The organism is Enterobacter cloacae complex sp. S1 (assembly GCF_014930525.1).
Lineage (GTDB): Bacteria > Pseudomonadota > Gammaproteobacteria > Enterobacterales > Enterobacteriaceae > Enterobacter > Enterobacter hormaechei_C.
Genome location: NZ_JADBRE010000019.1, coordinates 25,191 through 75,807, shown reverse-complemented (window position 1 = coordinate 75,807; position 50,617 = coordinate 25,191). Strand labels below are relative to the sequence as shown.

Genomic DNA, 50,617 nt, shown 5'->3' with positions numbered 1-50,617 from the left:
CCCCCACCCGCCCCTCGTTATTCCGTTCTGCTATTTGTTATCACCTAACAATATTTTTCCCCTCATCCGCCTTACGCCAGGATATTGATCGCCATTTTGAGATCAAGGAACGCCCATGGAACAACGCCGTTTTTCCGGCAAAGGCCACTGGTATCATGAAACCCAGTCGAATCATTCGCAGACGGACGTTCTGCCGCTGGTGCCCGAAGCCGCTAACGTCGACGACCGTTTTTTGCTCGATTTAGCCCTGCCTGAAGACATTCTCGCAAGCTGCGCTGGTTGGCTTACGCCTGCCCGAACCCTGTGTCATCTTTTGTTCCCGCTTGATACTCCCGTGAACCGTCTGCATACGCTCAGCGCCTACGACAGGCTGAGTACGGCATTAACGGTTGCCCAGGCGTGTGGCGTTCAGCGGCTCTGTAACCACTACGCTGCTCTGCTCGCCCCTCTTCCGGGGCCGGACTCCTCCCGGGAAAGCAATCGACGCCTTGCAGAAATTACCCAGTATGCCCGCCAGTTAGCCAGCTCACCCGATGTCATCGATGATAAAGCCCAAAACCAGCTTGATGAGGTTGGACTCACAACGTATGACATTGTGCTTATCAACCAGATCATCGGCTTTGTCGGTTTTCAGGCGCGAGTGGTCGCGGTATTTCAGGCATTGCTTGGCCATCCGGTACGCTGGCTGCCCGGGCACCACATTCAGCCCCATACGCTGCCGGTCAGTTTCAGCAGATGGACCGCCACGCTACCCGCGGTTGAGCTAAAATATGCCAGTGCGCTTCAGCTTGAGGCGCTCTCACGCTGGCAGGCGGAACCGGCGCTTGAAGCGCTTACTCCTGTGCTGTGTCATGAGCCGATGCTGCTTGATCTGACGGGCGAAATTCTGCTTAACCATCCGCGAAGTGAAGGCCCTGCGTCTTCGATGCTTTCAGCCGCTCGTGCGCTGCTCGTCGCCTCTCCGGATCGCTTTAGCGCCGCCCAGTTAACGCCCCTGACCGGGTCAGGACTCTCGCCAGAGAAGGCCATCAACCTGCTTACCCGAGATGCATTTTATGGCTGGCTGGACCGTCTGCGCGTGGCGCTCGGCAAAGAGGAATAACCATACTCTTTACCTAAAGAGCGCTTGCTGTAGCAGTGAGATTCGCGTAAAACTGTCAGCCGCTCAATGGCTACGAAAATAGAACATTATGTTTCAGGACAACCCGCTGCTAGCGCAGCTTAAACAGCAACTGCATTCCCAGACGCCGCGTGCAGAAGGGGTCGTAAAAGCCACGGAAAAGGGCTTTGGCTTTCTTGAAGTTGACGGGCAGAAGAGCTACTTCATTCCGCCTCCTCAGATGAAGAAAGTGATGCATGGCGACCGCATTTCGGCCGTTATTCATACCGAAAAGGAACGAGAGTCTGCCGAGCCGGAAGCACTGATCGAACCTTTCCTGACCCGCTTTGTCGGGAAAGTGCATAAAAAAGACGATCGTCTTTCTGTCGTGCCGGACCATCCTCTCCTGAAAGATGCTATTCCGTGCCGCGCCGCGCGTGGCGTTGAGCATGATTTTGTTGAGGGTGACTGGGCGGTTGCTGAGATGCGCCGTCATCCTTTAAAAGGCGATCGCGGTTTCTACGCCGAGCTTACCCAATACATTACCTTCGGCGACGACCATTTCGTCCCATGGTGGGTGACGCTGGCGCGCCACAACCTCGAAAAAGAAGCGCCTGAGGGCGTGGCGACTGAAATGCAGGACGAAGGTCTGGAACGTCGCGATCTGACGGCACTGGACTTTGTCACCATCGACAGCGCCAGCACCGAGGATATGGACGATGCGCTGTATGCCGAAGAGACAGCCGATGGCAAACTGCATCTGACCGTCGCAATTGCCGACCCTACCGCATGGATTGTCGAAGGCAGCAAGCTGGACGAGATGGCCAAAGTGCGCTCGTTCACCAACTACCTGCCGGGTTTTAACATTCCGATGTTGCCGCGTGAACTCTCCGACGATCTTTGCTCGCTGCGTGCGCACAAAGTACGTCCGGTGCTGGCCTGTCGGATGACCATTGCGGCTGACGGTACCATTGAAGAAGATATTGAATTCTTCGCCGCCACCATCGAATCCAAAGCCAAGCTGGCCTATGACGACGTGTCCGACTGGCTGGAGAACACGGGCAGCTGGAAACCCGAGTCCGACAACATTGCCGCACAAATTCGTCTGCTGCACCGCGTCTGCCTGAGCCGCAGCGAATGGCGTCAAACTCACGCGCTGGTCTTCAAAGATCGTCCGGACTACCGTTTTGTGCTGGGTGAAAAAGGTGAAGTGCTGAATATCGTCGCTGAGCCGCGCCGTATTGCCAACCGCATCGTTGAAGAAGCGATGATATCCGCCAACATTTGTGCCGCCCGCGTGCTGCGCGACAAATTAGGCTTTGGCATTTACAACGTGCACACCGGGTTTGATCCGGCGAACACCGAAGCGCTGGCTGCCCTGCTGAAAACCCATGACGTACACGTCGATCCTGAGGAAGTGCTGACCCTGCAAGGTTTCTGCAAACTGCGCCGCGAGCTGGACGCGCAGCCTTCAGGGTTCCTTGACAGCCGTATTCGCCGCTTCCAGTCCTTTGCGGAAATCAGCACCGAGCCAGGCCCGCACTTCGGCCTTGGCCTTGAGGCTTACGCGACCTGGACCTCCCCGATCCGTAAGTACGGCGACATGGTTAACCATCGTCTGCTGAAAGCGATCATCAAAGGGGAATCTGTTGCCCGCCCACAGGATGATACGACGTTGCAGATGGCAGAACGTCGCCGTCTCAACCGTATGGCGGAGCGTGATGTCGGCGACTGGTTATACGCGCGCTTCCTGAATGATAAGGCAGGGACTGACACCCGTTTCCCGGCTGAAATCATTGACATCAGCCGCGGCGGTATGCGCGTTCGTCTGGTGGATAATGGCGCCGTTGCCTTTATTCCTGCCCCGTTCCTGCATGCCGTTCGCGACGAACTGGTTTGTAGCCAGGAAAACGGGACCGTGCAAATTAAAGGCGAAACGGTTTACAAGGTCACTGACGTGATTGATGTCACCATCGCTGAAGTGCGCATGGAAACCCGCAGTATTATCGCGCGCCCTGTCGCCTGATAACCGCGTAAACTTCCGGCCGTTCCGTTAAGGGGTGGCCGGGAGTTCTCTTCTGTATTATCTCCCGCAAAATCATCGTTTTTTCTCACACTTTTCTGTTTCCCATCGCCACATTTCGCCAGAATTATCTACAGTAAAAGAGAGCCGTCATTGTCGACTGCAAATGAATAATTTGTGCGCTACTCAGCAGCCGCGGGAGAAAACGTGATGGACGATCTGGAGCAGAATTTGCTGTTTCGTTACATGGGTACGCATAGCCCCTGGTGGCGACTGACAGCAGACAGCAATGCTCTTCATCTTGCTGCCAGTGAAAGCGCTGACATCATTCAGGTGGTGGCGCTGAATGATGAGCAGGCCGCGCTAATCCGCCAGCTCACCGTGATAACCTCCAGCATTGCCATGACCCTGCCCTTGTACGGTGTGGACGTTCCCGTTCATCTTGTCGGCCGTAAAATTAACAAAAATGAGTGGGCAGGAACGGCATCAGCCTGGAACGATACTCCTTCCGTGGCGCGGGACCTGGCGCAGGGGCTCTCCTTCGCCGAACAGGTAGTGTCCGAGGCTAACTCCGTGATTGTGATCCTCGACCAGAACGGGAATATTCAGCGCTTCAACCGTTTAAGTGAAGAATATACGGGCCTGAAGGAACAGGAAGTTATCGGGCAAAACGTGTTCAAACTGTTTATGAGCCGTAGCGAAGCCGCGGCCTCCAAACGCAACATCACCGGTTTTTTTCGTAACGGCAGCTCGTACGAAGTTGAACGCTGGATCAAGACCCGCAAAGGGCAGCGCCTGTTTCTCTTCAGAAATAAATTTGTTCACAGCGGCAGCGGGAAAAATGAAATTTTCCTCATCTGTTCAGGTACCGACATAACCGAAGAGCGTCGGGCCCAGGAGCGCCTGCGCGTACTCGCCAATACGGATACGATTACCGGTTTGCCTAACCGAAACGCCATCCATGAGCTGATCTCTGATGCCATCACCGCTCGGGGTGACACCCAGGTAGGCGTGGTTTATCTCGATCTGGATAACTTTAAAAAAGTGAACGATGCCTATGGGCATATGTTTGGCGACCAGCTGCTACAGGCCGTTGCGCTGGCGATCCTGAGCTGCCTGGACGAAGGACAAACCCTGGCGCGCCTGGGTGGGGATGAATTTATCGTGCTAGCCACCGATACCTCGCAGGGCGCGCTGGAAGCCATGGCATCGCGCATACTGACCCGACTTCGTCAGCCTTTCCGCATTGGACTGATAGAGGTTTACACCGGCTGCTCGCTGGGCATCGCGCTTGCGCCCCAGCACGGTAACGATCGCGAAAGCGTCATTCGTAATGCCGACACCGCCATGTACACCGCCAAAGAAAATGGCCGGGGCAAATTCTGCGTCTTCTCGCCAGAGATGAACCAGCGCGTATTTGAATACCTGTGGCTGGATACCAACCTGCGTAAAGCGCTGGATAACGATCAGCTGTTAATCCACTACCAGCCCAAAATAACCTGGCGCGGCGAAGTCAGAAGTCTGGAGGCGCTGGTGCGCTGGCAGTCCCCAGAGCGTGGCCTGATCCCGCCGATGGAGTTTATCTCCTATGCTGAGGAGTCAGGGCTGATTGTGCCCCTGGGCCGCTGGGTTATGCTTGATGTGGTGCGCCAGGTGGCAAAATGGCGCGACAAGGGGATCAACCTTCGCGTCGCGGTCAACGTCTCCGCCCGTCAGTTGGCGGACCAGACCATCTTCAGCGACCTGAAGCAGGCGCTGAAAGACCTGAATTTTGAATACTGCCCGATTGACGTGGAATTGACCGAAAGCTGTCTCATTGAAAATGAAGAGCTGGCCCTGTCAGTGATCCAGCAGTTTAGCCGCCTGGGAGCGCAAATTCACCTGGATGACTTTGGTACGGGGTACTCTTCCCTGTCGCAGCTGGCGCGCTTCCCTATCGATGCCATTAAGCTTGACCAGTCTTTCGTGCGGGACATTCATAAGCAGTCTATTTCACAGTCGCTGGTGCGTGCGATAGTCGCCGTGGCGCAGGCGTTAAATTTGCAGGTCATTGCTGAAGGGGTGGAAAGTGCAAAAGAAGACGCCTTTCTGACGAAGAATGGCGTCAACGAACGGCAGGGTTATCTTTTTGCTAAGCCCATGCCCGCTGCCGCATTCGAGCGATGGCTAAAGCGCTATCAGGCCAGAAATGTCCGTTAGCTGGCTTTGCGTAAGCCCGTCGCCTGATGGCGATTTTGCAGCATAACCAGCCGCTCCATGTAGGCGATATCCTTCGGTTCAAGGCAGAAGGCGGCATCAACCCAATCCTCGGTAATGTCCATCAGCTCGCTTCGCGGAAGTGGCAGCACGCGCGTACGCGCACGCAGCATGGCCCTTACGCCGTTGAGCTTCGGCTGTAGCGTGTCGATAAACGTCCGCACCGAAACATAGCTCTGTAACGGCTCGAATAAGAGATCCACAAGACCATACTGCTCATACCATTCCGCCGTATGCGTCTCACCTTTGTAGATCAGCGCCTCCGCCATTTTCATGCCGGCACGACGCGCCACCAGTGAATAGCCGCCCATGCCCGGGAACAGATTGAACGCGATTTCCGGAAAGCCTAATCGGGCATCGCGCTGGGCCAGAATGAAATGATGCGCCAGCGCGGCTTCAAACCCGCCCCCTAACGCGCTTCCTTCCACCATAGCCAGCGTGACAGCTCCGGTATCAAACCCTCGCGAGGCGGCATGAACGCAGTCCACACAGGCCCGGGCATAGGCGCGTAACGCTTCGCGTCGGTTGTTTTTGATGCACTCAACGAAGAACTGTAAATCACCGCCGGTATTGTAGATGTCGGGGACCAGCGATCCGGTGACCCAAAAATCAACGACAAATCCGGACTGTCGAACCAGCCAGGAGAGATTCATGATCTCCTCGATCAGCGCATGATTGAAGCAAGGCCGTGGCGTGGCACGTAACATCATCCACACCGTACGCCGTTCGGCCTCATAATAAGCCGCCAGTTGAGTGAATCGTTCAGCATCAGTAAACAATGTGCAGGTTGTCTGGTTGATAACTGTCATAGTCGAATTCCTCTTATAAAAAAGCGCGTTGCGCGCAGTTTTAGACTAATCCACCCCTACAACCCGCAGCATACGGGGGCCAAATTTATCACTTTCATTTATGAACTTTGGTTATTGCATTTTTTACCTTCTCTTTTGAATCAATTTTCTGCATCATTGATAATATTAACTTTTCGCTTCAGGGTGAGCTTATGTCTAACATTGATGCAACAGCCGTGGCACAGCGTATTGATACTGTGCTGGATATTCTTGTCGCAGGCGATTATCACTCTGCTATCCGTAACCTTGAAATCCTCAAGTCTGAACTGCTGGCTGAGAACGGCGCTGATAACGCTCCAGAATCCACTCAACCTAAAGCCCCGTGGGAAGTGTAGCCACGTCGTTTCCGCCCTTGCCTTTTAAATGGATGCTATGAATTCCCGACAACAAATCATTTTGCAGATGGTGATCGATCAGGGACGCGTAAGCGTGGTCGATCTCGCTAAAGCCACCGGCGTTTCTGAAGTCACCATTCGTCAGGATCTGAATCTGCTGGAAAAACAGAGCTACCTGCGGCGTGCGCACGGATATGCCGTTCCACTGGACAGCGACGACGTCGAAACCCGCATGATGAACAATTATGCGCTCAAGCGGGAGCTGGCGGAGTTTGCTGCATCCTTAGTGAATAACGGTGAGACCGTCTTTATTGAAAATGGCAGCAGTAATGCCCTTCTGGCGCGCACGCTCGCCGATCAAAAAGACGTTACCATCATCACCGTAAGCAGCTATATCGCCCATCTGTTGAAGGAAACTCAGTGCGAGGTGATACTGCTGGGCGGCATTTACCAGAAGAAAAGCGAAAGCATGGTGGGGCCATTAACGCGTCAATATGTTCAGCAGGTTCACTTCAGTAAAGCATTCATTGGTATTGACGGCTGGCAGCCCGACACCGGCTTTACCGGTCGCGACATGATGCGTTCAGACGTGGTTAACGCAGTGCTCGCCAAAGAGTGTGAAGCGATAGTGCTGACCGACAGCTCTAAGTTTGGCGCCGTACACCCTTATACGATGGGTCCGGCTTCGCGCTTCAGCCGTGTGATTACGGATGAGCGTTTGCGCGATGAATATCGCCAGCAATTAGAACAAGACGGCCTGACTGTCGATATTGTGAAAAAAACGGCCTGATTATCCTGCTGCGCCCGAATAATGGGCGCACTTAAACCTTTCTCTGAGAGTATTCTGACCCTGCCTTTAAGAGTTTTTACCTGTTGAAACCGTTCTAAACACGTAAAATTAATATTAGCGATATAACAGGAAGTGACTATCACCTGCGTGATGATGAAACACCTGCGCGACCAGCTTTCACGGGAACAGAATTTAAGTATGGATATTGTCTATACTTAAAGTGCATTCCTTTCCGTGAATCGATAATTCAGGAGAAAGTATTATGACCTTTACCAGCAAAAAATTAGCCGCCGCTGTTCTGGCAATCACTGTAGCAATGTCCCTGAGCGCTTGCTCTAACTGGTCTAAACGTGACCGTAACACCGCGATTGGTGCCGGTGCTGGTGCGCTTGGTGGTGCAGTATTAACGGATGGTAGTACGCTGGGTACATTAGGTGGTGCTGCCGTAGGTGGTGTTATCGGTCACCAGGTGGGCAAATAATCACCATAACGGCTCTCACCGGTATAATAATATATTTTGTATTTTCAGGTCTGACTTACGCACGTAAAAAAAGAGCCACGGCAATGTCCGTGGCTCATTTATTTTAGCCGCCCGCCAGTTTAACTTTCATTCCATTGGCTTCCAGCAGCGTTTTAATTAAATCCCGTTTATCACCCTGAATCTCAATAATGCCGTCTTTTACTGCCCCACCGCATCCGCACTTCTTTTTAAGTTCAGCGGCGAGCTTTACCAGGTCTGCATCATCCATATCAATGCCAGTGACAAGGCAAACCCCTTTACCTTTCCTGCCGCTGGTCTGCCGCTGAATTCGCACGATACCATCGCCTTTCGGACGTTCAGCTTTCTCTTTTGGCTCTTCAATGCGCCCGGTATCCGTTGAATAGACCAGACGACTGTTGGCGTCACGCATTATGCCCCCTTTTTCAGTGATGCATTAATCGCTTTCAGGGTCTCTGCCGGATGAGCGGATTGCGTCACCGGGCGACCAATCACCATATAGTCTACACCCGCGCTCAGCGCCTGCTCTGGCGTCATGATGCGTCGCTGATCCCCAGATTCGGTGCCTGCCGGACGTATGCCCGGCGTTACCAGTTTAAAGTCGCGGCCTAGCTCAGCTTTGAAGCGAACCGCCTCCTGAGCCGAACAGACCACGCCATCGAGACCACACTGTTGCGTGAGGCGCGCCAGACGCTCCGCGTGTTCGGCAGGTGACAACGTCACACCCAGGTCGTGCAGGTCGGATTCATCCATACTGGTCAGCACGGTGACGGCGATCAGAAGCGGAGCGTCATTGCCAAACGGCACCAGCGCTTCGCGCGCAGCCGTCATCATGCGTGCCCCGCCGGATGCATGAACGTTAACCATCCACACGCCCAGTTCAGCCGCCGCAGCTACGGCGTGCGCAGTGGTATTCGGAATATCGTGGAATTTCAGGTCGAGGAAAACGTCGAAGCCACGCTGGTGCAGATCGCGGACGATTGACGGGCCGAACAGCGTAAACATCTCTTTGCCTACTTTCAGACGGCAATCGCGGGGATCAATGCCATCAACAAAGGCCAGTGCGGCGTCACGGTTATTGTAATCCAGAGCAACAACTACGGGAGAATCGGTAACTACGCGGGAAGTGGAGGATGTAACAGACGTCATGACCAGCCCTTTTCGTCTATGGGCGCGCAGCGGCGCGGAACAGATAAACGGCGTGCATTCTACCTGCCCTCGGGGTAAATGAACAGAATCGAATGCTTTTCCTGCCGAACCTCAGACCGCACGGTGCTGACGAAATTACCACAACAATTAGTATGTTGTAACTAAAATGCGGTGTTTTAAAAAATCACTGCCCGTCCAGACCTCGGATTGGCTTAATGGTGGACCACGCCCGGCAGGAAGGGCAATGCCAGTAAAGCGAATAGGCGGTGAAGCCGCATTTCTGGCAGCGATAGCGCGGTTTGCTCCGCACCTGTTCACCCACCATGTCTCGCAGCACCATCAGGCTCTCTTTAGCGCGCCCTTCTTCTGCGTCATTAAGGTGGTAATCCATCAGCTTATGGAATACCCGCATGGTAGGATGACGCTGCAACTGACGGGTAATGTATACCTGGGCGGTATCACTCCCTTCGTGCTCTTCAACGACGTCGGACAGCATCAGTTCGGCTGTGGCACCGGTGTTTTCTTCAACGCAGCGACGCAGAAACGCAACCCACTCGTCCTGCTTACCTAACTGCTGATAGCAGGTTTGCAGCATTTCCAGCGTTTCGCTGACCAGCTCTTTGTCCTGATCGATAACGCGAAGCAGGCTCTCCACGGCTTTGGCGTAATCACCGTTAGCCATAAAGACCCGCCCCATCATGATCGAGATGCGCGCGCTGTTGCGATCGGCCGCGGCGCCTTTCTTTAACAATGCCATGGCTTTATCCATGTCATCGCTACCCATCTGCTGGAGAGCCAGCTCGCAATAGAAGTGGGCAATTTCGACGCGCTGTTTGTCTTTACCGAGTTTGACCAGCCGTTCAGCAGTATCAATCGCTTTTTGCCAGTCGCTGGTGGCCTGATAGATTTGCAAAAGCTGCTGAAGCGCACCGATACGGAAGTCCGTCTCATCCACCAGCTGAGAGAACATATCCTCGGCGCGATCGTAAAGCCCCGCGGCCATGTAATCCCGCCCAAGCTGCTGCACGGCCAGCAACCGTTGCTCATAGGTCAACGAAGCGCTTTCCATCAGGGTCTGGTGGATACGAATGGCACGGTCAACCTCTCCGCGCGAGCGGAACAGGTTTCCCAGGGTGAGATGCGCCTCTACGGTGCCGGTATCCTCTTTAAGCATGTCGAGGAACAGATCCACCGCTTTATCCTGCTGATTGCTCAGCAGGAAGTTCACCCCCGCTACGTAGTCACGGGAGAGTCGGTTTGCTTCATCCTGTTTTGTTTGTTGCGCGCTTCTGCGGCCCATATACCAGCCATAGGCTGCGGCGACAGGCAAAAGCAGAAACAACAACTCCAGCATATTCGATTATTCCTTGACTACCGGCACACCAGAGCTCGCCGGAATGTCAGACGCAGGCGTAAGTTGATGTTCAAGTCGTTTAATTTTACGTTCAGCGCGAACAAGAGAAACACGAACCTTAAGCCAGAACAGGCCGCATACAAGCCAGCCGATGACAAAACCCGCCGCGAATAACACCGCCAGCAGGCTCGACACCCGGTACTCGCCCTGCGCCAGCAGATAGTTAAAACTTACCTGTTGATCGTTTTGCGCGCCCAATGTGACTGAAATGACAAAAATCGCCAACACCAGTAAGAAAATGAGTAAATATTTCACATGACTTCCCGTTATGTGGTTCGAGCGTATAAAGCGTGTTCAACTCACTGCAATCAGCCTTATAAGCTACCATTTTAGTGGCGGGCGCGAAATGGAAAAAGTAACGCGCCCTACATGGATTTATGGTCAAAATGCGGAATATCAACCTTCAGGTTCCGCCAGACTCCCTTTCGGCTATTTCTTCCTTCTCTTCCGGCGGCGGCGTCAATGGTCCACAAAAACGTTGTGCAAGCCAGGTCGCCAGCGTCACCAGTACCCACGAGATCAGCGTTGCCACCACCAAGTCACGCGGCCAGTGCATCCCCAGCAGCATCCGGCTGCCCATTACGCCTGTCGCCCAGACCAGCAAAATCGCAATCGTGAGGGTACGCCGACGCGGCCACAGCAGTCCCACGCCAAGTAGCGCCCAGCTGGCAGCAAACATCGTATGCCCGGAAGGAAACGCAAAGCCGGTCTCTTTTTGCCAGTGTTTGCGTAAAAAGGTCGGGATATCCTGCTGTTCTGCAAGCTGCTCCTTTACCAACGCACCGCGATCTTTACGCTTTAAATTGTAGAACTCATCCACCGGAACATGATGCGTTTTTTCCAGCCAGACGACGAAAGGACGGGGTTCCTGCACGCGATCCTTGACCCACGACTTCACCCCTTGCCCGATTAGTATGGCGCCGCCGAGAATAGCGAACAGTACCAGCGCCGCGCGAAGGCGAAAGCGCAGGCACCACAGGAACCAGCCACAGAGCAGCACGTGCGTAATAATCCCCCACGGCTGGGTGACCGTCTCGGTTATCCAGTATAAGGCTTTCAGCCACGTCTCGTTTTGTCCGGGCTGCCACATCCAGCCGGAGAACCAAACGACCAGGGGTATAACGAGCAATACGGCGGCTCCTGCGGCCGTTCGTCTGGCAATTGAAAGCATGTCCTCTCCTTTTTCACTAAGCACCACAATCATAACTGAATTTCATCATTCTGGTGGATATGTCGGATTGTGCGTTTAACGTTTGTAAAGCGTGGTGGTGATTAGGTGAAGTTGCCGGGCTTGTGGCAAAATAGTCCGATACAGAAAGCATAATGGGGCAAAGGCACGAAACGTGTCAGCCTGGTCTGGAGAATCACATGCAGCTTAAACGTGTGGCAGAAGCCAAACTGCCAACCCCATGGGGCGATTTCCTGATGGTGGGTTTTGAAGAACTGGCAACCGGGCAAGATCACGTCGCCCTGGTGTTCGGCGACATTTCGGGGCAAACGCCGGTGCTGTCCCGCGTTCATTCAGAGTGTCTGACCGGTGACGCGCTGTTCAGCCTGCGCTGCGACTGCGGTTTTCAGCTTGAAGCCGCCCTTTCTCATATCGCAGAGGAAGGACGTGGCGTTCTGCTGTATCACCGTCAGGAAGGACGCAATATCGGCCTGCTGAATAAAATCCGCGCCTACGCGTTGCAGGATCAGGGTTACGATACCGTCGAAGCGAACCATCAGCTCGGCTTTGCTGCTGACGAGCGAGATTTCACCCTGTGCGCGGATATGTTCAAGCTGCTGGGCGTGGACGAAGTGCGTCTGTTGACCAATAACCCGAAAAAAGTGGAAATCCTCACTGAAGCGGGCATCAATATTGTGGAACGCGTACCGCTGATTGTCGGCCGCAACCCGAAAAACGCGCACTACCTCGATACCAAAGCTGCCAAAATGGGGCATCTGCTGAGCGAGTAAACGCAAAACGCCCGGCACATGTGCCGGGCGAGTTTTATCAGTCCAGCATCTTACGAATCACATAATGTAAAATGCCGTCGTTCTGGTAATAGGTCAGCTCTGTTGCCGTATCAATACGACACCGGCAATCCAGCACTTCTGTCGTTCCATCTGCGCGCGTTAACTTCACCGGAACGGTTTTACCCGGTTGCAGATTTTGCAGACCGCTGATATCAATCTGCTCTTCCCCGGTCAAACCCAGCGTTTTACGCGTTACGCCCTGCGGAAACTCCAGCGGCAGGATCCCCATCCCGATCAGGTTTGAGCGGTGGATACGTTCAAAGGATTCGGCAATCACCACGCGAACCCCGAGCAGACGCGGACCTTTTGCCGCCCAGTCGCGACTGGAACCGGAGCCGTACTCTTTACCGGCAATAACGGCCAGCGGCGTACCCTGCTGCTGATACTTCATGGCTGCGTCATAAATTGAAATGACCTCTCTATCCGGCAGGTGGCGCGTCATACCCCCTTCCACGCCTGGGACCATTTCATTGCGAATGCGGATGTTGGCAAAGGTCCCGCGCATCATCACTTCGTGGTTACCGCGGCGCGAACCGTAGGAGTTGAAATCGCGACGTTCCACGCCACGACTTTGCAGATACCGACCTGCCGGACTGTCCGCCTTGATGCTACCCGCAGGGGAGATATGGTCGGTGGTGACGGAATCGCCCAGCATCGCCAGAATGCGCGCGCCGTGAATATCTTTCAGCGGTGCAGGCTCCGCCAGCATTTCGTCGAAGAATGGCGACAGGCGAATATAGGTGGAATCATCCTGCCAGTCATAGGTATCGGAACCCACCACGTCGATCGCTTTCCACTCCGCTGTGCCTTCGAACACTTCCGCATACTCTTTGCGGAACATCTCGGTGGAAACTTTCTCTACCGCGCGCGCAATTTCGCGCGATGATGGCCAGATGTCTTTCAGATAGACCGGTTCATTTTTGCGGTCGTGACCAATCGGATCGGTCGCCAGGTTAATGTTCATGTTTCCGGCCAGCGCATAGGCTACAACCAGCGGCGGCGAGGCCAGCCAGTTGGTTTTCACTAGCGGATGAATACGCCCTTCAAAGTTTCGGTTACCGGAAAGTACCGCGCCAACGGTCAAATCCCCCTGCTTGATCGCCATTTCAATAGGTTCAGGCAGTGGACCAGAGTTACCGATGCAGGTCGTACAGCCGTAGCCCACCAGGTTAAAGCCCAGCTCGTCGAGGTAAGGCGTGAGTCTGGCCTGTGCCAGGTAATCGGATACCACTTTCGAACCAGGCGCCAGGGAGGCTTTAACCCAAGGCTGTGGCTTGAGCCCCAGCTCTACCGCTTTTTTTGCCAGCAGCCCGGCAGCCATTAACACGCTCGGGTTGGACGTGTTGGTACAGGAAGTGATAGCGGCGATCACCACGGCGCCGTCAGGGAGCTGATACTGATGCCCGTTCAGAACATAGTCCACCGGACGGTGATCTTTTTGTGCGGCGTTAACTTCCAGCTCATTGCTGGCGGCAAAGGCTTTCGGAACGTTGCTCAGGGCGACGCGGTCCTGCGGACGTTTTGGCCCTGCGAGGCTTGCCTCAACCGTGCCCATATCCAGCTCCAGCGTACTGGTAAATACCGGCTCGTCACCCGGGTTACGCCACATGCCCTGCGCTTTGGTGTAGGCCTCAACGAGAGCCACCTGCTCCTCGCTGCGACCACTGAGGCGCATATACTCCAGCGTAACGCTATCAATCGGGAAAAAGCCGCAGGTCGCGCCATATTCCGGCGCCATGTTGGCGATGGTGGCCCGGTCCGCCAGCGGCAGTGAATCCAGACCATCGCCATAAAATTCAACGAATTTACCCACCACGCCATGCTTACGCAGCATCTGGGTGACCGTCAGAACCAGATCCGTGGCGGTAATGCCTTCGGACAATTTACCGGTCAGCTTAAAGCCCACCACATCGGGAATGAGCATTGATACCGGCTGGCCGAGCATGGCCGCTTCCGCTTCAATACCACCGACGCCCCAGCCCAGAACGCCAAGGCCGTTAATCATGGTGGTGTGTGAATCGGTGCCCACCAGCGTATCAGGGTAAGCCACCCACTCTTTATCCTGCAATTCACTCCAGACGGCTTTGCCGAGATATTCCAGGTTGACCTGGTGACAAATGCCGGTGCCCGGTGGAACAACGCTGAAGCGGCTGAACGCCTGCTGACCCCATTTCAGAAATACGTAGCGTTCATGGTTACGTTCCATCTCCAGGCGGACGTTTTCGCCGAAAGCATCGTCGTCACCAAAGTGATCGACGGTGACGGAGTGGTCAATGACGAGGTCTACCGGGGACAAGGGGTTAACCTTAGCCGTATCGCCCCCGAGACGCTTAACGGCTTCACGCATAGCTGCCAAATCCACCACCGCTGGCACGCCGGTGAAATCCTGCATCAGTACCCTGGCCGGGCGATAGGCAATTTCTCTGTCTGCATGAGCATTTTTCAGCCACCCTGCCAGAGCCTGGATATCCTCCTCGGTAACCGAGCCGCCATCCTGCCAGCGCAAGAGGTTTTCCAGTAAGACTTTCAACGACTTGGGTAACCGCGAAATGTCCCCAAGCGTTCTGGCAGCCAGCGGTAAGCTGTAGTAGCGCCAGGTTTTATTTTCCGCCTGTAATGTGTCCTTACTGGCTTCGCGTAGGGTTAACGACATAAGCTCCTCCTTAAAAACAGGGATGTCCTGACAATCATCAGGGCTGTAATTAAAGATAACACAAAGATGTCGTAACGTTTTGATAACAACCCAAATTGATAAATTTAGGAATGGTCCAACGCGAGGGATAAAACAAAAAACCCCGCCGTGGCGAGGTTTTACGATTTAGTGCAAGGCCAGCCAGAGGAGCTGACACCAGAAGAGGATCGACGCTGAGAATACGCCGAGCCATGACCAGTATTTTACGGTTGTCATGTTATTCATCATAGGGACACCAGACTTTAATTATTTAAGGTTGCGAGGTCTGCCCTCGTTCTATATTGCTGATGTGTATTTATTAAGGAGTACAAAAGTGCACAGTCTATATTCAGACTATTTGCATCATTACGCAAAAATCAAAATTATTGTTTTTTGGGTTCGTCTTCCGCGAACACATCAATAAAGGCCTGCTGCTGCGGCGTCAGTTTCCAGGAAGCTGGCACGCTGGTTGCTGGCGCCTTACGGGCTTTGTGAGCATTGTCACGAAGCTGACACATCTCTTTTCTCGCTTCTGTACGCACCGTCATGACCATAATCACCCCCAGTAATTCCAGACAAGAAGAGCAACCACCACCCAGAACAGGGCAGAGCCAAGAAAGACCGCCAGCCAGGCTTTACGCTTAAGCGCGGGATCCCTTTGCGGTTCTTCACTTCCTGACGGCATTGCTAACCTCATACAATCGATATCGCTTATCATTTAGAGACCAAACAATTGGCACAAGTAATCATCTGATGAGATAAATCCTAAAGAAACTTTAGCCGAAAAGCCAGTGAATTTACGTATCCGAGCCCGGGAAAATTCAATCTTTTGACCAGAAATAAATAATTGAAAAGAATAATTTGCACAGCTGTAAATTAGTTTCTACTTTTGTCGCAAATTTGCGACAGTAAAACCATAGTCATCAAATGGGTTATGACGATATATGACAGTGGGCGTAGATGATGATAATTCTAATTCAGGTTTAAAGCGGAATGACGGTATCTTTCCGCAGGAGAAAGATACCGGGAGTGATTATTTGGCGGGAAGTTTAATGTCTTTAAACATCTCTTCGATGTCTTCATTGGAGCGTAACGCCACAGCTGTATCCACCACATCGCGCGTTAAATGTGGCGCAAAGCGTTGAATAAAATCATACATATAGCTGCGCAGGAACGTGCTGCGACGAAAACCTATCTTGGTGGTGCTGTGACTGAAAATATCATGCGCATCCAGACGCACCAGATCCGGGTCTGAGACAGGATCCACCGCCATGCTGGCAATAACCCCAACGCCCAGGCCCAGACGCACATACGTTTTTATGACATCCGCATCCGTCGCCGTAAAGACAATCCGTGGCGTTAATCCGGCGCGGTTAAACGCGGTGTCCAGTTCAGACCGGCCCGTAAAGCCGAACGTATAGGTCACCAGCGGGTATTGCGCCAGTTCTTCGATTGTCACTTCGCCCTTCCCCGCCAGCGGGTGATCCGGGGTCACGACAATAGAGCGGTTCCAGTGGTAGCACGGGAGCATGACCAGATCATCGTACAGATGGAGCGCTTCCGTCGCGATAGCGAAGTCTGCATTGCCTTTAGACACGGCCTCTGCGATTTGCGTCGGTGAGCCCTGATGCATATGCAGGGAAACGCGGGGATAGCGTTCTATGAAGCCTTTGATCACCCCGGGAAGCGCATAACGCGCCTGTGTATGCGTGGTGGCAATATACAGAGAGCCTTTATCCGGCCAGGTATGTTCCCCGGCGACGGATTTAATGGCGTCGACTTTGGAGAGCACTTCCCGTGCGATGCGTATGATTTCCTGTCCTGCCGGGGTGACCTGAGTCAGGTGCTTACCGCTGCGGGCAAATATCTGTATACCTAACTCATCCTCCAGCATACGCACCTGCTTACTGATGCCGGGCTGAGAGGTATAAAGACCTTCTGCGGTGGAAGAGACATTGAGGTTATGATTGACGACCTCAACGATATAGCGAAGCTGCTGTAATTTCATGCCAGACCATCCGATTTAGCGCATGCGTCAATCGCTTAAGACGATTTGATAATAAGAAACGGGTTAACTATAACCACTATATCATTTATAGCCAGGCTGTATAGTACGGAACAAAAAATAATAACTACGTAATAAAAAAGGGCCGGAAGTCCGGCCCTTTTACAGGTAAGTTACGGTAAGGGAAGATTATTTCTTGCCTTCAACCCATTTCCCGTCGACAAAGAAGGCTGACCATCCGGTCGCTTTGCCCTCTTTCTCTGCCGCCACGTACTGCTGCTTCGTTTTACGGCTGAAGCGCACCACGGTTTTGTTGCCTTCCGGATCCTGCTGTGGCGCATCGGCCAGGTAACGCAGTTTCTCCGGCAGACGGTCGCGGAAGCGGTACAGCTCTTCTACCAGCGGCGCACGGGTTTCGCGCGATTTCGGGAAGGTGTTGGCCGCCAGGAATACCCCGGCAGCGCCGTCACGCAGCACGAAATACGCGTCTGACTTCTCGCACGGCAGCTCAGGAAGCGGAACCGGATCTTCCTTCGGCGGCGCAACTTCACCGTTACGCAGGATCTTACGCGTGTTTTTACAGTCGTCGTTGGTGCATGCCATGTACTTACCGAAGCGTCCCATTTTCAGGTGCATTTCGGAACCACATTTCTCACACTCAACGATTGGACCGTCATAGCCCTTGATACGGAACTCACCTTCTTCGATCTCATAACCATCGCAGGTCGGGTTATTACCGCAAACGTGCAGTTTGCGTTTTGGATCGATCAGGTAGCTGTCCATCGCCGTGCCGCATTTCTTACAGCGGCGTTTGGCGCGCAGTGCGTTGGTCTCCGCATCGTCACCTTCCAGCACGTTGAGAACTTCGTTCTCCGGCACGAGGTTGATGGTGGTTTTGCAACGCTCTTTCGGCGACAGCGCATAACCAGAGCAACCGAGGAATACGCCCGTGGTCGCGGTACGGATCCCCATTTTACGGCCACAGGTTGGGCAGTCGATGCTGGTCAGTACCATCTGGTTAGGCAGCATGCCGCCCTCTTCAGGATCTTTCTCGGCTTTCTCAAGCTGATTGGTAAAATCGCTGAAGAAGCTGTCGAGAACTTTCTTCCACTCTGCCTTATGGCTGGCAACCTCATCGAGGCTGTCTTCCATCTGCGCGGTGAAGTCATAGTTCATCAACTCGCGGAAGTTTGCTTCCAGACGGTCGGTGACAATCTCACCCATTTTTTCAGCATAGAAGCGACGGTTCTCAACGCGAACGTATCCACGATCCTGAATGGTCGAAATGATTGACGCATAGGTGGACGGGCGACCGATGCCGCGTTTTTCCAGCTCTTTCACCAGCGATGCTTCGCTAAAGCGCGCAGGTGGCTTGGTGAAGTGCTGAGCCGGGACCAGATCAACCAGCGACAGCTCGTCACCTTTGTTGACTGAAGGCAGCGTTCTGTCTTCATCACCTTTACGCAGCGCAGGCATCACTTTTGTCCAGCCGTCGAAGCGCAGAATACGGCCGCGCGCTTTCAGGCGGAAATCACCCGCGCCGACGGTCAGCGTGGTGGAGTCGTATTTCGCTGGCGTCATCTGGCAGGCTACGAACTGGCGCCAGATCAGCTGATACAGCTTCTGGGCGTCCGCTTCCATATCTTTCAGCGATTCAGCCAGAACGGAAACGTCAGAAGGACGAATCGCTTCGTGCGCTTCCTGAGAATTCTCTTTGCTGGCGTACTGATTAGGCCCGTCCGGCAGGTATTTCTTACCGAAGTTGTCCTCGATATAGCCACGCACCATGTTGACAGCGTCCTGGCTCAGGTTGGTGGAGTCAGTACGCATGTAGGTGATGTAACCCGCTTCATACAAGCGCTGGGCCATCATCATGGTTTTCTTCACGCCGTAACCCAGACGGGTACTTGCCGCCTGCTGGAGAGTTGACGTGATAAACGGTGCGCCAGGCTTGCTGCTGGTTGGTTTATCTTCACGATCCAGAACCTGATAACGCGCTTTTTCCAGCAGCGCCACGGCGGCCATGGTCTGATCGCGATTTTCAGGACGGAACGGTTTGTCGTTGTGATGGCTCACCTGCAACGGCAGCGCATCGCCGCCCGGCGTGGTGACATTCGCATCCACTTCCCAGAACTCTTCCGGGACGAACGCTTTGATCTCGCGTTCACGCTCAACAACAAGACGAACAGCCACAGACTGCACACGCCCCGCAGACAGGCCGCGAGCGACCTTTTTCCACAGCAACGGCGAGACCATGTAGCCTACAACGCGGTCCATAAAGCGACGCGCCTGCTGAGCGTTAACACGGTCGATATTCAGTTCACCCGGCTTTTCAAACGCCTGACGAATCGCATTCTTTGTAATTTCGTTGAACACTACACGGCTGTAGCGTTTGTCATCACCCCCGATCACTTCCCGCAGGTGCCATGCAATGGCCTCCCCTTCGCGGTCAAGGTCGGTTGCGAGATAAATGTGGTCTGCTTTTTCAGCAAGCTGTTTCAGCTCGTTAACGACTTTTTCTTTGCCTGGCAGCACTTCGTAATGTGCATCCCAGTTGTGCCATGGGTTAACACCCATGCGGTTGACAAGCGCGCTACGTTCATCCTTTTTAGGCTTTTTAGCCCCTTTGGTGGAGGTAGAGTCTGCGCTCTTTTTGCTGGCTGAGCCACTGGTCGGCAAATCGCGAATGTGACCAACGCTGGACTTAACCACGTAGTCATTGCCCAGATATTTATTGATCGTTTTGGCTTTTGCCGGGGACTCAACGATGACGAGAGCTTTACCCATATTCACCTTTACCTAATTTAATTCTTCCAGGAATACGCCGCACGTTGATTTCCCTTCCGCTGACGACGAGCCATTGATATTGCGACATCGTCAGGGGATATCAACCCCTATGTGTTACCGAACGTCAGAATGGCGACATCCAGGTCATTGAGTTTTCGGGTATTTTTCTCACATCAAAGTTCATTCGTGACGAATTCCCGGTCGAATGTCAAGCAATTCTGTTGCCAGAATGACGAAAGCGCACACTGTACCTGATAAAATTCGTTACGCAACTTTATTAGCATGCAAAAGCAAATCCCGCCAGCCAGCCCCTGTTTCTTATCCCCTCGGATAACAGGGAAAATTTGCCCCCGAAGCGACCCAGGCGTAGACTATTGTCACTGTTTAAGGAGTGGAATATGCAGAATACGACCCAACCCATTGACCGAGCTTCATTGCTTATCGAAGCAAACAAACTCATTCGCGACCATGAAGACACCCTGGCGGGAATTGAAGCGACTGGCGTGGAACAACGTAATGGCGTGCTGGTGTTCAGCGGTGAATACTTCCTTGATGAACAAGGGCTACCCACCCCGAAAAGCACCGCCGTGTTTAACATGTTTAAATACCTGGCGCATACCCTCTCAGAGAAGTACCACCTGGTCGATTAAAACGAAAACGCGAGGCATCTGCCTCGCGTTTTTCTTTACAGCAGCGGCTTTTGTCCGCGCTGCAACCAGCGTAGCAGCAGGCGATCCGCGCTTTCTGCCGCGCTATTGGTAAAACGGTCGAGCAGGCGCTTACGTCGGGTGAAGCGCACCCCCACCAGCTCACGGCCTTCCATCAGGTTGAGCAGGAGGTCGTCGCTGGTACCCACTTCATCCACCAGCCCTTTCTCCTGCGCCTGCGTGCCGTACCAGTGCTCGCCCGTAGCCACCTGCTCAATGTCCAGCGTTGGGCGCATGCGGTGCACGAAATCTTTGAACAGATGGTGGGTTTCGTTCAGATCTTCCCGGAATTTCTGCCGTCCCTCTTCGGTATTTTCGCCGAGCAGCGTCAGCGTACGTTTGTACTGACCCGCCGTATGCAGTTCGATGTCGATCTCTTTATTTTTCAGGAAACGATTGAAGTTAGGGATCTGCGCGACCACCCCAATCGAGCCGATAATGGAGAACGGTGCCGCGACGATTTTATCCGCCACGCACGCCATCATATAGCCGCCACTCGCCGCGACCTTATCTACCGCAACGGTGAGTGGGATCTGTTTGTCCCGCAGACGTTGTAACTGCGAAGCCGCCAGTCCATACCCATGCACTACGCCGCCCGGGCTTTCAAGGCGTACCACCACCTGATCCTGGGCTGTCGCCACGGCCAGCACCGCCGTCACTTCTTCACGCAGAGAGGAGACTTCATGCGCATCCATGCTACCTTTAAAATCGAGCACATAGACGCGCGGTTTTGCGTCAGCCTGTGGCGTGGCGAGCTTAGCTTTCGCCTTCGCGGCTTTGGCGTCCTGCTTATGTTTTTTCTTCTGGGCTTTTAGCCACAGCTTCTGTTGATGATCGTCAAGCAGCGCCAGAGACATCTCCTCCTGCATCTCTTTATACTGCTCGCTCAGGCGGGTAATGCGTAACTCACCACGCTGACGCTTACGCTGCGTCAGGTTGACAATCAGGACGGCAATCACCGCGACAGCAATAACCACCGTCGCGATTTTGGCCAAAAACAACCCATACTGAGAAAGTAATTCCACGCGTTCCACCTTGATTTAACCACGAATCTTTCACGCCAGTGTACAACAGCCCTGCGCAGGCGTCTCGCTCTGGACATTACCTCTGCGAGGCGGCTTCAGGAATCCCCCGTTTCTGGTTTAAATCTTTGCAAATTGTTAATTTCCCAGCGTTCTGTCCTGTAGACTGATTGAATTCTGACGCTGTTTCGGGCATAAAGCCGAAAAGTCATAAATAAAGGTGCAAGTCACGCCCAATGCGCCTGAGGAGCCACCGTGCATTATCAGCCACAAAAAAACCTTCTACAGAACCGCATCATTCTGGTTACCGGTGCCAGCGACGGGATTGGTCGCGAAGCGGCGCTGACCTATTCTGAATACGGTGCGAGCCTTATTCTGCTGGGACGTAATGAAGAAAAGCTCAAGGCCGTCGCCCGTGAAATCGAAAACGCCGGCGGTACCCCCACGCCCTGGTATACGCTCGATCTGCTGACCTGCACGCCAGCGTCATGTCAGGCCCTTGCCCAGCGGATCAGCACACATTATCCGCGTCTGGACGGCGTACTGCACAACGCGGGGTTACTGGGCGAAGTGCGCCCGATGGATGAACAGGATCCGGAAATTTGGCAACAGGTGATGCAGGTTAACGTCAACGGGACGTTTTTCCTGACCCAGGCCTTGCTTCCTTTATTACTCAACTCCGATTCCGGCTCGCTGGTATTTACCTCCTCCAGCGTGGGGCGTCAGGGGCGTGCGAACTGGGGGGCTTACGCCGTCTCAAAATTTGCCACCGAAGGAATGATGCAGGTGCTGGCCGAAGAGTACCAAAGCCGCCACCTGCGGGTTAACTGTATTAATCCAGGCGGTACGCGCACCAAAATGCGCGCCAGCGCCTTCCCGACAGAAGATCCGCAGAAGCTTAAAACCCCGGCCGATATCATGCCCCTTTACCTGTGGCTGATGGGTGACGACAGCCGTCGCAAAACCGGAATGACCTTCGATGCCCAGCCAGGCCGCAAACCGGGGATATCGCAATGAGTGATGATCGTCATCAGCAGCGCCAGCAGCGTCTGAAAGAACAGGTTGATGCACGCGTGGCGGCCGCTCAGGACGAGCGCGGTATCCTAATCGTGTTCACCGGCAACGGCAAAGGCAAAACCACCGCCGCATTTGGGACCGCCACCCGCGCAGTCGGGCATGGGCAGAAAGTGGGCGTGATCCAGTTTATCAAGGGTGAATGGCCCAACGGCGAGCGTAATCTGCTCGAGCCGCATGGCGTTGAGTTTCAGGTAATGGCAACCGGTTTTACCTGGGATACCCAGAACCGGGAAACCGATACCGCAGCCTGCCTCGCCGTCTGGGAGCATGCCAAAAGAATGCTTTCAGACCCGTCGCTGAACATGGTGTTGCTGGATGAGATCACCTATATGGTGGCGTATGACTACCTGCCGCTGCAAGCCGTGCTGGAGGCCCTCAGGAACCGCCCTGCACACCAGACGGCGATCGTCACGGGGCGCGGGTGTCATCGGGACATTCTGGAGTTGGCCGATACCGTCAGCGAGCTGCGTCCGGTTAAGCATGCGTTCGATGCGGGTATCAAAGCGCAAATTGGGATTGATTACTGAAAAAAAAGCCCGGTATATTCACCGGGCTTTTCAATTAACCGTTGTTATTACGGCTGCCAGAGCGGCGATTGCTGCTGACCTGGCTATGACGTTTCACCGCACGGCGGATTTGATTCGCCTTCATGCGACGACGATCTTTCTCTACCGCCACTTTCGACGTGGTTTCTGGCGTCAGGCCAACCAGATCGCGCAGGTAGTTGGTTTGCGTCAGATCCAGTTCGGTATAGCCGCCACGTGGCAGGCCTTTCGGCAGCAGAATGTCGCCATAGCGGACGCGAATCAAGCGACTCACCTGGACACCGACCGCTTCCCACAGTCGACGCACCTCGCGGTTACGTCCCTCTGTCAGGGTAACGTTGTACCACTGGTTAATGCCTTCACCACCGGTAAACTTGATGGTTTTGAACGCCGCAGGGCCGTCCTCCAGCTGAACACCACGCGACAGGTCGCGCAGTTTGTTCTCATCAACCTGGCCGAAAACACGAACGGCGTATTCACGTTCCACTTCACGACTCGGGTGCATCAGACGATTTGCCAGTTCACCATCGGTGGTGAACAGCAACAGGCCACAGGTGTTCACGTCCAGACGGCCTACGGCAATCCAGCGGGCGCCACGCAATTTTGGCAGACGGTCAAACACCGTCGGGCGACCTTCCGGGTCGTTGCGGGTACACAGTTCGCCTTCCGGCTTGTAGTAAGCCAGTACGCGGCAGATCTGTTCAGCAGACTCTTTCACGGAAATAAGATGGCCGTCAATGCGGATCTTCAGCCCCGGTACGATTTCAACGCGGTCACCGAGCGTGGCGATTTTACCGTCCACACTCACGCGGCCTGCTTCAATAATGGCTTCGATTTCACGGCGCGAACCGTGGCCGGCGCGCGCCAGCACTTTCTGTAACTTCTCGCTCATTGAGCTTCCTCAGGTGTCGCCTTCACAGGCGTCGAATCAGGTCAAAAACAGGGCGGCGCCCTGCTTTGATGGCCGCGTAGTATATCTGCTTACACCCTTACAAGAAAGGCTTAACATCGCCCACGCCTTCACGAATCACTTCTGGCGCGTCTTCGGTGAGATCCACCACGGTGGTCGGCTGCTGGCCAAGATAGCCGCCATGAATAATCAGCTCCACCACCTTCTCCAGACGATCTTTGATCTCTTCGGGGTCGGACTCGGTAAACTCACTGCCCGGCAGCATCAGCGATGTGGAGAGCATCGGCTCGCCGAGGGTTTCCAGTAGCGCCTGGGCAATCGGGTTCGACGGCACGCGCATGCCGATGGTTTTACGTTTTTCCTGCAACAGACGACGCGGCACCTCTTTTGTCCCCTTCAGAATGAAGGTGTAGTTACCCGGCGTGTTGTTTTTAATCAGACGAAAGGCCACGTTATCTACATAAGCATAGGTCGACAGCTCAGAGAGATCGCGACACATCAGGGTGAAGTTGTGGCCGTCCGGCAGCTGGCGGATGCGACAGATGCGCTCCATCGCCCCTTTATCCTCAATTTTACAGCCCAGCGCGTAGCCAGAATCGGTTGGGTAGACAATAACGCCGCCTTTGCGGACGATCTCCACGGCCTGATTAATTAGACGTGGCTGGGGGTTATCCGGATGGATATAGAAAAACTGACTCATACTTCCCTCTCTTCAATTTGCTGTGGCTGTTCCCAGAGCTGCCAGACAGGCTCAACGCCCGCGGGTAACCAGAGCTTGCGCCCCAGTTCAATCCACGCGCAGGGCTGATGGAAATCTGAACCCTGTGACCCAAGCAGACCAAACTGACGGGCGTAGGTCGCGAGCTGCGAACGCTCATTGGGTGCCTGCTGACACTGGGCAACTTCCATCGCCTCACCGCCGCATTCGGCAAAGTGTGCCAGCAGTCTTTTCAGCCATTTAGCAGAAAGATTATACCGCCCCGGATGGGCCAGCACGGCCTTACCGCCAGAATGATGAATCACATCAATAGCTTGTTTTATTGTACACCACTGTGGGGGAACGTATCCGGTTTTCCCGCGCGCCAGATACTTTTTAAAGACATTCGCCATGGTCGTCGCCTTACCGGCATCCACAAGAAAACGGGCGAAATGGCCGCGCGTCACCGCCCCACCGTTCGCCAGCGTTCGCGCGCCTTCCAGCGCACCGGGAATATGCGCTTTTTCCAGACGTTCGCCAATCATCTCCGCGCGTTGATTGCGGCGTGTTTTTTGTTCTTGCAAAAAAGCACGCATGGCCAGATGTTCTGTATCGATGTTAAGGCCAACGATATGAATTTCGTGGTTTTCCCAGACCGTCGAGATCTCAACCCCGGCCACCAGATCCAGCGCCAGTCCGCTGCGGGCAATCTCGGCGCGCGCGGCGGGAATGCCGTCAGTGGTATCGTGATCGGTTATTGCCAGCGTGCCGACACGCATTTCAACGGCGCGATGGACCAGGGCTTCGGGTGTCAGCAGGCCATCTGAAGCCTGCGTATGGCTGTGTAAATCATAAATTACGGCGTAGGTGGTATCGCTCAAAGCACTTCCCATAACAGGTTGGAGACATCCGAAGCCCCTATGATACCGACTAACCGTGAAATACTGAAATCAGGGGTTGACAACACGCCATCGAACTAGTTAACTAGTACGCAAGTTCACACGAGAAAGGTATCTGAAAATGACAGCACATTTCGCTCTGCACGGTTGGTGGCGTACTTCCTGATCTTCGGGCAGTGTCACGCGTCTGCGAAATGCAAACAGATACCCGGCCCGCTACCCAGCGGGCTTTTTTTTGAACAGAATATGAGAACAACAACATGCAAACAGCCAAACCTCATCTCGAACTGCTGACCTGCGAGGCGGCCTATCGCCATAACCCTACCGCGCTGTTTCATCAGGTGTGCGGCGCACGTCCCGCGACGCTGCTGCTGGAGTCTGCTGATATCGACAGTAAGGACGACCTCAAAAGCCTGCTGCTGGTTGACAGCGCGCTGCGCATTACCGCGTTAGGTGACACCGTCACTATCAGGGCGTTGTCTGACAATGGCGCGTCGCTCCTGCCGCTGCTGGATGCGGCGCTGCCTTCAGGCATTGAAAATGAACGCCACCCGGACCTGCGTATTCTGCATTTCCCGCCGGTGAGCCAGCTGCTGGATGAGGATGCCCGCCTCTGCTCGCTCTCCGTTTTTGACGCCTTTCGCCTGCTGCAAAATCTGGTGGCCGTGCCGGAAGCTGAGCGCGAAGCAATGTTTTTTGGCGGGCTGTTTGCTTACGACCTGGTTGCTGGCTTTGAAGATTTACCGGAAACCGAGCAGGGAAATCGCTGCCCGGACTACTGTTTCTACCTGGCCGAAACCCTGCTGGTGATCGACCATCAGAAAAAATATACCCGCATCCAGGCCAGCCTTTTCACTCCGTCTGAGTCTGAGAAAAATCGCCTCGCGCAGCGCATCGCCCAACTGCAACATCAGATGTCAGAAGCACCGCCCGCGCTCCCGGTGCAGCGTGTTGAAAAGATGACCTGCGAGGTGAGTCAGACCGACGATCAGTACGGCGCGGTGGTACGTCAGATGCAAAAAGCGATTCGTGCCGGGGAGATTTTCCAGGTAGTGCCGTCCCGTCGCTTCTCACTGCCCTGCCCGTCGCCGCTGGCGGCTTACGATGTGCTGAAAAAGAGCAACCCAAGCCCGTACATGTTCTTTATGCAGGACAATGATTTCACCCTGTTTGGCGCGTCGCCGGAAAGCTCCCTCAAGTACGACGCCACCAGCCGCCAGATTGAGATCTACCCGATAGCGGGAACCCGTCCACGCGGCCGTCGTGCCGATGGCTCCCTGGACCGCGATCTCGACAGCCGCATCGAGCTGGAGATGCGTACCGACCATAAAGAGCTCTCCGAACACCTGATGCTGGTTGACCTGGCGCGTAACGATCTGGCACGCATTTGCACGCCTGGCAGCCGCTACGTGGCGGACCTGACCAAAGTCGACCGCTACTCCTTCGTCATGCACCTGGTATCCCGCGTGGTGGGTGAACTGCGCCACGACCTCGACGTTCTGCATGCCTACCGCGCCTGCATGAACATGGGCACCCTGAGCGGCGCGCCGAAAGTCCGCGCTATGCAGTTGATCGCCGAAGCGGAAGGACGCCGTCGCGGCAGCTACGGTGGTGCCGTGGGCTATTTCACCGCTCACGGTGACCTTGATACCTGCATCGTGATCCGCTCCGCCTACGTTGAGGACGGCATTGCCACCGTCCAGGCCGGGGCCGGGATTGTGCTGGATTCTGTTCCGCAGTCGGAAGCCGACGAAACCCGCAGTAAGGCGCGCGCGGTACTGCGCGCCATTGCTACCGCACACCATGCACAGGAGATTTTCTGATGGCTGACATTCTGCTGCTCGATAATATCGACTCCTTTACCTACAACCTGGCAGATCAGCTGCGTGCGAATGGTCACAATGTCGTTATCTATCGCAACCACGTTCCGGCCCAGACGCTAATTGACCGTCTGGCGACCATGCAAAACCCGGTGCTGATGCTCTCCCCGGGCCCAGGCGCACCGAGCGAAGCAGGCTGTATGCCTGAGCTGTTGACCCGTATGCGCGGCAAGCTGCCGATTATCGGCATCTGCCTCGGCCACCAGGCGATTGTCGAAGCCTACGGCGGTTACGTGGGTCAGGCGGGGGAGATCCTCCATGGTAAAGCGTCAAGTATTGAACATGACGGTCAGGCGATGTTTGCCGGTCTGCCGAACCCGCTTCCGGTAGCGCGTTACCACTCGCTGGTCGGCAGCAACATTCCGGCCGGGCTGACCATTAACGCCTCGTTTGAAGGGATGGTGATGGCGGTGCGTCACGATGCGGATCGCGTCTGCGGGATGCAGTTCCACCCGGAATCTATCCTGACGTCCAACGGCGCGCGTCTGCTGGAGCAAACGCTCGACTGGGCGCTACAAAAGCTGGAGCAGACCAACACCCTGCAACCGATTCTGGAAAAACTGTATCAGGCTCAGACCCTGAGCCAGCAGGAGAGCCATCAGCTGTTCTCAGCTGTCGTGCGCGGCGAGCTGAAGCCTGAGCAGCTGGCCGCTGCGCTGGTGAGCATGAAGGTACGTGGCGAAAGCCCGCAGGAGATCGCCGGCGCGGCAACCGCGCTGCTGGAAAATGCCGCCCCGTTCCCGCGCCCGGACTATCCGTTTGCCGATATTGTCGGGACCGGTGGCGACGGCAGTAACAGTATCAATATTTCCACCGCCAGCGCCTTTGTGGCCGCGGCATGCGGTCTGAAGGTGGCGAAACACGGCAACCGCAGCGTGTCCAGCCGTTCAGGATCGTCCGACCTGCTAGCGGCTTTCGGTATCAACCTGGACATGAACGCCGAGCGTTCCCGTGAAGCGCTGGATGACCTGGGCGTCTGTTTCCTGTTCGCGCCGAAGTATCACACCGGTTTCCGCCACGCGATGCCGGTTCGCCAGCAGCTCAAAACCCGTACGCTGTTTAACGTGCTCGGTCCACTCATTAACCCGGCGCACCCGCCGCTGGCGCTGATTGGCGTTTACAGCCCGGAACTGGTCCTGCCGATTGCGGAGACGCTGCGCGTCCTCGGTTACCAACGCGCCGCCGTGGTACACAGCGGCGGGATGGATGAAGTTTCCCTGCATGCGCCCACGCTGGTGGCGGAACTGAATAACGGCGAAGTGCTGAACTATCAGCTTGAGGCCGCTGACTTCGGGTTGACCCCGTACCATCAGGACGCCCTGGCGGGCGGCACGCCGGAAGAAAACCGTGACATTCTCACGCGCTTATTACAAGGTAAAGGTGAGGCCGCCCATGAGGCCGCCGTGGCGGCCAACGTAGCCATGCTGATGCGTTTACATGGCGAGGAAGATCTGAAAGCCAACGCCCAAAAAGTTCTGGACGTACTGCGCTCCGGTGCAGCTTACGATCGCGTTACCGCACTTGCGGCAAGAGGGTAAATAATGCAGACCGTTTTAGCGAAAATCGTCGCCGATAAGGCCATCTGGGTGGAAGCCCGTAAGCAACAGCAGCCGCTCGCCAGTTTTCAGAATGACGTCGTTCCGAGCAGCCGTCGTTTTTATGATGCGCTCCAGGGCGCGCGTACCGCGTTTATTCTGGAGTGTAAAAAAGCGTCTCCGTCCAAAGGCGTGATCCGCGACGATTTCGACCCGGCGCGTATTGCCGGTATCTACAAGCATCATGCGTCTGCCATTTCTGTGCTGACGGATGAGAAATATTTCCAGGGCAGCTTCGATTTTCTGCCCGTTGTCAGCGGCATCGCGCCGCAGCCGATTCTGTGCAAAGACTTTATTATCGACCCGTATCAGATCTGGCTGGCGCGCTTTTACCAGGCAGATGCCTGCCTGCTGATGCTCTCCGTTCTGGATGACGAGCAGTATCGCCAGCTCTCCGCCGTCGCGCACAGCCTGAATATGGGCGTGCTGACCGAAGTGAGCAACGAAGAGGAGCTGGAGCGCGCCATCGCGCTGGAAGCCAAAGTGGTCGGCATTAACAACCGCGACCTGCGCGACCTGTCGATTGACCTCAACCGTACGCGCCAGCTTGCGCCGCGTCTGGGCGCGGGCGTCACGGTGATCAGCGAATCCGGGATTAACAGCTACGCTCAGGTGCGCGAACTCAGCCACTTTGCCAACGGTTTCCTGATCGGCTCCGCGATGATGGAACACGACGATCTTAATGCGGCCGTGCGCCGCGTGTTGTTGGGTGAGAACAAAGTCTGCGGCCTGACCCGTGAACAGGATGCGCAGGCCGCATATGAAGCGGGCGCAATCTATGGTGGTCTGATCTTTGTTGAGTCCTCTCCTCGCGCCGTTAATGAGGAACAGGCGCGCAAGGTGATGGCGGCTGCGCCTCTGAGCTACGTGGGCGTGTTCCGTAATGCGGATATTAACGACGTTGCGGCAAAAGCGGACGCTTTATCCCTGAGCGCGGTTCAGCTGCACGGCGATGAAGATCAGGCGTACATCGATGCTCTGCGACATGCTCTGGCGCCTCAGGTTCAGATCTGGAAAGCGCAAAGCGTTGGCGCCACCCTGCCCGCGCGTAACCTGAAGCATGTTGATAAATACGTGCTCGACAACGGCCAGGGCGGCACGGGGCAGCGTTTTGACTGGTCACTGCTGCGTGGCGAAGTGCTGGACAATGTCCTGCTGGCGGGGGGATTAAGCCCCGATAACTGTGTGGAAGCGGCCAAAACCGGCTGCGCAGGCCTCGATTTCAATTCAGGCGTAGAGTCCCAACCGGGCATTAAAGACGCCAGCAAGCTGGCATCGGTATTTAAAACTCTGCGTGCATATTAAGGAAGAGAAGATGACGACATTACTTAACCCGTATTTTGGTGAGTTCGGTGGGATGTATGTCCCACAAATCCTGATGCCCGCTCTGCGCCAGCTGGAAGAAGCGTTCGTGAGCGCACAGAAAGATCCGGCGTTTCAGGCGGAGTTTACTGACCTGCTGAAAAACTACGCCGGTCGTCCGACGGCGCTGACAAAGTGCCGCAACCTGACCGAAGGCACTAAAACTACGCTGTATCTTAAGCGTGAAGATCTGCTGCACGGTGGCGCGCATAAAACTAACCAGGTGCTTGGCCAGGCGCTGCTCGCGAAGCGGATGGGTAAAACCGAAATCATCGCCGAAACCGGCGCGGGACAGCACGGTGTGGCTTCAGCGCTCGCCAGCGCCCTGCTCGGCCTGAAATGCCGCATTTACATGGGGGCGAAGGACGTTGAGCGCCAGTCGCCAAACGTGTTCCGTATGCGTCTGATGGGGGCGGAAGTGATCCCGGTGCACAGCGGTTCTGCCACGCTGAAAGATGCCTGTAATGAAGCGCTTCGCGACTGGTCTGGCAGCTACGAAACCGCCCACTACATGCTCGGTACCGCCGCGGGCCCGCACCCGTTCCCGACCATCGTGCGTGAATTCCAGCGCATGATCGGCGAAGAGACTAAAGCGCAAATCCTTGAAAAAGAGGGTCGCCTGCCGGATGCGGTGATCGCCTGCGTTGGCGGCGGATCTAACGCCATCGGCATGTTTGCCGATTTTATCGACGAAACCAGCGTTGGGCTGATTGGCGTTGAGCCTGCCGGCCACGGCATTGAAACGGGCGAGCATGGTGCGCCGCTGAAGCATGGCCGCGTGGGTATCTACTTCGGCATGAAGGCCCCAATGATGCAGACCGATGAAGGGCAGATTGAGGAGTCTTACTCGATCTCTGCCGGGCTGGATTTCCCGTCCGTAGGGCCGCAGCACGCGTTCCTGAACAGCACCGGCCGCGCGGATTATGTCTCCATCACCGATGACGAAGCGCTGGAAGCCTTCAAAACACTGTGCCGCAATGAAGGGATCATCCCGGCGCTGGAGTCTTCCCACGCGCTGGCGCACGCGCTGAAAATGATGAAGGAAAACCCGGAAAAAGAGCAGCTGCTGGTGGTAAACCTTTCCGGTCGCGGTGACAAAGATATCTTCACCGTTCACGATATTCTGAAAGCACGAGGGGAAATCTGATGGAACGCTACGACAACGCATTTGCACAACTGAAAGCTCGCCAGGAAGGCGCCTTCGTTCCCTTCGTGACGCTGGGCGACCCCGGCCCGAAGCAGTCGCTGAAGATTATCGACACCCTGATTGATGCCGGTGCCGACGCGCTGGAGCTCGGTATTCCGTTCTCCGATCCGCTGGCGGATGGCCCGACCATTCAGAACGCAACGCTACGCGCGTTTGCCGCGGGCGTGACGCCGAGCCAGTGCTTTGAAATGCTGGCGGCGATCCGTCAGAAGCACCCGACCATTCCGATCGGCCTGCTGATGTACGCCAACCTGGTGTTCAGCCGCGGTATTGATGCGTTTTACGCAGAGTGCGCCCGCGTGGGCGTTGACTCCGTGCTGGTGGCTGACGTGCCCGTTGAAGAGTCTGCGCCATTCCGTCAGGCGGCAATGCGCCACAACGTCGCGCCGATTTTCATCTGTCCACCGAATGCCGATGACGATCTGTTACGCCAGATTGCCTCTTACGGACGAGGTTACACCTACCTGCTCTCCCGTGCGGGCGTCACCGGTGCGGAAAACAAAGCCGCGCTGCCGCTGCATCATCTTGTGGAGAAGCTGGCAGAATACCATGCTGCACCGCCGCTTCAGGGCTTTGGCATTTCCTCACCGGATCAGGTTACTGCGGCGATTGACGCGAAAGCCGCCGGAGCCATTTCCGGTTCGGCTATCGTGAAAATTATCGAGAAGAACGTGGATAAGCCAGAGCAGATGCTGGCTGAGTTACACGCATTTGTCACATCCATGAAAGCGGCCACGCGCAAGGCGTAACCGTTAACACCGTCTGGCCCCGGCGTCAGGCGGTTTTCCCTTCTCTCTTCCTGAAAGAAGCAGGTCAAAATTGATCCTGTCGATATTTTCGGTGTGAATGACTTTCCAAACTTTCGCGTAAGCGTATGATCTGGGCTCTTTTTAGCGTTACCCTTCTGAGTTCAGAGGTTATTCATGTCATGGCATTCCTTCAAACAGACTTACCTGGTTAAGTTCTGGTCACCTGTTCCGGCCGTTATCGCGGCAGGCATTCTCTCTACTTATTATTTCGGTATTACCGGCACCTTCTGGGCTGTTACGGGCGAGTTTACCCGCTGGGGTGGGCAGCTATTACAGCTGGCAGGTGTCCATGCCGAAGAGTGGGGCTACTTCAAACTGATCCATCTTGAGGGCACACCGCTGACCCGCATCGACGGGATGATGATCATTGGCATGTTCGGCGGCTGTTTTGCGGCCGCGCTGTGGGCCAACAACGTTAAGTTGCGCATGCCGAAAAGCCGCATCCGCATTATGCAGGCCGTGGTCGGCGGCATCATTGCCGGGTTTGGCGCCCGCCTGGCGATGGGCTGTAATCTGGCCGCGTTCTTTACCGGTATTCCGCAGTTCTCGCTGCATGCCTGGTTCTTTGCCGTCGCCACCGCCATCGGCTCCTACTTCGGTGCTAAATTCACCCTGCTGCCGCTGTTCCGCATTCCGGTGAAAATGACGAAAGTTAGCGCTGCCTCTCCGTTAACGCAAAAACCCGATCAGGCGCGTCGTCGCTTCCGCCTCGGTATGCTGGTCTTTTTTGCCATGGTTGCCTGGGCGATTTGCACGGCGATGAATCAGCCAAAACTCGGCCTGGCCATGCTGTTCGGCGTCGGTTTTGGTCTGCTGATTGAACGCGCGCAGATCTGCTTTACCTCCGCGTTTCGCGATATGTGGATCACCGGACGAAGCATGATGGCGAAGGCGATCATTGCCGGTATGGCCGTGAGCGCGATCGGCATCTTCAGCTACGTTCAGCTCGGCGTGGAACCGAAAATCATGTGGGCGGGCCCAAATGCCGTCATTGGCGGACTGCTGTTTGGTTTTGGCATCGTGCTGGCGGGCGGGTGTGAAACCGGCTGGATGTATCGCGCTGTGGAAGGCCAAGTGCATTACTGGTGGGTGGGTCTGGGTAACGTGATTGGCTCTACCATTCTGGCCTACTACTGGGATGACGTCTCTCCGGTACTGGCAACAAACTGGGACAAGGTCAACCTGCTGAATACTTTTGGTCCACTCGGGGGGCTCCTGGTGACCTATGCCCTGCTGCTTATCGCCTTCTTACTGGTTGTTGCACAAGAGAAGCGCTTCTTCCGACGCGCCACCGCCAAAACTGAAACTCAGGAGAATGCCGCATGAAAGAGATCGTGCCTGATTATCGTCTCGATATGGTGGGTGAACCTTGCCCTTACCCGGCCGTCGCCACGCTTGAAGCGCTACCGCAGCTAAAGAAAGGTGAAATTCTGGAAGTGGTGAGCGATTGCCCCCAGTCGATCAATAACATTCCGCTTGATGCCAAAAATCACGGCTATACCGTGCTGGATATCCAGCAGGACGGACCAACCATTCGTTATTTAATTCAGAAGTGATTTCACGATCTAAAAAGGCCTCTCAGAGGCCTTTTCTAGTTTACTGGCTTTGGCCACCGTCGTCGTCTGAGCTTCGGCAGGCATGAATGAATGGTGAGACGTGTTCCGCAAACGGAACAGATAGCACCGTGAGGTAGGCTATGTGCTGGGCTGAACGTCGTGAACTGAAACTGTTTACCTGCACAAACCGGACACTCAAATTTGATGTTGGGGATATCCCCTCCAGCCAGGTGTGTGGAACAACCACCATACAGCAATCACCGGCTGACAGGGGATATATCTTCTGTCAGAAACGATAGCCTGCTGAGAACATAAATACCCACGGATCCAGACGGGTATTGATACTTTGCTGCTGGCCGCCAGCTTTAAAGCGCACGTCCGTATCAATGTCCATATACCAGACCGAGGCGTTGATCAGCCAGTCACGATTAATCAGATAATCCAGACCAACCTGCCCCGCCACGCCCCACGAGTCTTTCAGGCTGAGATCGGAGAGCCCGGCCTCTTTACCGGTATCGTTAAATTTCTCATCAAAGAAGGTGGTGTAGTTAACACCTGCACCGATATAAGGGCGCACCTTGCTGCTGGAATCGCCGAAGTACCACTGCGCCATCAGCGTTGGTGGTAAATGGTGCACCGTGGCAATGTCCCCGGTCGGTCCTAAACCGACGCGGTGACGGAATGGCGTGGCGGCTAAAAGCTCGACGCCAATGTTATCCGTTGCCATATACGTGAACGTCAGGCCTAACTGGGTGTTATTGCTGACGTTAAACCCGCCCATACCCAGTACATTGTCGGACCCTTCCGTCGGACGTACCGTTGCCGAACCGGCACGAATAAAGAATTCGCCTGCTTCATGCGCGTACGCGCCGCCAGAGAGACTGCTTAAGATAAGGGCTGCCACCGCTAATTTTTTCATATCCGCTCCATCGTTGTGGTTTTAATTGCGGAGGAGAATATACTCACAAATGAGTAATAAGTGATCTAACACAGATCACATTAAAACCAGTAAGTTAACATTCATTGATCTAGGTTAATTTTTGGTGACGCCTCATAAAGCAATAAGTTGTTACCGCGTCAATTTTTGGCATTTCATGGTTACAAAATTTTCTGTTTTCCCTCTCTTGCGCTTCCTGTAGCGGCTGGATAATTTATCGCTCTCACAATGTGATTTGATGCGTTCTACTTTTGCAGGTGTGCCATGAGTGATCATAACCCGTGCATGACGTGCGGAGCCTGTTGTGCGTATTTTCGAGTCTCTTTCTACTGGGCTGAAGCCAGCGATGGCGGCGGCACCGTTCCGGTTGATCTCACTGAACCCTTAACCCCTTTTCTGCGCTGTATGCGCGGCACCAACCAAAAACAGAGCCGCTGTGTGGCACTGCAAGGTGAGCCTGGGGTATCCACCCGCTGTTCCATTTACGCGGATCGCCCCAGCCCGTGTCGCACTTTCGCGATGTCGGGAGAGGATGGGCAGGTCAATGAGGCATGCAATCGCGCCCGCGCCCGCTATGGATTACCGCCGCTTTACAAAGATATGCTTTTCCATACAAGCCTTGATGCTGCCACCAGCGTGTTATCCGGTGTACAATTGCCGGCTAATTAACACCTGCAATACTCAAGGAGAGTGCATGTCTATCACGGCGAAGTCTGTCTACCGTGACACGGGAAATTTTTTCCGCAATCAGTTCATTACCTTTTTACTGATCGCGTTGTTGTGCGCCTTTATTACGGTGGTGCTGGGTCATGCGTTCTCACCCAGTGATGAACAGATTGCCACGCTGAGCCAGGGGGAAAATCTTGCAGGCAGCGCAGGGTTGTTTGACCTTGTGCAGAATATGACGCCAGAGCAACAGCAAATCTTGCTGCGCGCATCTGCGGCATCTACCTTCTCGGGCCTGATTGGCAACGCCATTCTGGCGGGTGGCGTGTTGCTGATGATCCAGCTGGTGTCTGCCGGCCAACGCGTCAGCGCGTTACGTGCAATCGGGGCCAGCGCTCCGGTGCTGCCAAAACTGTTTATCCTCATCTTCCTGACCACGCTGCTGGTCCAGATGGGGATAATGTTGGTTGTCGTTCCGGGCGTGCTGCTGGCTATCGTGCTTTCATTCGCGCCAGTAATGGTTGTGCAGGACAAAATGGGCATTTTCACCGCCATGCGCAGCAGCATCAGGCTCGCATGGGCCAATATGCGACTGGTCGCCCCGGCCGTTATCAGCTGGCTGCTGGCCAAAACTCTGCTGTTGCTGTTTGCGCCGAATTTTGCGGTGTTAACGCCAAACGTCGGAGCGGTTGTCGCCAATACGCTGAGCAATCTGATTTCAGCCGTGCTGCTGGTCTATTTGTTCCGCCTGTACATGTTAATTCGTCAGTAACTGGGATCGCAGAATGAAGCAGTTTCTTGATTTTTTACCGCTGATAGTATTTTTCGCTTTTTATAAGCTGTACGACATTTATGCCGGCACGCTGGCGCTGATTGTGGCAACGGCTGTGGTGCTGATTTACAGCTGGGTTCGCTATCGCAAAGTTGAAAAGATGGCGCTCATCACCTTCCTGATGGTGGCGGTGTTTGGAGGCCTGACGTTGTTCTTCCACAATGATGAATTTATCAAATGGAAGGTCACGGTGATTTACGGCCTGTTTGCGGGTGCACTCCTCATCAGCCAGTGGGTGATGAAGAAGCCACTGATCCAGCGCATGCTGGGGAAAGAACTGACGCTGCCGCAGGCTGTGTGGGGGCGTCTGAATATCGCCTGGGCGCTATTTTTTATTCTGTGTGGTCTGGCGAATATCTATATCGCATTCTGGCTGCCGCAGAATATCTGGGTCAACTTCAAGGTGTTTGGCCTGACGGCGCTGACCCTTATCTTCACCCTGCTCAGCGGCGTTTATATTTATCGCCACATGCCGCAGGATGACAAGCACTGATCCTTATGGCCAGATCGCCACGCGGTCTGGCCTCTTTTCCCGCCTTCTCTTTTCTCTACATCCTTCCTGCAAAAATGTCTGAATCGTGAAGATTTTATGGAGATTGCTGTCATTTGATTGTAGTGAGAATGACTATCAATAACATTTGTCATCTCATTTTTAACAAACGGAAATGAGTTGATGAATAACATAATAAGATTTGCCCCGGCTACACTTACGCTCGCCATTTTTTCAACGCTATATTTAAAGCGCCAGACCTGTATCAATCCAGCGAAGGCTATCTGCTTTCCACCCGCGGTAATGGCTGCCCGAACAACGTTTCCGAAGGAAGCTGTTACCTGTTAGGTAACCCGGATCTGGATCCTGAAATCAGCGTGAACAAAGAGATTGGCCTGGCCTTTGCGCTGGAAGGCTACGGGGCTGGCATAACCTGGTTCCGCAACGATTACAAAAACAAGATTGTTTCAGGAACGGATGTACTGGGCCAGACAAGCAGCGGCGCAAATATCCTTCAGTGGCAGAACGGAGGAAAGGCTGTTGTTGAGGGGCTGGAAGGCAACCTCACCGTCCCGGTTATCCGCGACACGCTAACCTGGCGCACCAATGCGACGCATATGATTCAGTCTGAAAGTAAGGACACCGGCAACCCTCTGTCGATTATCCCAAAATATACCGTCAACACGATGCTCGACTGGCAGGTTAACAGCAAACTTTCAGCAAACCTTAGCTGGACGATGTATGGCCGCCAGAAGCCAAGAGAAAATGCTGAAATCCGCAAAGAGCAGAATGCGATGTCAGATAAAGAGATTGGCGCCTATTCCATCGTTGGGATCGGTAGTAACTATCAGCTGACAAAAGATCTCCGCCTGAATGCCGGGATCAGCAACCTCTTTGATAAGCAAATTTACCGAGGAAATGACGGTGCATCGACCTATAACGAACCAGGCCGTGCGTATTACGCAGGCGTGACCCTGTCCTTCTGACCCGCTGGCGCCTGCTCTGCGGGCGCTAACCCTATTCTCTCCAGCCAGAAATCATAGTAGCATCCCGCCTGAAGTCTTCAGTTACGAGTTTAAAAACAATGACAACAAATGACGCCCCACAGGGCGAACTGGTTTTACGCACACTGGCAATGCCTGCGGATACGAATGCCAATGGCGATATTTTTGGCGGCTGGTTGATGTCGCAGATGGATATGGGCGGTGCAATCCTGGCAAAAGAGATTGCACACGGGCGCGTGGTGACAGTCCGGGTCGATGGCATGACCTTCCTGCGCCCTGTCGCGGTGGGGGACGTGGTGTGCTGTTACGCACGCTGCGTAAAACGCGGCAATACGTCTGTCTCCATCAACATTGAAGTATGGGTGAAAAAAGTCTCTTCTGAGCCGATTGGTCAGCGCTATAAGGCGACGGAGGCATTATTTATCTATGTGGCGGTGGATAGCGACGGTAAGCCCCGCCAGCTCCCACGGAGCTGATCCTCAGGTAAAAAAAAGCCTCCTTGCGGAGGCTTTTTTTATTCCATCTGTGCCCCACCGTTCAGGCGGAAGACAATATTCACAATCAATCCATTGCCGGGTTTACCGGCTTCATAGCGCCACCTGCGCATGGCCGATTTAACTTCGCGTTCAAACATATTCGCCGGCTGTGCGGACAGGATTTCCACGTTATCGACACGTCCATCGGCCGTAACGTCGAATTTCACCCGTACACGCCCTTCAATACGTAACGCCTGAGCACGTGCCGGGTACTGCGGCTGGTTACGGCTCAGCGCGCGCGGGCCTGCTGGCGCCGTTACCGTCGGTTTTGTCGCGGTCGCGGTGTTATTCATCAGCGGACGTGACGGGGCGGCATTTTCAACCGGCTGCGTGGCGCGTGGCTCAACCGGACGCACTTCACGTTTCGGACGCTCTTCCACCTTTTTGACCGGCTTGGGTTTTGGCTTCGGCTTAGGTTTCGGCTCCGGCTTATGGATCACCACCGGCGCTTCTTTCGGCGGTTCAGGAACCGGCTCGGGCTCTGGCTCCGGCTCGGGTTCAACAACGGGCTGTGGCGGCGGCGGCGCAACCTGCGGCGGCTCAAGATCCGCAGGCGATACCATGGTCACAGAAATTGGCTGCGCAGGCGCCGGCATTTCAATAACCTGATGAACCGAGGTATAGAGCAGACCCGCCACGACAGCACCGTGAATAACGACGGAAAGCAGCGTCGGCCATGGAAAGCGGCGAGGTAAATCAAGGGTCATCGAAGTCATAATCATCAACGTTAAAAAACCGAACCTCGATTTTAAATGCAAATAGCAATCATATTCAATAAGACACTTTGTCCTGGCGCAATTTAAGCGTACATGAGGGCAAAAAAGGGGCATCCAGATCAGGGTTTTAACATTGTTATTATCTTTACATTGCAGTCATTTGTGCTTTCACATAACGTAATTGTCACTTTTACCGGTTAAGGAGCTTTGCCGTGCTTTACGTGATTTACGCTGAAGATGTACCTGATTCTCTGGAAAAACGTCTTTCCGTTCGCCCTGCTCATCTGGCGCGTTTACAGTTGCTACAGGATGAAGGTCGGTTGCTGACCGCAGGCCCGATGCCTGCCGTTGACAGCAACGATCCGGGCGCGGCGGGTTTTACCGGCTCCACGGTGATTGCCGAGTTTGAATCTCTGGAAGCCGCGCAGGCCTGGGCAGAAGCAGACCCGTACGTCGCAGCCGGCGTGTACGAGAAAGTCACGGTTCGTCCGTATAAAAAAGTATTCTGAAACGAAAGGCTCCCTCGGGAGCCTTTTCTTCATTCAGTGCAGCGACGCCAGCCTCGCCGCAAATCCGACAAACAGCAGACCTATCAGCCCGTTCCCCAGCTTCGCCAGTTTCTTTTTGGTTTTGAGGTAACGCGTGACAAACGCGCCTGAGAAAATCAGGAAGCTCATGTACATGAAGCTGATCAGCTCAAGCGTTGTGGCGAGGATCAGGAACGACGTGCCGGTATTCTTCGCATTGACATCAATGAACTGCACGAAGAATGACACGTAAAAGAGAATTGCTTTCGGGTTCGTCAGGCTCAGCACCAGCGAACGCTTAAGGATTGCGCTTGCCGGTTCGGCGCTACTTTCCTGCGCATTTTTTTGACGCGTCATAACGGACCAGAACATTTTTCCGCCCAGCCACAGCAGATAAAACGCGCCCAGATAGCGGACAATATTAAATAAAACCGGAGTGGTCTGGATCAACGCGGCGACGCCCGCCCAGGCCAGAAACATCAGCACGGCATCACCAATAAACACACCGGTGGCGGCCAGATAGCCTTTCTTAACGCCGTGGCCAATCCCTGTTTTCAGCACAAACAAGGTGTTCGGTCCTGGAACCAGCACGATAAAAAATGCGCCGACAACATAGGTCCAGAAATTCAGTACACCAAACTCCGCAAACACGTCTCACTCCTTTCGCTCAAAAACAGCGGGGATACCGGTAATTACGGTATCCCCTGAATCAGTTGCGCTATTGTACGCCGTTATAGCCATCAAGATAAGTCGCGGCCAGTTCGTTACCAAATAATATGGCGTCTTTAGTGTCCATGTCCGATGACCATTTATCCTTCGCGTTGCCTGCGAACAATTCCTGCGACGTCGCATTTTCTTTTAGCTGATCGCGAATGCTTTGCGCGTATTCACTGGCTTCAGCCTGAGTCCGCCCTTCCGCGCGGTCAGCTTTGCCCCGGGCATAAAGCTCGCGGAACTGCGCCACGTTCAGCTGATAATTTTTCTGCACGCTGGAGGTGTAATTGCCGCCAGTAAAGCTGGACTGATGTGACACGAAATAAAACGCGTGCCGTTCGGGTGAGGTTTTGCTGCTGGCACAACCGCTTAATATCGCAATCCCGAAGAGTGCTGCCATCACTTTTACGTTCATCCTTTTTTCCTTTAATAAAGCCAATGTATTCCCCATGCGAAAACATAATCTGCCAATGAGGAAAATGACGAAAGTCCTAAATCTTCCCTGAGCGCATCCAGCGCCAAAAGTACAATAAAAATCCAGAGATAAGGATTCATCTTTTAATATCATGACGTTATGGGGACTTAGTATATCGCGGAAAGCAAACGGCAGGAGACTGCAAAAATTAATAGCCTGGATATTTAATGGGCACCTTTACGGTGCCCCTCATGCTTTTCAGATGTCCTGGACCGCGAACAACAGCGCGTTACGGTGTCTGTTCAGGCCACATTTTCTGATGGCGTGGATACGCATATTGCGGCGGGATTGTGCTTCCAGCCAGCGAGCCTTACGACGACTCACCTGTCGCAACATGCGCCAGCGCCCAACTTCAGTTCTACTGCGCTTCATGTCTACAACTCTTTCTCTAACAGAGATGCCATTATATGCCTAAGCAGGCGGCAAACCAGCGCTTTTATCTGCCGTTTTTATTTGCCAGATGAATCCTGATGCGTAAACTCATAACAATACGCTTTCAAAAGGATTTTTTATTTATGACAACCTTCTACACCGTGGTGAGTTGGCTGGTCATTTTAGGATACTGGCTGTTAATTGCCGGGGTGACGTTGCGCATTCTGATGAAACGCAGAGCGGTACCTTCCGCCATGGCCTGGCTTCTGATTATCTACATTCTCCCGCTGGTGGGCATCATTGCCTATCTCTCTTTCGGTGAACTTCATCTGGGTAAACGCCGCGCCGAACGCGCCCGCGCCATGTGGCCCTCCACGGCGAAATGGCTTGCCGACCTTAAAGCCTGCAAGCATATCTTCGCTGAAGAGAACAGCAGCGTGGCCGCATCTCTGTTCAAGCTGTGCGAACGCCGCCAGGGCATTGCTGGGGTAAAAGGTAATCAGCTGCAACTGATGACCTCTTCCGATGATGTGATGCAGGCGCTGATCCGTGATATCCAGCTCGCCCGACATAATATCGAGATGGTGTTTTATATCTGGCAGCCGGGCGGCATGGCGGACCAGGTCGCCGAATCACTGATGGCCGCTGCACGTCGCGGTATCCACTGCCGCCTGATGCTGGACTCCGCCGGCAGCGTGGCCTTTTTCCGTAGCCCGTGGGCAGGCATGATGCGTAACGCCGGTATCGAGGTGGTAGAGGCGCTGAAAGTGAATCTTTTCCGCGTCTTTCTGCGCCGCATGGATCTCCGCCAGCACCGGAAAATGGTTCTGATCGATAACTATATCGCCTACACCGGCAGCATGAACATGGTTGACCCCCGCTTCTTCAAGCAGGATTCCGGCGTGGGGCAATGGATCGATCTGATGGCGCGGATGGAGGGACCGATCGCGACCTCAATGGGCATCGTCTACTCCTGCGACTGGGAAATTGAAACCGGTAAACGCATTCTTCCCCCGCCGCCGGATGGCAATATCATGCCGTTTGAGGAAGCCAGCGGGCACACTATCCACACTATCGCCTCCGGTCCTGGCTTCCCGGAGGATCTGATCCATCAGGCACTGCTTACCGCCGCGTACTCCGCGCGGGAATATCTGATCATGACCACGCCCTATTTCGTTCCCAGCGACGACCTTCTGCATGCCATCTGTACAGCGGCACAGCGCGGAGTGGATGTGAGCATTATTATGCCGCGCAAGAACGATTCGCTGCTGGTGGGATGGGCAAGCCGCGCGTTCTTTAGTGAGCTGCTGGCCGCAGGCGTTAAAATTTATCAGTTCGAAGGCGGCCTGTTACACACCAAGAGCGTGCTGGTGGACGGAGAGCTGAGCCTGGTGGGTACCGTCAACCTCGATATGCGCAGTCTGTGGCTGAATTTTGAAATTACGCTGGTTATTGATGACGCCGGGTTCGGTGGCGATCTGGCTGCGGTTCAGGACGATTATATCTCCCGCTCACGCCTGCTGGACGCCAGACTGTGGGCGAAACGTCCGCTGTGGCAGCGAATTGCCGAACGACTGTTTTACTTCTTTAGTCCGTTGCTGTAAAACGTGCCCAACGATGTTTAACAGGTAGTCATCATGGAAATGGATCTGAACAATCGCCTGACCGAAGACGAAACGCTCGAACAGGCCTACGATATTTTTCTCGAGCTGGCGGTCGATAATCTCGACCCTGCTGACGTCATTCTTTTCAACCTGCAATTTGAAGAGCGTGGCGGTGCTGAGCTGTTCGATCCGGCTGAAGACTGGGCCGAACATGTCGATTTTGATCTCAACCCGGACTTCTTCGCCGAGGTGGTGATTGGCCTTGCAGATGAAGACGGCGGAGAAATTAACGACATCTTTGCCCGCGTCCTGCTGTGCCGCGAGAAAGATCACAAACTGTGCCATATCCTCTGGCGCGAATAATAAAAAAGGCTGCCCGCGCAGCCTTTTTTATTTAATCCGGTAAGGCATTTCCACAGCGGTGACAAAACCGCGCGCCGGGTTCATGATTCCCCTGCTGACAATTCGGACATTTGCGTTGCTGCTTGCTGTTCTGGAAGGCGCTGCTCATATGGGTGGTAATTAGCCCCGTCGGAATCGCTATCACCGAATAGCCGATCAGGATAAGAACCGATGCCACAATACGTCCGAGCGGCGTATGCGGGGTAATATCGCCATAGCCCACGGTGGTCACCGTGACGATAGCCCAGTAAACAGACGCATTAAGCGTGGTAAACCCGTATTTCGGCCCTTCGATTAAATACATCAGGGAGCCAAAAACGATCATCACGATACCAATAAACGAATAGAAGAGAATCAGCTGGTGGCGGGCGCTGACAATGGCGACCCAAAAAACCCGCAGCGACGGCATAAAGCGCAGCAGTTTGAGAATTCGTAACACACGAATCGCCCGCATTGCGCGCCAGGCAAACACATAATTCAGGCTGATCTCAGGCCACAGCCACATGACATACAGCGGCAGGATGGTGGCTAAATCAATAAATCCCCAGAAGCTGAAAACGTATTTCGCCGGATTTGGCCAACTAATGACCCTCAGCACATATTCCGCAGTAAACACCAGCGTGACAATCAATTCCAGCCAGACGAAAACGTGCCACTCCTCATACGTCATGTGGTACTGCGTTCCGGCGCCGGATTCGATAAAGATAATAATGACGCTAATCAGCGCAAATAAACCACACAGACCTTCGAAGCGGCGACCGGAAACCGTTTCAGGATCAAATAAAAGGTGATACAGCCGCTGACGGGCCGACGTGAATAATCGCGACACATTAACCTCGAAAAATAAGGGCTGACATCATGTCAGCCCTTGCGATTATAACGGGTCTACTTTCAGGCAGGAAACCGCATGTCGGAAACTGCCCTCCAGAACCGGCCGTGTTTTTGCACATTCCGGGCCGGCTATTGGGCACCGCGTACGGAATACGCAGCCTGAAGGCGGGTTGATTGGCGAAGGCAGTTCACCTTCCAGAAGCTGAATGGTTTTATTTTTTTCCAGATCGGGGTCCGGAACGGGAACCGCAGACATCAGCGCTTTGGTATAAGGGTGCAGAGGATTGTGGTACACCTCATCATACGTGCCCAGCTCTACGGCGTGGCCCAGATACATGACCAGCACACGGTCCGAAATGTGTTTTACCACCGCCAGATCGTGGGCGATGAAGATCAGCGACAGCCCCATTTCCCGTTGCAGTTTCTGTAGCAGATTAACCACCTGGGCCTGGATGGAAACGTCCAGCGCCGAAACCGGCTCATCACAGATAATCAGTTTTGGTTCAAGGATCAACGCGCGTGCGATACCGATACGCTGGCACTGACCGCCGGAAAACTCGTGTGGGTAGCGGTTGATGAGGTTAGGCAGCAGACCCACCTTGAGCATCATCGCTTTCACCCGATCGCGAATTTCCTGGCGCGGCATCTTCGGATGATAGGTGCGCAGCGGCTCGGCAATGATTTCGCCAATGGTCATACGCGGGTTCAGGGACGCAAGTGGATCCTGGAAAATCATCTGGATGTCGCTGCGCACGTCGCGCCATTCATCCGGCTTCATCCCCAGCAGATCTTTGCCAAGCCAGGCCACTTTCCCGTCGGTGGCCTTCACCAGGCCGATGATCGCACGCGCAAACGTCGATTTGCCGCAGCCGGATTCGCCTACCACGCCCAGGGTCTCGCCTTCGTACAGGCGTAGCGTGACGCCATCCACCGCTTTCAGGGTTTTGGCAGGCTGCCAGAACCACTGTTTACCGTCTTTGATATCGAAATGGACCTTCAGGTCAGCGATTTCGAGCAGCACATTTCTTTTTTCGTCGATTGCGTTCATACCAGCTCCTCCAGCGGCTTAAAGCAGGCACGCAGACGGCCTGGGGCAAACGCTTCCAGCGGCGGTGCGCTGTTACAGATTTCCATCGCATGCGGACAACGCGGCTGGAACGGGCAGCCTTTTGGCAGACGCAGCAGGTTTGGCGGGTTACCCGGGATCGTCAGCAGCGACTCCCCTTCCGCATCGAGACGCGGTACGGCATTCAGCAGCCCGATAGAGTACGGATGGGCTGGCTGGTAGAACACATCGCGGGCATTACCGTATTCCATCGTGCGGCCTGCATACATGACTAACACTTTGTCGCAGATCCCGGCAACGACGCCTAAATCGTGGGTGATCATGATGATGGCGGTGTTGAACTCGCGCTTCAGCTCGTTCAGCAACGTCATGATCTGCGCCTGGACGGTCACGTCCAGGGCGGTGGTCGGTTCATCAGCGATCAGCAGTTTTGGCCGGCAAAGCAATGCCATCGCGATCATAACGCGCTGGCGCATACCGCCGGAGAACTCGTGCGGATACATGCGCATGCGCTTGCGTGCTTCAGGCATTTTCACCGCATCCAGCATTTTGACGGACTCTTCAAACGCTTCGGCTTTACCCAGCCCCTTGTGGAGCATCAGCACTTCCATCAGCTGTTCGCCCACCCGCATATAGGGGTTCAGGGACGTCATCGGATCTTGGAAAATCATTGAAATCTGCTCGGCGCGCAGCTTGTTCAGCTCATGTTCCGGCAAATTCAGGATCTCTTTCCCGTTAAACGTCGCCGAACCGCCGATTACGCCGTTTGACGCCAGCAGGCCCATCAGCGCGAATGCGGTCTGGGATTTACCGGAACCGGATTCGCCCACAATGCCCAGCGTTTCACCGGCACGCAGGTCGAAGTTGAGATCGTTAACGGCAGTAACATCACCGTCAGGGGTTTTAAACGTCACGCGGAGGTCTTTAACGTCCAGCAGTGCGCTGGTCCGCTGTTGCGCCTGTGGCGCGGTTGCCGTTTCAATAATGGTCATGACGGCGCTCCTTAACGGTCTTTCGGGTCGAGGGCATCACGCAGGCCATCGCCGATAAAGTTGAAACAGAACAGGGTGACGACCAGGAAGCCCGCCGGATACAGCAGTAACCACGGTGACACTTCCATGGAGTTTGCGCCATCACTTAACAGAGCGCCCCAGCTACTCAACGGCTCTTGCGTACCTAATCCCAGGAAGCTCAGGAAAGATTCAAACAGGATCATACTTGGCACCAGCAGAGAGGCGTATACCACCACCACGCCCAGCACGTTAGGAACGATATGACGCACCACAATATTGGCGGTAGAAACGCCGCCAACCTGTGCGGCTTCGATAAACTCCTTACGTTTGAGGCTCAGCGTCTGGCCGCGCACAATACGCGCCATATCCAGCCAGGACACCATCCCGATCGCCACGAAGATTAGCAGGATATTTTGACCAAAGAAGGTCACCAGCAGAATGACGAAGAACATGAACGGGAAGGAGTTCAGGATTTCTAGCAGACGCATCATCACGGAGTCCACTTTCCCGCCGAGGTAACCGGAAAGCGAGCCGTAAAGCGTGCCGACAATCACCGCCACCAGCGCCGCCGCGATGCCAACCATCAGGGAGATACGGCCGCCAATCGCCACACGCACCAGCAAATCACGCCCGGAGGAGTCGGTGCCGAAATAGTGCCCGGATTCCATATCCGGCGCGCTGGACATCATGCCCCAGTCCGTATCGAAATAGGTGAACTGAGAGAGCATTGGTGCCAGGGTTACGAACAGCGCGATTAGCACCAGCACGACCAGGCTGGCAACGGCGGCACGGTTATGCATAAAACGACGGCGGGCGTCCTGCCAAAGGCTACGACCTTCGACCTCCAGCTTTTCACTGAAGTTTTCCAGCGCCTCGCTGTTTTTCTTACTCAACATCATGGCGTGCTCCAGTTAGTAACGGATTTTCGGGTCGATAACGGCATACAGCACATCGACAACGGCATTAAACAGAATGGTCAGCGCGCCCACGAGGATCGTCAGGCTCAGCACCAGCGAATAGTCACGGTTAAGCGCCCCGTTAACAAACAGCTGCCCGATGCCCGGCAGGCCATAAATGGTTTCAATCACCATTGAACCCGTGATAATGCCGACAAAAGCCGGACCCATATAGGAGAGTACCGGTAACAGTGCAGGCTTGAGGGCATGACGGAAAATAATCCGGCGCATCGGCAGCCCTTTCGCACGGGCGGTACGGATGAAGTTCGAGTGCAGGACTTCAATCATTGAACCGCGGGTAATACGGGCGATGCTGGCGATGTAGGCCAGAGATAATGCCACCATCGGCAATATCATGAACTTCAGCGCCCCGCCGTTCCAGCCGCCCCCGGGAAGCCATTTCAGGGTTATGGCGAATATCATGACCAGCAACGGCGCGACAACGAAGCTGGGGATAACCACCCCGGTCATTGCGACCCCCATTACGGCGTAATCCCATCGGGTATTTTGTTTTAGCGCAGCGATAACGCCCGCAGTGACACCGAGAACAACGGCCAGGATAAATGCAGCAGCCCCTAATTTAGCCGATACCGGGAAGCTGGACGCCACCAGGTCGTTAACGGAATAGTCTTTATATTTAAATGACGGCCCAAAATCACCGTGTGCAAGTTGCTTCAGATAGTTGAAGTACTGCGTGGTGATAGGATCGTTTAAATGGTATTTCGCTTCGATGTTGGCCATAACTTCTGGCGGAAGCGTGCGTTCACCGGTAAAAGGACTGCCCGGTGCAAGACGCATCATGAAGAAGGAAATTGTAATTAGAATAAATAACGTTGGAATCGCTTCAAGACAGCGACGCAGGATAAATTTCAACATTGCCCGTACCTTCTGGCGTGTGCCTGATGAATGTTACAAAATAGACACAGTGGGGCAAGCTCGCTCGCCCCACGTATTGCCATTAATGCTTGATAATATAAAGATTCTTAACGGAAATATTATCCAACGGGTCTTTACCGGTATAACCCCCTACCCATGGTTTCACCAGGCGGGCGTTAACGTAGTAGTAAACCGGAACGATCGCAGAGTCTTTATCGAGCTGTTGTTCTGATTTCGCGTACAGATCGGCGCGCTGGGCGTCATCTGCCACCTTCAGGGTTTCGCCAATCAGCTTATCAAACGCCGGGCTCTTATAGTGTGCGGTGTTGTTCGAACTGTCGCTCAGCATGGTGTTCAGGAATGAGGTCGGTTCGTTATAGTCCGCACACCATCCTGCACGAGCCACATCAAAGGTTCCCTGATGGCGCGTATCGAGGAAGGTTTTCCACTCCTGGTTTTCCAGCTTCACGTTCACGCCGAGGTTTTTCTTCCAGATTGACGCGACGGCGATAGCCAGTTTTTTATGCAGATCGGAGGTGTTATATAGCAGGCTAAAGGTCAGCGGCTTGTCGGCGGTATAGCCAGCTTCAGCCAGCAGTTTTTTCGCTTCTTCGTTACGTTTTTCCTGAGACCATTTGAACCATTCTGGTTCAACCAGCTTCATACCGTCGGTGTAAGGTGGGGTGTAGCTGTAAGCCGGCAGGTCGCCCTGATTCTTCACTTTATTCACGATAATGTCGCGATCCAGAGCCAGCTTCAGTGCGGTACGAACACGTACGTCGGTGAACGGTGCTTTCTGGTTGTTAATTTCGTAATAGTAGGTGCACAGATACGGATCGACGTGAACTTCTTTAGGGATCTCTTTTTTCAGCTTCTGGAACAGTTCAATCGGCATATTGTTATAGGTCATGTCGATTTCACCGCTGCGGTAGCGGTTTACGTCCGTCACTTCAGAAGAGATTGGCAGGTAGGTGACCTGATTGATAACGGTCTTCGCATTATCCCAATACTGCGGGTTGCGCTCCAGCACCATACGTTCGTTAACGACCCAGTCCTTCAGCTTATATGCACCGTTGGTCACGATATTCGCAGGCTGCGTCCATTTTTCACCAAATTTTTCTACTGCGGATTTTGGTACCGGGGAGACGGACGGGTGAACCAGCAGCTTATAGAAGTACGGAACAGGTTCGCTCAACGTCACTTCAAAGGTGTTGGCATCGATGGCTTTTACGCCCAGGTCGGTAACTGGCTTTTTACCCGTGATGATGTCATCGATATTGGCAATATGGCCATACTGGAGGTAACTCGCATACGGGGAGGCGGTATTCGGATCCGCCAGACGCTGCCAGCTATAGACGAAATCTTCGGCGGTAACCGGCGTACCGTCAGACCATTTCGCATCTTTACGCAGATGGAAGGTCCAGACTTTAAAATCTTTGTTGTCCCATTTTTCCGCCACGCCCGGAGCCGGGTGGCCGTCTACGTCAGTCACCAGCAGACCTTCAAACAGATCGCGGTTAACGTTAGACTCTGGAACACCTTCAATTTTGTGCGGATCAAGAGACTGCACTTCCGCACCGTTATTACGTACCAGCGTTTGCTTCTCAGCCAGCTGAACACCAGCAGGAACGTCCGCAGCCATTGCAGCGTTGCCCGCGATTAGCGCAGTTAAAATCCCCGCCGCTACCAGATTTTTTTTTGTGATGATGGACATTGTGTTGATACTCCACTCATTATAATGACCGGCCTTCGCCAGTTGTGTAATCCCCTGTTGGGGCCTGTACAGCGCAGGAGTTTTTTTTGCTACTGTCAGGTTCTTTTTTTACTTCTTGCTATCACCGACTTCATTATTACTGACCGCTCGTACGGCGGTCTTGCGTCGATTCTTTACACCTCTCCCCTGTCAGAGAGATGCGTTGGATATCTTATGTGAGGGCTATATGAAAATAGTTCTCATCAACTTGTTTAATGCTGCAAAATATAAGGCCGGAAAGTACCAAATGGTGCCAACTCTCGCCAATACATTTTGCAAATTTGTTAAGCATTTCTCTTTTACGATGGCTGGCATAACTGTGGTGCCAACCCTGGCTTACGCCGAAATCAACAAAAAGAGATGTAATTCATACAGATAAGAAATTTTGTTGCTACAAACGCGACGACAAAGCTTGGCTGAACGATTTTTCACGATAATTTAACAATTGATTATTATTTAGCACATTCGTCTGAGTCAGCGTCGAAATTACTAATATCATTTCGGTTATCTGTCAGCAAGCCCCAGAGTATCATGTGAGTAAAATAACAGAGGGTTTGAGGGATTTATGCGCGGCAAGGGGAAATGAAAATAAACAACCCCTTGAAAAACAACAGAAGAGGATTATTAGTAGAACTTATTATGACTGGCGCCTATTTCAACTTTATTTATATGATTTGCAGATAATC

At 54.2% G+C, this 50,617-nt stretch carries 53 protein-coding genes, 1 pseudogene and 1 other annotated feature; of the genes and pseudogenes, 26 read left to right on the top strand and 28 right to left on the bottom strand.

The window, feature by feature from the left end; translation table 11 throughout:
- Nucleotides 1–115: 115 nt before the first annotated feature.
- From IM290_RS13925 to pdeR, 3 genes are all read left to right on the top strand, one after another.
- Complete coding sequence (locus IM290_RS13925) at nt 116–1,102, top strand: CMD domain-containing protein (RefSeq protein ID WP_193042496.1); 987 nt, start codon at nt 116–118, stop codon at nt 1,100–1,102.
- Between the two features lie 88 nt (nt 1,103–1,190).
- Nucleotides 1,191–3,125, top strand: coding sequence for an exoribonuclease II (locus IM290_RS13920; RefSeq protein ID WP_047725973.1), 1,935 nt, complete (start codon nt 1,191–1,193; stop codon nt 3,123–3,125).
- A 204-nt stretch (nt 3,126–3,329) separates the two neighbouring features.
- Nucleotides 3,330–5,321, top strand: a complete 1,992-nt coding sequence (gene pdeR / locus IM290_RS13915; RefSeq protein ID WP_032672072.1) for a cyclic di-GMP phosphodiesterase — start codon at nt 3,330–3,332, stop codon at nt 5,319–5,321.
- Here the strand turns inward: pdeR and IM290_RS13910 are convergent.
- A complete protein-coding gene (locus IM290_RS13910) occupies nt 5,318–6,187 on the bottom strand; it encodes a crotonase/enoyl-CoA hydratase family protein (protein ID WP_017384209.1) in 870 nt (289 codons plus the stop codon). The genes pdeR and IM290_RS13910 overlap by 4 nt on opposite strands.
- A 191-nt stretch (nt 6,188–6,378) precedes the next feature.
- Between IM290_RS13910 and IM290_RS13905 the strand changes: the two genes are divergently transcribed.
- The 3 genes from IM290_RS13905 to osmB all read left to right on the top strand — a co-directional run bounded on the left by IM290_RS13905 (nt 6,379) and on the right by osmB (nt 7,832).
- Nucleotides 6,379–6,561, top strand: a complete 183-nt coding sequence (locus tag IM290_RS13905; protein WP_003856825.1) for a hypothetical protein — start codon at nt 6,379–6,381, stop codon at nt 6,559–6,561.
- Nucleotides 6,562–6,598: 37 nt separating this feature from the next.
- The gene (locus IM290_RS13900; protein ID WP_017384211.1) at nt 6,599–7,351 is read left to right on the top strand and encodes a DNA-binding transcriptional regulator YciT; all 753 of its coding nucleotides are present in this window, start codon (nt 6,599–6,601) and stop codon (nt 7,349–7,351) included.
- Nucleotides 7,352–7,613: 262 nt separating this feature from the next.
- A complete protein-coding gene (gene osmB / locus IM290_RS13895) occupies nt 7,614–7,832 on the top strand; it encodes an osmotically-inducible lipoprotein OsmB (protein WP_017384212.1) in 219 nt (72 codons plus the stop codon).
- Nucleotides 7,833–7,935: 103 nt separating this feature from the next.
- On the opposite strand, the gene yciH is transcribed toward osmB, so the two are convergent.
- From yciH to pgpB, 5 genes are all read right to left on the bottom strand, one after another.
- Entirely contained in the window at nt 7,936–8,262 is a 327-nt protein-coding gene (gene yciH, locus IM290_RS13890) for a stress response translation initiation inhibitor YciH (RefSeq protein ID WP_193042497.1), read from the bottom strand.
- Nucleotides 8,262–8,999, bottom strand: coding sequence for an orotidine-5'-phosphate decarboxylase (gene pyrF, locus IM290_RS13885; RefSeq protein WP_193042498.1), 738 nt, complete (start codon nt 8,997–8,999; stop codon nt 8,262–8,264). Before pyrF ends, yciH begins: the two co-directional genes overlap by 1 nt.
- A gap of 184 nt (nt 9,000–9,183) precedes the next feature.
- Nucleotides 9,184–10,353: a lipopolysaccharide assembly protein LapB gene (gene lapB, locus IM290_RS13880; RefSeq protein ID WP_003856819.1), complete on the bottom strand. Its 1,170-nt coding sequence runs from the start codon at nt 10,351–10,353 to the stop codon at nt 9,184–9,186.
- Nucleotides 10,354–10,359: 6 nt separating this feature from the next.
- On the bottom strand, nt 10,360–10,668 hold the full coding sequence (locus tag IM290_RS13875) for a LapA family protein (RefSeq protein ID WP_003856817.1): 309 nt from the start codon (nt 10,666–10,668) through the stop codon (nt 10,360–10,362).
- A gap of 148 nt (nt 10,669–10,816) precedes the next feature.
- A complete protein-coding gene (gene pgpB / locus IM290_RS13870) occupies nt 10,817–11,584 on the bottom strand; it encodes a phosphatidylglycerophosphatase B (RefSeq protein ID WP_003856815.1) in 768 nt (255 codons plus the stop codon).
- A gap of 197 nt (nt 11,585–11,781) precedes the next feature.
- Here pgpB and ribA point away from each other — a divergent pair, with 197 nt between their 5' ends.
- Nucleotides 11,782–12,372 (top strand): GTP cyclohydrolase II, encoded by a 591-nt coding sequence (gene ribA, locus IM290_RS13865; RefSeq protein WP_003856813.1) that lies wholly within the window; start codon nt 11,782–11,784, stop codon nt 12,370–12,372.
- A gap of 37 nt (nt 12,373–12,409) precedes the next feature.
- Here the strand turns inward: ribA and acnA are convergent, their stop codons facing one another.
- From acnA to topA, 6 genes are all read right to left on the bottom strand, one after another.
- Nucleotides 12,410–15,085 (bottom strand): aconitate hydratase AcnA, encoded by a 2,676-nt coding sequence (gene acnA / locus IM290_RS13860; RefSeq protein WP_193042499.1) that lies wholly within the window; start codon nt 15,083–15,085, stop codon nt 12,410–12,412.
- A gap of 165 nt (nt 15,086–15,250) precedes the next feature.
- Nucleotides 15,251–15,349, bottom strand: coding sequence for a small membrane protein YmiC (gene ymiC, locus IM290_RS21645; protein ID WP_032103392.1), 99 nt, complete (start codon nt 15,347–15,349; stop codon nt 15,251–15,253).
- 137 nt (nt 15,350–15,486) lie between these two features.
- On the bottom strand, nt 15,487–15,651 hold the full coding sequence (locus IM290_RS13855) for a hypothetical protein (protein WP_162183706.1): 165 nt from the start codon (nt 15,649–15,651) through the stop codon (nt 15,487–15,489).
- 8 nt (nt 15,652–15,659) lie between these two features.
- Entirely contained in the window at nt 15,660–15,800 is a 141-nt protein-coding gene (locus tag IM290_RS13850) for a YmiA family putative membrane protein (RefSeq protein ID WP_213083754.1), read from the bottom strand.
- Between the two features lie 336 nt (nt 15,801–16,136).
- Nucleotides 16,137–17,111 (bottom strand): HTH-type transcriptional regulator CysB, encoded by a 975-nt coding sequence (gene cysB / locus IM290_RS13845; protein ID WP_006810844.1) that lies wholly within the window; start codon nt 17,109–17,111, stop codon nt 16,137–16,139.
- A 186-nt stretch (nt 17,112–17,297) separates the two neighbouring features.
- Nucleotides 17,298–19,895 carry a type I DNA topoisomerase gene (gene topA, locus IM290_RS13840; protein WP_017384217.1) on the bottom strand — a complete coding sequence of 866 codons (2,598 nt, stop codon included), beginning with the start codon at nt 19,893–19,895 and terminating at the stop codon, nt 17,298–17,300.
- 398 nt (nt 19,896–20,293) lie between these two features.
- On the opposite strand from topA, the gene IM290_RS13835 reads away from it, so the two are divergent.
- Complete coding sequence (locus IM290_RS13835) at nt 20,294–20,545, top strand: YciN family protein (RefSeq protein WP_003856804.1); 252 nt, start codon at nt 20,294–20,296, stop codon at nt 20,543–20,545.
- Between the two features lie 35 nt (nt 20,546–20,580).
- On the opposite strand, the gene sohB is transcribed toward IM290_RS13835, so the two are convergent.
- Nucleotides 20,581–21,627, bottom strand: a complete 1,047-nt coding sequence (gene sohB, locus IM290_RS13830) for a protease SohB (protein WP_023296716.1) — start codon at nt 21,625–21,627, stop codon at nt 20,581–20,583.
- A gap of 252 nt (nt 21,628–21,879) precedes the next feature.
- On the opposite strand from sohB, the gene IM290_RS13825 reads away from it, so the two are divergent.
- Both IM290_RS13825 and cobO read left to right on the top strand, forming a co-directional pair.
- Nucleotides 21,880–22,641 carry a YciK family oxidoreductase gene (locus tag IM290_RS13825; protein WP_017384219.1) on the top strand — a complete coding sequence of 254 codons (762 nt, stop codon included), beginning with the start codon at nt 21,880–21,882 and terminating at the stop codon, nt 22,639–22,641.
- Nucleotides 22,638–23,228 carry a cob(I)yrinic acid a,c-diamide adenosyltransferase gene (gene cobO, locus IM290_RS13820; protein WP_032619581.1) on the top strand — a complete coding sequence of 197 codons (591 nt, stop codon included), beginning with the start codon at nt 22,638–22,640 and terminating at the stop codon, nt 23,226–23,228. The genes IM290_RS13825 and cobO overlap by 4 nt, the downstream gene beginning before the upstream one ends.
- Before the next feature lie 34 nt (nt 23,229–23,262).
- Here cobO and rluB read toward each other — a convergent pair whose 3' ends face one another.
- The 3 genes from rluB to rnm all read right to left on the bottom strand — a co-directional run bounded on the left by rluB (nt 23,263) and on the right by rnm (nt 25,746).
- On the bottom strand, nt 23,263–24,138 hold the full coding sequence (gene rluB, locus IM290_RS13815; RefSeq protein ID WP_003856794.1) for a 23S rRNA pseudouridine(2605) synthase RluB: 876 nt from the start codon (nt 24,136–24,138) through the stop codon (nt 23,263–23,265).
- 97 nt (nt 24,139–24,235) lie between these two features.
- Complete coding sequence (locus IM290_RS13810) at nt 24,236–24,856, bottom strand: L-threonylcarbamoyladenylate synthase (RefSeq protein ID WP_003856793.1); 621 nt, start codon at nt 24,854–24,856, stop codon at nt 24,236–24,238.
- Complete coding sequence (rnm, locus tag IM290_RS13805) at nt 24,853–25,746, bottom strand: RNase AM (RefSeq protein WP_193042500.1); 894 nt, start codon at nt 25,744–25,746, stop codon at nt 24,853–24,855. Before rnm ends, IM290_RS13810 begins: the two co-directional genes overlap by 4 nt.
- A 127-nt stretch (nt 25,747–25,873) precedes the next feature.
- Here rnm and trpL point away from each other — a divergent pair, with 127 nt between their 5' ends.
- From trpL to yedF, 8 genes are all read left to right on the top strand, one after another.
- Nucleotides 25,874–25,918 carry a trp operon leader peptide gene (gene trpL, locus IM290_RS13800; RefSeq protein WP_071524153.1) on the top strand — a complete coding sequence of 15 codons (45 nt, stop codon included), beginning with the start codon at nt 25,874–25,876 and terminating at the stop codon, nt 25,916–25,918.
- Nucleotides 25,895–25,989 (top strand) — a sequence feature (Trp leader region). It overlaps the preceding gene by 24 nt.
- A gap of 23 nt (nt 25,990–26,012) precedes the next feature.
- Nucleotides 26,013–27,575, top strand: a complete 1,563-nt coding sequence (locus IM290_RS13795; protein WP_193042501.1) for an anthranilate synthase component 1 — start codon at nt 26,013–26,015, stop codon at nt 27,573–27,575.
- A complete protein-coding gene (trpD, locus tag IM290_RS13790; protein WP_017384223.1) occupies nt 27,575–29,170 on the top strand; it encodes a bifunctional anthranilate synthase glutamate amidotransferase component TrpG/anthranilate phosphoribosyltransferase TrpD in 1,596 nt (531 codons plus the stop codon). The genes IM290_RS13795 and trpD overlap by 1 nt, the downstream gene beginning before the upstream one ends.
- 3 nt (nt 29,171–29,173) lie before the next feature.
- Nucleotides 29,174–30,532, top strand: coding sequence for a bifunctional indole-3-glycerol-phosphate synthase TrpC/phosphoribosylanthranilate isomerase TrpF (gene trpCF, locus IM290_RS13785; protein ID WP_193042502.1), 1,359 nt, complete (start codon nt 29,174–29,176; stop codon nt 30,530–30,532).
- A gap of 10 nt (nt 30,533–30,542) precedes the next feature.
- On the top strand, nt 30,543–31,736 hold the full coding sequence (trpB, locus tag IM290_RS13780; RefSeq protein ID WP_003856780.1) for a tryptophan synthase subunit beta: 1,194 nt from the start codon (nt 30,543–30,545) through the stop codon (nt 31,734–31,736).
- Complete coding sequence (trpA, locus tag IM290_RS13775; protein ID WP_047062925.1) at nt 31,736–32,545, top strand: tryptophan synthase subunit alpha; 810 nt, start codon at nt 31,736–31,738, stop codon at nt 32,543–32,545. The genes trpB and trpA overlap by 1 nt, the downstream gene beginning before the upstream one ends.
- A gap of 174 nt (nt 32,546–32,719) precedes the next feature.
- Nucleotides 32,720–33,931 carry a selenium metabolism membrane protein YedE/FdhT gene (gene yedE / locus IM290_RS13770; protein ID WP_017384226.1) on the top strand — a complete coding sequence of 404 codons (1,212 nt, stop codon included), beginning with the start codon at nt 32,720–32,722 and terminating at the stop codon, nt 33,929–33,931.
- A complete protein-coding gene (yedF, locus tag IM290_RS13765; RefSeq protein ID WP_003856774.1) occupies nt 33,928–34,161 on the top strand; it encodes a sulfurtransferase-like selenium metabolism protein YedF in 234 nt (77 codons plus the stop codon). Before yedE ends, yedF begins: the two co-directional genes overlap by 4 nt.
- Before the next feature lie 286 nt (nt 34,162–34,447).
- On the opposite strand, the gene ompW is transcribed toward yedF, so the two are convergent.
- Complete coding sequence (gene ompW / locus IM290_RS13760) at nt 34,448–35,080, bottom strand: outer membrane protein OmpW (RefSeq protein ID WP_047365562.1); 633 nt, start codon at nt 35,078–35,080, stop codon at nt 34,448–34,450.
- Nucleotides 35,081–35,362: 282 nt separating this feature from the next.
- Between ompW and IM290_RS13755 the strand changes: the two genes are divergently transcribed.
- The 5 genes and pseudogenes from IM290_RS13755 (at nt 35,363) to yciA (ending at nt 38,566) form a co-directional block, all read left to right on the top strand.
- The gene (locus tag IM290_RS13755; RefSeq protein ID WP_017384228.1) at nt 35,363–35,767 is read left to right on the top strand and encodes a YkgJ family cysteine cluster protein; all 405 of its coding nucleotides are present in this window, start codon (nt 35,363–35,365) and stop codon (nt 35,765–35,767) included.
- 25 nt (nt 35,768–35,792) lie between these two features.
- Nucleotides 35,793–36,536, top strand: coding sequence for a YciC family protein (locus IM290_RS13750; protein WP_015570376.1), 744 nt, complete (start codon nt 35,793–35,795; stop codon nt 36,534–36,536).
- 13 nt (nt 36,537–36,549) lie between these two features.
- The gene (locus tag IM290_RS13745; protein WP_003856762.1) at nt 36,550–37,089 is read left to right on the top strand and encodes a septation protein A; all 540 of its coding nucleotides are present in this window, start codon (nt 36,550–36,552) and stop codon (nt 37,087–37,089) included.
- A gap of 239 nt (nt 37,090–37,328) precedes the next feature.
- Nucleotides 37,329–38,072: pseudogene (locus IM290_RS13740) on the top strand (TonB-dependent receptor domain-containing protein); the annotation flags it as partial.
- 98 nt (nt 38,073–38,170) lie between these two features.
- Nucleotides 38,171–38,566, top strand: a complete 396-nt coding sequence (gene yciA / locus IM290_RS13735) for an acyl-CoA thioester hydrolase YciA (RefSeq protein WP_003856759.1) — start codon at nt 38,171–38,173, stop codon at nt 38,564–38,566.
- 38 nt (nt 38,567–38,604) lie between these two features.
- Here yciA and tonB read toward each other — a convergent pair whose 3' ends face one another.
- On the bottom strand, nt 38,605–39,333 hold the full coding sequence (gene tonB / locus IM290_RS13730; RefSeq protein WP_193042505.1) for a TonB system transport protein TonB: 729 nt from the start codon (nt 39,331–39,333) through the stop codon (nt 38,605–38,607).
- Nucleotides 39,334–39,554: 221 nt separating this feature from the next.
- Here tonB and IM290_RS13725 point away from each other — a divergent pair, with 221 nt between their 5' ends.
- Nucleotides 39,555–39,851 carry a YciI family protein gene (locus IM290_RS13725; RefSeq protein WP_003856755.1) on the top strand — a complete coding sequence of 99 codons (297 nt, stop codon included), beginning with the start codon at nt 39,555–39,557 and terminating at the stop codon, nt 39,849–39,851.
- 33 nt (nt 39,852–39,884) lie between these two features.
- Here IM290_RS13725 and leuE read toward each other — a convergent pair whose 3' ends face one another.
- From leuE to IM290_RS13710, 4 genes are all read right to left on the bottom strand, one after another.
- Nucleotides 39,885–40,520, bottom strand: a complete 636-nt coding sequence (leuE, locus tag IM290_RS13720; RefSeq protein ID WP_193042503.1) for a leucine efflux protein LeuE — start codon at nt 40,518–40,520, stop codon at nt 39,885–39,887.
- 67 nt (nt 40,521–40,587) lie between these two features.
- Nucleotides 40,588–40,998: an Exc2 family lipoprotein gene (locus tag IM290_RS13715; protein ID WP_193042504.1), complete on the bottom strand. Its 411-nt coding sequence runs from the start codon at nt 40,996–40,998 to the stop codon at nt 40,588–40,590.
- An 11-nt stretch (nt 40,999–41,009) separates the two neighbouring features.
- Entirely contained in the window at nt 41,010–41,138 is a 129-nt protein-coding gene (locus IM290_RS21815) for a KPN_01571 family protein (RefSeq protein ID WP_208985927.1), read from the bottom strand.
- Between the two features lie 118 nt (nt 41,139–41,256).
- Nucleotides 41,257–41,430 (bottom strand): YciY family protein, encoded by a 174-nt coding sequence (locus tag IM290_RS13710; protein ID WP_017384232.1) that lies wholly within the window; start codon nt 41,428–41,430, stop codon nt 41,257–41,259.
- A 143-nt stretch (nt 41,431–41,573) separates the two neighbouring features.
- Here IM290_RS13710 and cls point away from each other — a divergent pair, with 143 nt between their 5' ends.
- Complete coding sequence (gene cls / locus IM290_RS13705) at nt 41,574–43,034, top strand: cardiolipin synthase (RefSeq protein ID WP_003856750.1); 1,461 nt, start codon at nt 41,574–41,576, stop codon at nt 43,032–43,034.
- A gap of 33 nt (nt 43,035–43,067) precedes the next feature.
- Nucleotides 43,068–43,397: an HI1450 family dsDNA-mimic protein gene (locus IM290_RS13700; RefSeq protein ID WP_003856748.1), complete on the top strand. Its 330-nt coding sequence runs from the start codon at nt 43,068–43,070 to the stop codon at nt 43,395–43,397.
- Nucleotides 43,398–43,428: 31 nt separating this feature from the next.
- On the opposite strand, the gene IM290_RS13695 is transcribed toward IM290_RS13700, so the two are convergent.
- The 6 genes from IM290_RS13695 to oppA all read right to left on the bottom strand — a co-directional run bounded on the left by IM290_RS13695 (nt 43,429) and on the right by oppA (nt 49,892).
- Nucleotides 43,429–44,265: an ion transporter gene (locus IM290_RS13695; RefSeq protein WP_144427905.1), complete on the bottom strand. Its 837-nt coding sequence runs from the start codon at nt 44,263–44,265 to the stop codon at nt 43,429–43,431.
- A 45-nt stretch (nt 44,266–44,310) separates the two neighbouring features.
- A complete protein-coding gene (gene oppF / locus IM290_RS13690; protein ID WP_017384233.1) occupies nt 44,311–45,315 on the bottom strand; it encodes a murein tripeptide/oligopeptide ABC transporter ATP-binding protein OppF in 1,005 nt (334 codons plus the stop codon).
- Entirely contained in the window at nt 45,312–46,325 is a 1,014-nt protein-coding gene (locus IM290_RS13685; protein WP_017384234.1) for an ABC transporter ATP-binding protein, read from the bottom strand. Before IM290_RS13685 ends, oppF begins: the two co-directional genes overlap by 4 nt.
- An 11-nt stretch (nt 46,326–46,336) precedes the next feature.
- On the bottom strand, nt 46,337–47,245 hold the full coding sequence (oppC, locus tag IM290_RS13680; RefSeq protein WP_003856740.1) for an oligopeptide ABC transporter permease OppC: 909 nt from the start codon (nt 47,243–47,245) through the stop codon (nt 46,337–46,339).
- Between the two features lie 12 nt (nt 47,246–47,257).
- On the bottom strand, nt 47,258–48,178 hold the full coding sequence (oppB, locus tag IM290_RS13675; RefSeq protein WP_003856738.1) for an oligopeptide ABC transporter permease OppB: 921 nt from the start codon (nt 48,176–48,178) through the stop codon (nt 47,258–47,260).
- 82 nt (nt 48,179–48,260) lie between these two features.
- Nucleotides 48,261–49,892 (bottom strand): oligopeptide ABC transporter substrate-binding protein OppA, encoded by a 1,632-nt coding sequence (oppA, locus tag IM290_RS13670; RefSeq protein WP_017693312.1) that lies wholly within the window; start codon nt 49,890–49,892, stop codon nt 48,261–48,263.
- Nucleotides 49,893–50,617: the final 725 nt, after the last annotated feature.

Bases quoted from the DNA above. Each gene is read 5' to 3' on its own strand.
- trpCF (WP_193042502.1), top strand. From the start codon at position 29,174: ATGCAGACCGTTTTAGCGAAAATCGTCGCCGATAAGGCCATCTGGGTG.
- IM290_RS13910 (WP_017384209.1), bottom strand. From the start codon at position 6,187: ATGACAGTTATCAACCAGACAACCTGCACATTGTTTACTGATGCTGAA.
- IM290_RS13715 (WP_193042504.1), bottom strand. From the start codon at position 40,998: ATGAACGTAAAAGTGATGGCAGCACTCTTCGGGATTGCGATATTAAGC.
- IM290_RS13795 (WP_193042501.1), top strand. From the start codon at position 26,013: ATGCAAACAGCCAAACCTCATCTCGAACTGCTGACCTGCGAGGCGGCC.
- ymiC (WP_032103392.1), bottom strand. From the start codon at position 15,349: ATGAATAACATGACAACCGTAAAATACTGGTCATGGCTCGGCGTATTC.
- IM290_RS13685 (WP_017384234.1), bottom strand. From the start codon at position 46,325: ATGACCATTATTGAAACGGCAACCGCGCCACAGGCGCAACAGCGGACC.
- IM290_RS21815 (WP_208985927.1), bottom strand. From the start codon at position 41,138: ATGAATCCTTATCTCTGGATTTTTATTGTACTTTTGGCGCTGGATGCG.
- trpD (WP_017384223.1), top strand. From the start codon at position 27,575: ATGGCTGACATTCTGCTGCTCGATAATATCGACTCCTTTACCTACAAC.
- tonB (WP_193042505.1), bottom strand. From the start codon at position 39,333: ATGACCCTTGATTTACCTCGCCGCTTTCCATGGCCGACGCTGCTTTCC.
- IM290_RS13905 (WP_003856825.1), top strand. From the start codon at position 6,379: ATGTCTAACATTGATGCAACAGCCGTGGCACAGCGTATTGATACTGTG.
- lapB (WP_003856819.1), bottom strand. From the start codon at position 10,353: ATGCTGGAGTTGTTGTTTCTGCTTTTGCCTGTCGCCGCAGCCTATGGC.
- pgpB (WP_003856815.1), bottom strand. From the start codon at position 11,584: ATGCTTTCAATTGCCAGACGAACGGCCGCAGGAGCCGCCGTATTGCTC.
- IM290_RS13750 (WP_015570376.1), top strand. From the start codon at position 35,793: ATGTCTATCACGGCGAAGTCTGTCTACCGTGACACGGGAAATTTTTTC.
- IM290_RS13850 (WP_213083754.1), bottom strand. From the start codon at position 15,800: ATGAGGTTAGCAATGCCGTCAGGAAGTGAAGAACCGCAAAGGGATCCC.
- yciA (WP_003856759.1), top strand. From the start codon at position 38,171: ATGACAACAAATGACGCCCCACAGGGCGAACTGGTTTTACGCACACTG.
- ribA (WP_003856813.1), top strand. From the start codon at position 11,782: ATGCAGCTTAAACGTGTGGCAGAAGCCAAACTGCCAACCCCATGGGGC.
- rnm (WP_193042500.1), bottom strand. From the start codon at position 25,746: ATGGGAAGTGCTTTGAGCGATACCACCTACGCCGTAATTTATGATTTA.
- IM290_RS13810 (WP_003856793.1), bottom strand. From the start codon at position 24,856: ATGAGTCAGTTTTTCTATATCCATCCGGATAACCCCCAGCCACGTCTA.
- IM290_RS13855 (WP_162183706.1), bottom strand. From the start codon at position 15,651: ATGACGGTGCGTACAGAAGCGAGAAAAGAGATGTGTCAGCTTCGTGAC.
- pyrF (WP_193042498.1), bottom strand. From the start codon at position 8,999: ATGACGTCTGTTACATCCTCCACTTCCCGCGTAGTTACCGATTCTCCC.
- osmB (WP_017384212.1), top strand. From the start codon at position 7,614: ATGACCTTTACCAGCAAAAAATTAGCCGCCGCTGTTCTGGCAATCACT.
- oppB (WP_003856738.1), bottom strand. From the start codon at position 48,178: ATGTTGAAATTTATCCTGCGTCGCTGTCTTGAAGCGATTCCAACGTTA.
- rluB (WP_003856794.1), bottom strand. From the start codon at position 24,138: ATGAGCGAGAAGTTACAGAAAGTGCTGGCGCGCGCCGGCCACGGTTCG.
- yedF (WP_003856774.1), top strand. From the start codon at position 33,928: ATGAAAGAGATCGTGCCTGATTATCGTCTCGATATGGTGGGTGAACCT.
- cysB (WP_006810844.1), bottom strand. From the start codon at position 17,111: ATGAAATTACAGCAGCTTCGCTATATCGTTGAGGTCGTCAATCATAAC.
- cobO (WP_032619581.1), top strand. From the start codon at position 22,638: ATGAGTGATGATCGTCATCAGCAGCGCCAGCAGCGTCTGAAAGAACAG.
- IM290_RS13920 (WP_047725973.1), top strand. From the start codon at position 1,191: ATGTTTCAGGACAACCCGCTGCTAGCGCAGCTTAAACAGCAACTGCAT.
- oppF (WP_017384233.1), bottom strand. From the start codon at position 45,315: ATGAACGCAATCGACGAAAAAAGAAATGTGCTGCTCGAAATCGCTGAC.
- IM290_RS13925 (WP_193042496.1), top strand. From the start codon at position 116: ATGGAACAACGCCGTTTTTCCGGCAAAGGCCACTGGTATCATGAAACC.
- IM290_RS13900 (WP_017384211.1), top strand. From the start codon at position 6,599: ATGAATTCCCGACAACAAATCATTTTGCAGATGGTGATCGATCAGGGA.
- acnA (WP_193042499.1), bottom strand. From the start codon at position 15,085: ATGTCGTTAACCCTACGCGAAGCCAGTAAGGACACATTACAGGCGGAA.
- trpB (WP_003856780.1), top strand. From the start codon at position 30,543: ATGACGACATTACTTAACCCGTATTTTGGTGAGTTCGGTGGGATGTAT.
- IM290_RS13710 (WP_017384232.1), bottom strand. From the start codon at position 41,430: ATGAAGCGCAGTAGAACTGAAGTTGGGCGCTGGCGCATGTTGCGACAG.
- oppC (WP_003856740.1), bottom strand. From the start codon at position 47,245: ATGATGTTGAGTAAGAAAAACAGCGAGGCGCTGGAAAACTTCAGTGAA.
- IM290_RS13700 (WP_003856748.1), top strand. From the start codon at position 43,068: ATGGAAATGGATCTGAACAATCGCCTGACCGAAGACGAAACGCTCGAA.
- cls (WP_003856750.1), top strand. From the start codon at position 41,574: ATGACAACCTTCTACACCGTGGTGAGTTGGCTGGTCATTTTAGGATAC.
- ompW (WP_047365562.1), bottom strand. From the start codon at position 35,080: ATGAAAAAATTAGCGGTGGCAGCCCTTATCTTAAGCAGTCTCTCTGGC.
- IM290_RS13745 (WP_003856762.1), top strand. From the start codon at position 36,550: ATGAAGCAGTTTCTTGATTTTTTACCGCTGATAGTATTTTTCGCTTTT.
- oppA (WP_017693312.1), bottom strand. From the start codon at position 49,892: ATGTCCATCATCACAAAAAAAAATCTGGTAGCGGCGGGGATTTTAACT.
- IM290_RS13755 (WP_017384228.1), top strand. From the start codon at position 35,363: ATGAGTGATCATAACCCGTGCATGACGTGCGGAGCCTGTTGTGCGTAT.
- IM290_RS13835 (WP_003856804.1), top strand. From the start codon at position 20,294: ATGCAGAATACGACCCAACCCATTGACCGAGCTTCATTGCTTATCGAA.
- yciH (WP_193042497.1), bottom strand. From the start codon at position 8,262: ATGCGTGACGCCAACAGTCGTCTGGTCTATTCAACGGATACCGGGCGC.
- yedE (WP_017384226.1), top strand. From the start codon at position 32,720: ATGTCATGGCATTCCTTCAAACAGACTTACCTGGTTAAGTTCTGGTCA.
- trpA (WP_047062925.1), top strand. From the start codon at position 31,736: ATGGAACGCTACGACAACGCATTTGCACAACTGAAAGCTCGCCAGGAA.
- topA (WP_017384217.1), bottom strand. From the start codon at position 19,895: ATGGGTAAAGCTCTCGTCATCGTTGAGTCCCCGGCAAAAGCCAAAACG.